The organism is Cryobacterium sp. TMT2-14 (assembly GCF_004402465.1).
GTDB lineage: Bacteria > Actinomycetota > Actinomycetes > Actinomycetales > Microbacteriaceae > Cryobacterium > Cryobacterium sandaracinum.
The window spans coordinates 113,325-154,292 of the sequence record NZ_SOFV01000043.1; the positions used below are offsets into that span (position 1 = coordinate 113,325).

Sequence of the window (40,968 nt, forward strand, 5' to 3'; positions counted from 1 at the left end):
TCGTGACCTCGAAGTTCAGCCACTTCGCGTCCCACCCATGCTTCAGTGCGACTCGTTCGGCGGCAGCGACGGAATCGTCCGAGCCGGGGCGGACGTGAAGGACATCCAGGTCCTGCGTGGTCCCCCGATCGAAGTAGCACAGGGCGAGTGCCGCACCGCCCACGAGCCGGATGCCGGCCACCTCACCCGAATTACGAAGCTCGGCGACGAGATCACGGAGGCCGATGATGATCGCGTTGCGGTCCAGCGCGGTGCCGGACATCAGACGCTCGCGAAGGTATCTGCCCATGCAAGAACGCCGCGTTCGGCGAACTCGTTCGGCACGTCATCACGTTCGGGCGCGGGGTCGGCCGGGTCGACCCGAAACACGACAGGTTCGGTCAGTGCGCGATCGGGGTTGTTGACCCATCCAGGCAGCGGGATGTTCTCTTGATTGAGTCGCCATGCCACGAGAGCCGCGATGGCGGCATCCCACATATGATCGCCGGTGGGTTCCGGCTCCGTCAGCCCAAGGATTCCTCGAACGAGTCCGTGTTCGGCGATGAGATTATCGTTCAACTGAAGCAAAGCCCGGAGCGCGCGGTCTGTATCCTTCGCTCGAAGATGCTCTCTGATCGCCTCTGCGGAGCTGGCAGCGTCATCACGACGCGTGGGAGCGGCATACAGGCGGTGTCCGGCGCCGGCGAGCAGCCGATCGACCGTGCTGTAGGCAGCATCCCGTCCACGCTCATGATGGGAGACGCTGGCCTGGTCAATGCCGGTTAGCTCTGCGAGTCTCGCTTGAGTGAGGTGTTTGCTCCGGCGAGCGGCGCGGACGAGAGTAGATGAAGCTGCCACAATCGTCTCCTCCTTATTTCCAATATGACTTGTGCATCATATTCTAGTGCGCACTCGATGCAACCCGTGCCTGAGGGTCTGGCCTGCACCGGCAGGATCGGCCTGCAGGGACAACATCGGCCTGGATTGACTGTGGACACACTTGCCCTCGCCTCGACGATCGGCTCGCGAATCCGCCGGGGCGCCTGGCACGTGAGTGGACGGTGGATGACTTCGATGCGGCAGCCGGCGTCAGCCGCCGCCAACTGGTGAATATTGAGCAAGGCGAAGCGAACCCCAGCCTTGTCGGTTACGACCGGGCCCGCCGCGGCGACCTCCTTGCCCACATCCAGGGCCTCGGTAGCCGCGCCCTCCCCTTCTGCCCCGACCAGCTCGCCTTCGACATCGACCTGCCGCTGCCTGACTTCTACCGGTCGGTCACTGCCCTCGACCTCCGCGGCCGCACCCAAACGGACGTGGAACTCCGTGACCTCGGCCTCGCCGTCAGCCAGCACCAGATGACCCGGTTCTACCCCCTCTTCAAAGAACTCGGAGTCACCCCCGCCTCAGAACTCGTCAACCTGCCGGGCGGCACCGAAGCCCTCGTCGCCGCAGTACGCCGCGCCACCCACACACCCCCAATGCGAAGCGGCAAACGCGTCGTCCTCCTCTCACTCGACGACGGCAGTGCACCGGTATCCAACGTGGTGTTCTTCCACGATGCCCAGGCTGCGATCGGGGCGTCCGTGTTCCGCACCCACTACGCGCTGATCCGCGGCCGGACCCGGCGCACCGGCGCCCGCGGCGTCTCAATGACCGGTGAGCAGATGTGGACCTGCTCGACGTGGCAGGGAAAGTCCGAGCACGTCAGGCTGCGGAACGGGCACGGGAACGGGCTGTGGTCGAGGCAGAGGCCGCGGACAACGTCGTTCAGATGTGGAGGCGGAGGGCATGATTGACAGAGTTGCGGACGGGTCAGCGCGTTGACGTTCTCTGAGAACCAATCAGCACTGTTACTTCGCTTAGCGGGACTCTTCTGCGCGATGCCCATCGGAATGGACCAGTCCGGCCTTCAGTCGCCGGCCACAGTGGCCCGCCGGCGGCTGCGGCGACGCCTTGGGTGGGTGTGGTCGTGAACGGCACCGCGCTAAGCCTCAATCTGACCGCTGGATAAAGGATTAGTGTGGTGCCGACTCCCGGACCGCCGACAGTCTCGTCAGCCGAGGTGTCATCATTCGAGATTCTCTGTCGTGGTGCGGTGAAGGCGCAGTGTGACGAGCTGGAACGGGCGGAGCGAAAGCGAGATGGTTCGGTCTGGGCGCCCGATCACGGCGCTTGGCTCAGTCTCCCGCTCGAGCAGGTCGGTCTCCGTGACGTCCGACCAGCCGAATCCCGGAGCCAGATCACCGCGCGCACGCGCGCCCAGTGACTCGTAGAGCCGCACGATCACGTCGCCGGAACGGTCCTCCGCGAGCTTTACAGCCTCGACGACGATCGCCGGATTGGTCACGACGACCAGGGGTGCCACCGGGCCGGCTCCCCTTACCTCGCGCAAGGGCAGATTAACTCGATAACCCTCGTCGACGGCATCCGCGATCTCGGCACCGACGCGCAGCGAGACGACGAATTCCTGCTGGCCCTGATCCGAGGCCGGGTCGGGGAAGAGGGGCGCGCGCAGGAGGGAGACGCGTACGACGGTGCTCGTGCCGCCACCAGGCAATGCGGCGCGGCGGATGTCGTGCCCGTAGCTTGCGTCGTTGGCGACGGCGACACCGTAGCCCGGCTCGCCCACGTGAACCCAGCGGTGGGCAACAGTCTCGAACCGGGCGGAGTCCCAGGAGGTGTTCGCGTGGGTCGGCCGGTAGACATGTCCGAACTGCATTTCGGATGCTGCGCGGTCGGCATGAATCGCGAGGGGGAAGGCGAGCTTCAGGAGTTTCTGAGACTCGTGCCAGTCGATCGCTGTGTGGATGTCGAGGGCACCGGTCGCGCCGTTGAGTCGAAGGGTCTGGACCGCGGATGAGGAACCAAAGGATCGGTTGACCCGCACCCCGAATCCGTCGTCCGTGACAGCGACGCTGGAAGCCTCGGTCAAGTCGCGCCCGACGTTCTTGTACGTCTCGTCGATGTCCCAGGCGTCCCACTGGATCGGGGTGTCCCGGAACAGCTGCAGCAGGTTGGCAGTCTCGCCGGCGGGGATGACTTCTCGGTCGGCGACGAGGTCGCGCATCGACACGATGAGTCCCCGATCGTCGATGACGACACGCACCCGGTCATTGGCAATCACCAAACCGGCCCCGCTTTCGGTGACCTTGGCCGCACCCGCCCTCGCCGCGGTCGCGGCGGAGAGGCCCGGGACGCCGTCGCGTGAGTTCGGTCCGGCGTTGAATGTGAGCGGATGACTGCCGCTGCCGGCCAGGACCTCGAGGGATCGGGTGATCTGTTCACCCAGAGTCTTCGCGACGGCCGCGTAGTTGCGCTCAGCCTCCTGGTGCACCCAGGCGATCGAGGTGCCGGGAAGGATGTCGTGGAACTGCTGTAGGAGCACAGTCTTCCAGACGTCGTCGAGGGCGTCGTACGGATACTCCGTACCTCGAAGGACTGTCGCAGCAGTGGCCCAAAGCTCTGCTTCTCGGAGCAGGTGTTCGCTGCGACGATTGCCGCGCTTCGTCTTGGCCTGGGAGGTGTAGGTGCCGCGATGGAATTCGAGGTACATCTCCCCCGACCAGACCGGCGCCTCGATGTACTCGCGGTGCGCGCTCTGGAAGAACTGCTCCGGCGTCGTCATGGTGACGCGTGGCGATCCCTCGAGGTCACGCGTACGGGCCGCAGCGGCCAGCATCTCGCGGGTTGGGCCTCCACCGCCGTCGCCCCACCCGAATGGCAGGAGCGAAGTAGTGCCGACCCCCTTTTCGGCGTACTGCCGCTCCGCCTTGGCGAGCTCCTTACCGGAGATTTCCGCGCTATAGGTGTCGACTGGGGGGAAATGAGTGAAGATTCTCGTGCCGTCGATGCCCTCCCACCAGAAGGTGTGATGCGGCATCCGATTGGTCTCGTTCCACGACATCTTCTGCGTGAGGAGCCAGCGAGATCCCGCCGCTGCCACAATCTGCGGCAGAGATGCGGTGTAACCGAACGAATCCGGAAGCCACACCTCGAGCGGCTCGACGCCGAGCTCCTCCATGAAGAACTTCTTGCCGGCGACGAATTGCCGTGCGAGCGCTTCACCGCCGGGCATATTCGTGTCGGACTCGACCCACATCCCGCCGACCGGAATGAATCGGCCCGCCGCCACCTGCTTCTTCACCCGCTCGAACAGTTCCGGATAGTAAACCTGCAGCCACGCGTACTGCTGCGCCGAGGAGGCAGCGAAGGTGAAGTCCGGGTCCTCGTCCATGAGCGCCAGAACGTTCGAGAAGGTTCGCGCGACTTTGCGCACGGTCTCGCGCACCGGCCACAGCCAGGCGGAGTCGATGTGGGCGTGACCGACGGCGGCAAGGCGGTGGGCACTCGCGTAGGCGGGACTGGCGAGCACGCCGACGAGCGTCGCACGGGCGGCCGCCGCCGTGCCCGCAACGTTGTCGGGATCGAGAGCATCGGCCATCCGTCCGAGCGCGTGCAGGATGTCGGCCCGTCGCGGAAGACTGTGCGGAAGCTCATTCATCAAGCCGATAAGGGTCCAGGTGTCCTGCAGGAGCTCCCATACGGCGACGTCAAGTTGTCCGAGTTCGAGCCGACGCAGAACGTAACTGGTCGAGTCGCCCGCTGTGGCCTTGTCGCCGAGCTCGGTAACGCCAAAGGTGAAAATACCGGCGATATTCGGATTGGCGGCCGCCTCGAGGTAGATGTCGACGGGCTCCCCAGCGTTTCCCGCCGGGATGTAGCTGTTGAGGGGTTCGATCGCTTTGATGATCACGCCGTCCGCCGTGTAGGCGGTGCCCTCGGCCTGGAAGCCCGGGAGCGTGGCGGAGAACCCGAGGTCGACGACGACCTCAGCCCGGGTGCCATCCTCGGCCCACTCGGCGGGCACACCTCCAGTGAGATGGAACCAGACGGTACCCCAGGGCTTGCCCCACGCACCGCCGACGGCGAAAGGCTCGTAGCTCTGCCCGATGGCCGCGTCGAAAGGCACCGGCTCGTCATCGACGGTCCAGGAAGCGATTGTCAGCGGGGCGGTTCGGCGATAGACGGCGGGCTTGATCCGTTCCCGGATGACGCGCTCGATTCGCGCTTCGAGGAGGACTCGATTGTCATGCATGGTGGCTCCTTAGCCCGCGATGGTCCTCGCCGCGCGGCGAGGCGTGATGGTGAGTTATCCCTTGACTGCGCCCGCGAGGGCGAACGAGCCGCCGATGCCGCGGGACACGAGAACGTACAGAACGATGGCGGGCACCGCATAGACCAGCGAAAACGCTGCGAGTTGTCCGTAGGCGATCGCGCCGTACTGGCCGAAGAAGCTGTAGATGCTGATCGCGGCGGGTTGCTTGCTCGGCGAGAGGAGCAGGATGAACGGCACGAAGAAGTTGCCCCAGGCCTGAAAGAAGACGAAGATACCGACCACGGCGATGCCCGGTCTCATCAAGGGAACCACGATCAGGCGCAGGGCTCCCATCGCCGATGCGCCGTCGATCCAAGCTGCTTCCTCGAGGGTGATCGGCACCGAATCCATGAAGTTCTTGGTCATGAAGATCGCGATCGGCAGAGACGAAGCGGCCATGAAAAGGATCGTGCCCGGGATCGAGTCCAGCAGATTGAACTGGACGAAAAGGCTGTAGACCGGCACCATGATTGCCGTGATCGGCAGCCCGGTCGCGAACAGCACCCCGTACATGAACGGCTTGTTGAATCTCGCCTGGTAGCGGGACAGCGGATAGGCCGCGAGCAGCGCGGCGACGATCGTGATACCTGCCGTACCGACGGAAATGATCAGGCTATTCCACAGCGGAAGGAACGTGAGTTCGGGAGTGAGAACAGCCGCGAAGTTGTCCAGCGAGAACTCTTCAGGAAACTTGGTCTGGTAGGTGGCCTTGTTGTCGACGGACGCGAAGATGAGCCAGCACAGGGGAAGAAGAAAACAGGCGCCGATCAGGACGAGAACGGCATTGGCGAGGAACCCGATCACGCTCTTCTTGGGGGAGGCTACCGAGACGGGCCGATCGGACTTCCGGGCCTCGGGCGGTGCGGCGATGACTGACATCGGCTAATCCTTCTGCGGACGCAGTGCCCGAATGTAGACGACGGAGAAGATCGCGCCGATGATGAGCATGACGGTGGCGATGGCTGTGCCATAGCCGATGTTGCTGAATCGGAATGCCTCTTTGTAAGCGAGGATCGGCAACGTTGTGCTGTCGTTGCCGGGCCCTCCCGCGGTCATCACGTAGATGAGGGTGAAGACCGACAATGTGAGCAAGCTGATGAGCATGGTGTTCGTCACGATCGTGTTCTTGATCATGGGAATGGTCACGAGAAAGAGGCGCTTGGAGCCGCCGGCTCCGTCGATCATTGCCGCCTCGGTAATCTCCGGCGGTACGTCGTTGAGGGCGGCCTGGTAGACCATCATCGAGAACGCCGTGCCACGCCACAGGTTCGCCAGGATGATCGCGAACATGGGGAAGCTATACAGCCAGTTGGGGCCGGTCATACCGAAGTTCGCCAAAATCTGGTTGAGGGTGCCGTCAGCACTGAAGTAGGCGTAGCAGACGAAGGCGGCGACGATCTCGGGCAGGATCCACGCGGCGACGATGATCGTGCCGACGGAAGCGGTTACCTTCTTATTGGCCTTCTGCATGAGAAGCGCGAGACCAAGGCCAAGGATGTTCTGTGAGATCACAGCGGAGCCGAAAGTGAAGATCGCGGTCAGCCAGAGCGAGAGGGGAAAAACGGGATCGTTGACGAGCTTGACGTAGTTGTCGAAGCCGATCCACTGGGGGTTGCTCGCGTTGACACCGGTGAGCGACGCATTCGTGAACGACCCGTAAACCGACCAGATGATCGGTCCGGCGAGAAACGTGATCATGATGAGAATCGCCGGCACGAGCGGGATCATCCGCACGGCCTTGACAATTCCGCGCACCCGGCGGCGGCGGGAACCCGAGTTCGGTTCCGGCCGCCGCACGTGTGTGTCCTGCGGTGCGAGCACTTCTGCAGTCACTGTGTTCCTGTTCCCGTTTTATCTGTGGGCGCGCACCTGGGTGTCTCGGTACTGCTACTTCTGGATGACGCCCTCGGCACCGACGATCTCTTCGATTGCCTTGTCGTAGGCTGCGGCCGCTTCCTCGGGAGTTGCCTTGTCGGTGATGACTGCCTCGTTGGCCTTCTGGACCTCGGCTGAGATCTGGTTGTAGTCAGCCGTCGCCGGACGGAAGTTCGTCACCTCGACGATGTCGGTGACGGTCTGGACGAAGGGGTTGGCGGCAATGTAGCTCTCGTCGGCGGCGACATCCTTGCGAACGGCAATCTGTGAGTTCTCGTTGTCGTATGCGAGTGCATTGTCCTTGCTCAGCGCCATCGCCATGAAGTCGAAGGCAAGCTGCGGGTCGGCAGTTTTAGCTCCGACTGCGAGTGTCCAGCCGCCTGACATGCTAACGCCGCCCGGCTTCTGGCCGTTCTGGGTCGGGAACACCGTTGCGCCCATGTCGTCGACGTACTCGGGCCACTCGTAAGAGCCACCGGTCTGCCAGAACGAAGGCGTGTAGGAGCCCTCGATCGTTGCGCCGAGAGTCGCGTTTGGGAACATTTCCCCGAAGATGCTCTTCCAGATGTTGGGATCGAGCGCCTGTGCCGGAGTCAGAGCGAGTTCCTCGGAGTAGAGCTCGTCGACGAAGGTGAGGGAGTCGATGAACCCCTGCGAGCCAGTGACCCACTTCGAGGTTTCCGAGTCGTAGAGCGAATCTCCCCCGAGTTCGGTGCCATAGAGGAGTTGGTAGAAGCCCTGCATGTTCGAGCCCTCGCCGGTGCCTGTTCCAGCGTAGAAGTTGAACGGCACGACGTCAGGACTGCTCGCCTTGATCTGGCGTGCGGCCTCCATGACGTCGTCCCAGCTCTTCGGCTCCCAAGGGAGAGCGATTTCGGCCGCCTCGAAGACGGGCTTGCTGTACCAGATCGCACGAGTATCGGTACCGAGGGAGACGGCATAGATGCTTCCGTCGTCGCCCTCGCCTGCCACCTTGGCGGCGTCGGTGAACTGGTCCCAGTCCTCCCACTCGGAGACGTACTCATCCAGGTTGAGGAGGTACCCGGCATCCGCGTCCGCTCGCAACGCATTGGTGTCTTCGTAGAAGATGTCCGGTGCGGTCTCGGCCGAGCGCTGTGAGAGGGCGAGTTTGGTTTTGTAGTCGTCATCTGTTGCTGCGATGGGCTGCAATTCGACGGTCACGCCCTCGTTGGCGGCCTCGAAGTCCGCCTTGGCGGTTGTGAAAAGCGTGTCGAGAGCGGTGAAGGCGTCGGTCTTGATGTAGGCGACCTTGAGGACCTTGTCTTCGCCCTCGGATGGCGCCGATCCGGCCGTGCATCCGGTGAGTGCTACCAGTCCGCCGATCGCGAATGCAGATAGGGCGATTGCTGCTCTTTTCTTCATGGTGCTCCCCTTTGCTCCAAGTACAGATGGTCATGCGGAATGTGGTGCCGACGCACTGGAGAGAAAAGGATGCCTCGCTGCCGTGCCTCGATTTAATAGTACATCGATTAGATAAACCAGCATCAAGGTTTGACCGGGCGTGTCTTGCCGAGTTCCGCACTCGCTCAGGACAGAAGGAGCGCTCTGGGATTCGGAGCGAGTGCGCGATCCAGCACCAGGCAGGCTGCCCCAATCGCCCCTACGTCCTCCCCCACCGTTGATCCCGCCACTGAGATTCGGTGGATGCTTCGCGTGGCGCGGAGCTCTTCGAGCAACTCGGGGATCCTGCGGAGGTAATATCCTGAAAGGCGTGCCCAGAACGGGCCGCCGAGTACCACGCGATCGACGTCGAGTAGGTTCGCGATGATAGCCACCGCTTTCGACATCCGTACGGCTGAGCGCTCCACGATCTCGATCGCGGTCGCGTTGCCCGCCTCAGCGGCCGCACACAGCTCCGTGAACCGCGAATCGACAGTGCGAGTGTCGTTGGCGCCCCAAGCATCGTCGAGGACGCCCAAGCGCTCTGCTTCCTGGACGAGTGCCTGGGGCGTACAGGTCACAGCGATGCACCCGCGCAACCCACACAAGCACTTCGGGCCTGCTGGATCGGTGACGATGTGCCCGACCTCTCCTGCGTTTCCGGAGCTTCCCCGGACTACTTCGTCGTGCATTACGAGACCGACCCCGATGCCGGTGCCAAGGTAGAAGAAGGCAAAGCTGCCCAATCCGGATTCCCCACCGGCCCACATCTCGGCGATCGCCGACGCGGTTACGTCCTTGTCGAGGATCGAGGGAAGCCCGACGCCCGACTGGAGCGCGTCCCGCAGCGGAACCCGATGCCATCCGACCAGGTGCGGCGGGTCGACCACCGTACCCAGCACATTGTCGATCGGCCCGGGGGCCGCAATGCCTACCCCGCCGATCCGTTCCCGCGGCACTCCTGAGTCGTCGATTAGCTGCTCGAGCGCCTCGACGATCCGTTCGATGATGAGGGTCGGGTCCATCACCGCTGGGGTCGGAAAACTCGACCGTCTCACGACGCTGCCGGTGAGATCAAGCATTACGAAGGTCACGACCGTCGGATCGACGTGAACTCCGAGCGCGTAGCGCCCGCCGGGATTGAGCCGCAACATCGTGCGGGGTTTACCGGGCCCCGTGCCCGCCTTGCCGGCTTCCTCGATGAACCCGCTGTCAAGCAGGCGCCTGGTGATGTTTGAAATGGTCTGGGGAGAAAGCCCGGTAGAAGTCACGAGCTCGACGCGACTCAGGCCGGTGGCGGATCGACGGATGGCGTCGAGAATAACCGACTGATTGAAATCGGCCATCGCCGGGAGGTTCGTACCCCGACGCGCCGTCACGTCCTTCTGGTCGCTCATGTCACGACGTTAACGCGTCGACGCAGATCTTCGATGACGAGAAGCTTCTCAGCCTTGTTGAGCAGAGCGCAGTCTCTATTGGTCGGCATGAACTCGATGTTAGTAGCTGGCCGTAGGGGGCCATCTGGATGCCGCCACTGGCCGCCGAGTTGCACGACGCGGCCAGCGGCAGTCCTGGTTTGCTCGACCCGCCCGCCGGGCCGCGCGCGAGCCTCCAACACAACAACATCCGACCCGGCGTTCATCAGGTCCCGGGCAGCGCTCAACCCAGCAAGGCCAGCTCCACGGGCGACAGTTACGACAACGCCATGGCCGAAGCGTCTGAGTCTGCCATCCGGCCACCGGCCTCGCTGCTACGCGTTCAGCGCGATGGTCAGCCGTTCGATTCCGAGGTCAGCCCCGTCGATGACGGGGATGATTGTCCCATCTATGCGGATGGCCCCGATCGCGTTACCGAGCAGCTGGCGGTCCCGCTTGCTCATCTGCACGGCCAGCTGGTCTCCACGGGTGACCAGGGTGCGGAGGACGGCGAAATCTATGAGATGCCGCTTGACGCCCTGGTCAAGCGGTGCGGTGAATGCGGCAGCTTTGAGGACGAGTGCTCCGAGCAGGTTCGGCCGCCAGATCTGGGCCTGGCGCCCGTCATGGTTGACGGTGACCAGCTCGGCTCGGTCGATTCCTTGGTTGGATCCTCGGGCTTCCAGGGTGGTGCCGCCTGTGACTCCTCGTCGTGCTGCGGCCTTCCCACGGACGTGCTCTGCGATGAGGAGGTCGATGGTGGCATCGCCGCGGGTCCACCGGTGCTGATGGCCTTCTGGGCTTTCACCGGCGGACTCGAATCCGATGTCAACGAGGGCCTTGGTGACCTGATGGAGGATGGTCGGCTGCGCGCGCACATCCAAAACAGCATCCGCGTCGTCGGTCGGCCGATTCGGCGTGGTGTCGCGTTCGACGCACCAGAGGTGCACCATCTGGCCGCCAACCAGGCACCAGTTATTCGGCACCTTCTCGGATAGGTCGAAAAGGGCGTGCCAAGCCAGCGAGGACCTCTGACCGAGTACCGGCATGTCGATGACGGTCATCGGTTGCTCAGCAGTTCCTTGATCCGCTGACTTTCGCGTGGCCCGGCGTGGTCGGCGAGGTCAGCGAGGACAAGGCCCAGCGGCGCTCGCCCGTCGGCGTCAGCTTGGACACGAGCCAGGTGGAGCCAGACATTCGCATTCTTCGCCTTCACCAACAGGTACTCGTTGATGAGCTGCTGGGCGATCTCGGGGTCAACATACGCTTCAACCTCATGTTCGCTGCTAAGCCCCGCGCGGTCGTCACTGATTCCGGAGAGGACTATTCGCTTGTCGCTGCGGAGGTCACCGAGATCATCGGCGTTCGCGTGCAAGGCACGGACCGGTGCGCGATTCCGGAGCCAGCTGGCAAGGAGGAGGGCCGGCGCATTGCTTTCTGCCAGGGCAGCGCACTTGCGGTTCAGGAGCCAGCGAGCCTTCGCCTCCATGTTCTCGGGTTCGACGCCCGACAGCAGAGCGATGAGCGACCATGAGTTGGCCGGGCTCAGCGGGCGGGAGAGCGGAGGCTGTCGACGGAGCTCCGACTCGTCGATTCCCCAGCTTGAGCCGATCTTCTCGGCATCGACCTTGCCCTCGCGGATCAGCTGGTGCACGCGCGCGACAGAGATGTCCTGGCGGGCGGCGTACTCTTTTACACTCAACATGTCACAAGGGTACAACCGCTGAAACCCTTGTGACAAGCGACAGCACCAAATGAATGTGTCAAGCTCGTCCAGATGAGGGACGGCCCAACTGACGGCCCCGCAGCGCGACCACCTCCGTCGCGCCCTGGTCCGCCAAGCCCCTGTGCAGTCCTGTCACACGAGGTTTCTGGGTCATGACGGGGGGAACCGGCGCACAGTCGTGGAATGACCGCGGACCCGACGCGGTCCATGACGCTGACCGGCGCACCGCGCGTCACCTCGGCAGCAGCGTCGCCAAGCTCGGGCAAGTCGCCATCTAAACTGAGTTTGGTACCCACGGAAGGAACCTCAATGAGCATGGAAGGCGCGGCCTGGAGCTCGCTGCACAAGATCTCGACCGCCAGGGACGGCAAGCGCGGCTTCTCCCGTGAGTCCGTGCGGCGGATCATGACGTTCGCGGTGCCCTACCGGTCCAAGCTGCTGATCTTCATCGCCCTCTCTATCGTGGGAGCTTTCCTCGCGGTCGCGACGCCGGTACTCGCCGGCCAGGTGGTCGACGTCATCGTCGCCCAGGGCGAGGTCACCACGATCGTTTGGCTCGCCGTCGTCATCGCCCTCGTGGCCGTGGCCGACGCCGCCGTGTCACTCGTGACGCGCTGGTACTCGGCGCGGATCGGCGAAGGCGTGATTTTGGACCTCCGCACCTCCGTCTTCAACCACGTGCAGAAGATGCCGATCGCGTTCTTCACCCGCACGCGGACGGGCGCCCTCGTGAGCCGCCTCAACAACGATGTGATCGGCGCCCAGCAGGCCTTCAGCGGCACGCTGTCCGGCGTGGTTACGAACCTCGTGGCGCTGATCCTCACCCTGATCGTCATGCTCAGCACGTCCTGGCTCGTGACGGTTCTCGCCGTGATCATGCTCCCCATCTTCCTGGTACCCGCCCGCCGCATGGGCAGCCGCCTCGCCGCGCTGCGCCGCGAGGCCGCCGATCACAATTCCGCCATGAGCACGCAGATGACCGAGCGCTTCTCGGCGCCCGGCGCCACCCTCGTCAAGCTGTTCGGTCGGCCCGACGAGGAGGCCGAGGAGTTCCGCGTCCGCGCCGCCCGCGTCCGCGACATCGGGGTCCGGACCGCGATGCTGCAGTTCGTCTTCTTCACCGCCCTGATGCTCGTCTCCGCTCTCGCCCTCGCGCTCGTCTATGGGCTCGGCGGCTTCCTCGCACTCGCCGGCCAGCTGAATACCGGTGACGTGGTCACCTTGGCGCTCCTCCTCACCCGCCTCTACGCGCCGCTCACCAGCCTCGCAAACGCACGGGTGGAGATCATGAGCGCGGTGGTCAGCTTCGAGCGCGTCTTCGAGGTGCTGGACCTCGACCCGCTCATCAAGGAGAAGCCCGACGCCGTCGCCGTCCCCGAAGGCCCAGTGGCCGTCGAGTTCGACAACGTCCGCTTCGCCTACCCGTCCGCGGACAAAGTCTCCCTCGCCTCTCTCGAGGAGGTTGCCACGCTGGACACCCGAGGCGGCGAGGAGGTGCTGCACGGCGTGTCCTTCAGGATCGAGCCGGGGCAGACCGTTGCCCTCGTTGGTACGTCCGGTGCCGGCAAGTCCACAATTGCGCAGCTCCTCTCGCGCCTGTATGACGTCGACAGCGGCGCCGTGCGCCTCGCGGGGACGGATGTCCGCGATGTCACTTTCGTCTCCATGCGGCACACCCTGGGCATGGTGACGCAGGACGGCCACCTGTTCCACGAGACCATCCTCTCCAATCTGCGCCTCGCGAGACCGGAGGCGTCCGACGACGAGGTGTGGGACGCCGTCCGCCGTGCGCGGCTCGAGCCGCTCATCCGGTCCCTGCCGGACCAGCTGGACACCATGGTCGGTGAGCGCGGCTACCGACTGTCCGGGGGCGAGCGCCAGCGGATGACCATCGCGAGGCTCCTGCTCGCCCAGCCGCGCGTCGTCATCCTCGACGAGGCGACGGCGGCGCTGGACTCGACGTCTGAGGCCGCCGTGCAGGCGGCGCTCAGCGAGGCGCTCGAGGGAAGGACGGCGATGGTGATCGCACACCGCCTCTCCACCATCCGCAGCGCAGACCTGATCCTCGTGGTTGAGGACGGCTCGATCGTGGAGCGCGGTACGCACGAGGAACTGCTGGCTGTGGGTGGGCGTTACGAGGAATTGCACCGGACCCAATTCGCCGTGCAGAAGAATGATGCGGCCGATGAGGAAGCACTGAGCCGGACCTAGTCGCTGGGCTCGGTACCCCTGCCCCGAGCGCCTCGGAAAGTCGTCTCATCACGTTTCGTTTAATGGGGACTGATGACGACTTGATTGACTCTGACGAGCTCCAACGAGTCAACTGGACCCGGGGCAGTACCGCACGCCCCATTCGAACTGCTCCACGCCACGCCGGCACGAGCCCGTGGCCTGACAGTGCGCTTGGGTCACCAGGCCCCAGAGGCGCTGAGGCGCTGAGGAGGCACCATGTTCAAGCCATCTCGATCAATCACCACGGCCATGCCGTCGGATCTCGCTATCTCGCGCGCTGCGGCCCGTCGCCCGCTTGAAGAGGTTGCAGCCGACATGGGCATCGGTCCACACCTGCTGGAACCGCACGGAAGTGCAGCGTCGAAGATCTCCCTCGATGCGATCGATGAGCTCCGTGACCGTCCACGGGCCAAGTATGTCGTCGTCACCGCAATCACGCCGACTCCACTCGGGTCGGGCAAGACGACCACCGCGGTCGGGCTCGGTCAGGGCTTCCGGCACATCGACAAGCTCGGGATCGTCGCGATACGGCAGCCGTCGATGGGGCCGACGTTCGGCATCAAGGGCGGAGCCGCTGGTGGCGGCTACGCTCAGGTGGTCCCGATGGAGGCACTGAACCTGCACCTGACCGGCGACACGCACGCCGTTACCGCGGCCCACAATCTATTGTCGGCGATGATCGGCAACCACATCCACAAGGGAAACCGTCTCGGGTTCGACCCCCATGAGATCACCTGGCGACGTGTCCTCGACGTCAACGATCGCGAGCTGCGCACCATCATCACCGGGCTCGGCGGTCCTGACGACGGCAATCCGTTCCAATCCGGTTTCGACATCTCCGCAGCCAGCGAGGTGATGGCGTTGTTGTCGCTGTGCACGTCGTTGCGGGATCTCCGTGAACGGATGGGAAGAATCGTCGTCGGCTACAACCGCGGCGGCGAACCGGTGACCGCCGAGATGCTCAAGGCGGCCGGCGCCATGACCGCGATACTCAAGGACGCCATCAAGCCGAACCTGATGCAGACCGTGGAGCAGACGCCAGTGCTCGTCCACAGCGGTCCGTTCGGGAACATCGCCACCGGTAACTCCTCGGTCGTCGCCGATCTGATCGGCATCCATGCCGGCGACTACCTCATCACCGAGGCGGGGTTCGGTGCAGACATCGGCGCGGAAAAGTTCTTCAATATCAAGTGCCGTGCCTCCGGGCTGGCACCGGATGCCGCCGTCATCGTCGCGACCGTGCGTGACCTGAAAACTCACTCAAACAAGTACCGGGTCGTCGCCGGCCGACCGCTGCCACCGGAGATGCTCGCCGAGAATCCCGACGATGTCATCGCCGGGGCAGCGAACCTGCGCCGGCAGATCGCCAACATCCGACGGCACGGAGTGACGCCGGTCATTGCGGTGAACGCATTTCCCACCGACTACGACAGTGAGCATCAAGCGATCATGGACGTCGCGGCAGAGGAAGGTGTGCGCGCGGCGATCAGCTACCACTTCACCGAAGGCGGCAGGGGTGCGGTCGAGCTGGCCGAGGCGGTTGCGGAGGCCTGCGCTGAACCGTCGGGCTTCCACCGGCTCTATCCCGACGAACTTCCCTTGGTCGATAAGATCGATGTGATCGCGCGCGAGATGTACGGCGCCGACGGCTTGGACCTCTCGCCTCTGGCAGCTCGGCAACTCGACAAGTACGAGCGGGCAGGCTTCGGCAGCCTGCCGGTGTGCATCGCCAAGACACACCTGTCCCTGTCGGCCGACCCCAAAATCAAGGGAGCACCCACCGGGTGGCGACTGCCGGTGCGTGAGGTGCGTGCGTCGATCGGGGCCGGGTTCATCTATCCCATCTGCGGCGACATGCGCACCATGCCTGGTCTCTCGTCCGCACCGGCAGCCGAACGCATCGACATCGACGACAACGGCGAGATCGTCGGGTTGTCCTGATCGGCGGACCCGGCCGGGCACCCGGAGGACGGAGGTTCCAAGGCCGGCGCTCGGTCGCAGCCAGAACTATCCAAGTCACGGCGTGAGCCCCACAGCCGCGATCATGAGAATCCCTGCGCCGAGTTCCACGTTTGCCGCGGCCCAGGCTCTCGACGACGCGAACCCACCAAGGTCACCGAGGCACCCGTCGAAGCCGACCAAGCGGGCCGCCACACACCCGGAACCAAAGGCGAGCGGCATCGTCCAGAAGAGATGCAGACTGTATCGGCCAAATTAATTCCGCATGGACCGAAGGCAATTCTTTGCTTCTCGCGGCTGTGTCGACATGCCGCAAGACTAGGAGCAGCACGCCACGATCTCCGGCAATCTGGACCAACGAGACCGCATCGTACGTTGAAGGTTCTTCTTACGGGAAGACAATGGAGCCGTCGATTGACGACTCACTTTCTTCCATGCGCGCCTGCCACATTCGTCAGCGCAGGTCAATGACCACTGCTCGATCGAATCTGTTCCGCACAAAAGGACCGAGTCCGGCCATGATTACCTGCCTGCGCCACACGGCTATGCACGGGACGCTCGCTGCTCGCGACATCTGTCTATTCCTGGTCTTTTGCGAACGCCCGGTCGAGGAGAGCCGCGGTCGCCGGGTTCATTAGCTCGCTCCGCTGAATGTAGTGCTCCACCGTGATCTTCGTGTCCATGTGGCCGAGCAGCTCTGCGGCGAGTTCAATGCTGGCGTTGGCGTTGACCGCAGTCGCAACCGTGCGGCGGAACATGTGCGGGGTAACGCCCTCGATTCCTGCTCCCCCGAGCACGTGACACAACTGACGACGCACGTTCGCTGTGGTCAGCGGGGTGCCCGTCCCCGGGACTGGAACAGCAATTCATCCAGACCCATGCTGCCGACTTTGGCGAGCGGTCGGCGAACGGCGTCGGCGGTGAACGTGGGCAATGCCACGACGCGACGGGATTTGGCCGTTTGGGGTGGTCCTGCAGGAAGGTCAGCTCACCGTTGCGACTGACAATCGTCCCGGCGAGGCGGATGGACGGTACGGCGCTCGTGATATCGACGTCCCTGCGCCCGACGCGGCGTCGCCTTCTGCCGCAGTGCTCGTGGCCGGCTTCTGGACTCAGCTCTTCCCGAATATCCCCGCTGTCCATGGCGAGATAGTGTTCTTTTCATCGCCAGAAGGTGCTATCACCTTCTCGCGCAGCAGCCCAATGCGAGGGCTGCTGGTTGGCCTTCGGGCGAGACAAAAGGGCGCAAGAGTTAAGGCCGCCACGCGTTCCCCGCCAGCGGATCGCAGCTGTCGACTTTGCCCGGCGGCAGCTCCGATCCTTCAGGCCATCGGGTCGTCTCGGTCCAACAAACGCCCGTTAGCTGCACGACCCCCTGGAAATCGACGGTACTGAAATCGACATCATCAAGATTCGAACCAGTCAGGTCTACATCCCTTACGAGCGCGCCGGCGAAGATCGCTCCGCGCAAGTTGACCTCTCGCATAACCGTCCCATCAAAAAAAGCGGCCGTGAAGTCCGACTGGGACAAATCAGAGCCGGTGAAGTCCGATCCCAGGAACTGTGCGCCGGAGAAGTCATTTTTCGAATAAGACTCGAGGCCTCGATTCAAGCTGCGGGCTGAGGTTAGGTTGAACTGCGCCTTGCGAAAGTTGCTGCTAGTCAGTTCGGCGTCGTCGAGATTTGCATAGTTAATGTCTGCCTCTGGCATCGTCGCACTGACGATGCGGGCGGAGGTCATCGTCGTATTGCTCAGGTCGGCGTCGGTTAGATCTGCGCTTGTGAAGTCCACGCCGGACAACATCGAACGGGATAAATCGGCTCGCGGAAGGGTTAGCCCGGCCAGGTTCTGATCCTGCAGGTCGAGCCCGCTGAGGGGCGTATACCTCCGTGCCTCGAAATCGTCTGCCGCGGCTTCTTCGTCGACAACGTCGGCCGCCGCCCTGGTTTCAGCCAACGTGGCCGAGACAGAAATATCCCTAATGAAGCGAAGGTTCTCGACCCGCGCATCCCGCAATGCTCGTTCGTCGTCAATCAATTTCTGCCCCAGTAGCGACAGGCCGCCAACCAAAATTGCTACCATGAAGGCTATAACAAGATCCCTCACCCACCACTTCGAATCATCGGCTTTCAGCATCCGCTTCACCACCGCCACCATGCCCTCTCACGTCGCCCGGCGACTCTTTGAAGTCGCCGATAAATCGAAGCCGGCATCATTGATGCAACTGATACCAAGTTGCGCTCGAATATACAAGCGCATGCACAGGTGCGCGATGGGTCGTACTCTTCAAGCGACGACATCCACCCCCAAGTCAGATCGCGCTGACGCGTCTTGATTTGGTCCATCGGTACGACCTCGATCAGCTCGGCTCCGCATCCAGTTCCGGGCGTCCCACCCGTGCGATGACGAACTCGAGCATGAGGCACGCAGAACCCCAGATGAGAGGGAGCCGCCCCGGTGGCAGCACCGCGTTTAGTCCTCGTCTTTTGCGAATGCTCTGTCGAGGAGAGCCGCGGTCGCCGGGTTCACCAGCTCGCTCCGTTGGATGTAGTGCTGCACCGTGATCTTCGTGTCCGTGTGGCCAAGCAGCTCTGCGGCGAGTTCGATGTTGGCGTTGGCGTTGACCGCGATCGCAACCGTGCGGCGGAACATGTGCGGGGTAACGCCCTCGATTCCTGCTCCCCCGAGCACGTGACGCAATTGTCGACGCACGTTCGCGGTGGCCAGCGGTGTGCCGTCCCGGGATTGGAACAGCAGTTCATCCAGGCCCATGCTCCCGGCATTGGCAAGACGCCGGCGAACCGCGTCGGCGGTGAACGTGGGCAGTGCCACAACGCGACGCGACTTGGCGGTTTTGGGGTGGTCCTGCCGGAAGGTCTGTTCGCCGTTGCGGCTGATAATGGTGCCGGCCAGGCGTATGGACGGTATGGCGCTGGTGATGTCGATGTCCCGGCGGCGGATGGCCAGCACCTCGCCGATTCGGGCTGAGGTGCCGAGCATGACCTCGATGATCGCACCCAGTTGCCCGTCGGGCTTGGGGCCGGAGATGTGATCGGCGGCGCTCTCCCACTGGGCGATCGCCGCGCGGATCACGTTCACCTCGGGGGCCGTGAGCGCATCGGGGAGATGCGGCTCGCGGTACAGGCGGGACACGTGATCCATCGGATTGCTAGGGAGAATCTCATGACGAACTGCCAACTCAAGCGCCAGCCGTAGAACGACACGACCTTGCTTGGCCCGGCTGTGGGAGAGCTTCGCCAGCTGCTTGATGAAGTGATCGCAACGAGCGACACCTATCTCCCGCAGCGTGAGACTGCGGAACACGGGGAGCACGAGCGTGCGCATGTTGCGCTCGTACAGATTCCGGGTCGTTCTCGAGATTCGATTTTCCATATCGATGTCCTCGAGCCAGTACGTCGCCAAGTCCTCGAACGAGCTGTCCGGCGTCAGCGACGTGTTCGTCGGCTGCTGCAGGTATCTCGTCGTGAGCTTGCTCTTCAGCGATCGCTCAGCAGCCCGGGCGGTGTCGCCGGTGGCCTGAACCTGGCGTGTCTGACCGTCCCAGTCCCGGTAGCGGGTCCGAGCCTCGAATCGGCCGGACGGCGCCACCCGGATGGTGATGTCCCCGAAGGTGCTGATCGTCAACCGTGGCCGCGACACTTCAGCTCACCGCCGATCGGTGCGCCGCGGCGGGCTGGACGGCTCCCGCTGCTCGGCAATCCAGGCCCGCACGTCGGAGATGGCGAACTTCAGGTGTTTGCCGAACCGGTAGGCCGTGGGGCCTTTGCCGTGCACACGCCAGTCGTAGACCGTGGAGATCGGTATGCCCAAGTAGGACGCCAGCTCGTTGATGTCCATCAAGGGTTCCAGACCCCACGCGTCGGTAGAGGGGATATCGGAGGAGGTTGGGTATTCGTTGTGGATGCTCATACCCAGAAGGTGCGCACCGCAATCCCGGAATATTGGGATGGACCGAAAACGACGTCGGCGCCTCGGATGGGAAGGCCGTTTCAACGGCTCCGGAAAGGAGTAAAAGATGGGTTTGTGATGGGGTAGTCAAATCTCTAACCAAAAAAGTCCCGGAAACCCTTGAGTTTCCGGGACATTTGGTCGGGCTGACAGGATTTGAACCTGCGACCCCTTGACCCCCAGTCAAGTGCGCTACCAAGCTGCGCCACAGCCCGCCGCTCCTGCAACGATTCCAGCGAACAGAACCAGCAGGAGACAACTTGAATATCTTACCGCGTCTGGGAACCACTCGCGCACCGTCTGGGCCGTGGAGGGAAAGTCGCGGTGCTGAACCGAGCACGGGCGACCGATGCAGTGGCACAGCGACGGCGCGGGCGGAGCGTGAGCGCATGCCGGCAGACAGCGAGATCAGGATCGAAGCCGCCGCATCCGTGCTGCGGGAAGACGTGAGCCAGGTGTTCGCCACCCGCGACGACGCGGCACGATGCTGGTGCCAGTACTTCAAGCTACCGAACCGGGAGTTCCAGAACGCTACAGCGCAAGCGTGCGCCGGGATGCTGCGGGAGCAGGTGCAGGCCAGCGCGCCCGGGCCGGGCGTCATCGCGTTTCTCGACGGAGAGCCGGTCGGTTGGTGCGCGGTTGAGCCGAAGCCGGCGTATTCGCGGCTGCAACGGGCGACGGTGGTCACCGTGGGCAAACGGCAGAAGCCTGACGACGCATCCGTGTGGCCGGTCACATGCTTCGTGGTGCGGGTCGGAATCGGCGGCGCGGAGTTGCGGCGGCGCTGCTGTGCGCGGCTGTCGCCCAGGCCCGCGGCGCGGGTGCGGAAAGGATGGGTCGTAATGGAGCTGGTGGTTCAGACGACCGAAAAGGCCCCGACCGGGAGATGAGACATCTCCCGGACGGGGCCTTGTGACGCGCGGAGTGGCTAGCGCTTGCGCTTCTCGCGCACGCGCATGCTGATGTTGATCGGGCTTCCCTCGAAGCCATAGACCTCGCGCAGACGACGCTGGATGTAGCGACGGTAGCCCGGGTCGAGGAACCCGGTGGTGAAGATGACGAAGGTCGGCGGGCGGCTCGACGCCTGGGTGCCGAACAGGATGCGGGGCTGCTTGCCGCTGCGCACGGGGTGCGGGTGCGACGCGGCCAGCTCGGCGAGGAACGCGTTGAACTTGCCGGTGGCGATGCGGGTGTCCCAGGCTTCGAGAGCGGTCTCGAGGGCCGGAACGAGCTTCTCCATGTGGCGGCCGGTTTTGGCCGAGATGTTTACCCGCGGCGCCCAGGAAACGTGCGCCAGGTCCTGCTCGATCTCACGTTCCAGGTAGCGACGACGGTCGTCATCGATCTGGTCCCACTTGTTGAAGGCCAGCACGAGGGCGCGACCGGATTCGAGCACCAGGTCGATCACGCGCACGTCCTGCTCGCTGATCACCTCGGTCACGTCGATCAGGACCACGGCCACCTCGGCCTTTTCGAGGGCGGCGCTGGTGCGCAGTGAGGCGTAGAAGTCGGCGCCCTGCGAGAGGTGCACGCGACGACGGATGCCGGCCGTGTCGACAAAGCGCCACACCCTGCCGCCGAGCTCAACCTGCTCGTCGACGGGGTCGCGCGTGGTGCCGGCGAGCTCGTTGACGACAACGCGCTCCTCGCCGACGACCTTGTTCAGAAGGCTCGACTTGCCCACGTTCGGTCGGCCGAGGATCGCGACGCGGCGCGGTCCGCCGACTTCCTGCTTGGCGACGGCGGAGATCTCGGGGAGTTCCTCGAGGATCGCGTCGAGCAGGTCGGCGACGCCGCGGCCGTGCAGGGCCGAGACAGGCCAGGGCTGGCCGAGGCCGAGCGCCCAGAGGCTCGCGGCCTCCGGCTCCTGGCGGATGTCGTCGACCTTGTTGGCGACGAGGAAGACGGGCTTGCCGGCCTTGCGCAGCAGGCGCACGACGGCCTCGTCGGTGGAGGTCGGTCCCACGTTGGCGTCGACGACGAACATGACGACGTCGCAAAGTTCGATGGCCAGCTCGGCCTGCGCGGCGACGGATGCGTCGATGCCCTTGGCGTCGGGCTCCCAGCCGCCGGTGTCGACGAGGCTGAAGCGGCGTTCGTGCCATTCACCCTTGTAGGTGACGCGGTCGCGGGTCACCCCGGGGGTGTCCTCCACGACGGCCTCACGGCGGCCGAGGATGCGGTTCACGAGCGCGGACTTGCCCACGTTCGGGCGGCCGACGATGGCGATGACCGGCAGGGCCGGCAGGTATTGGATGGCGTCGGGGTCTTCCGTCACCGTGTCAAGAACGTCGAAGTCCTCGTCCGCGAGGTCGTACTCGTTCAATCCGGTGCGGAGGGCGGCGGCGCGCTGCGTCACCAGGTCGTCGTCGAGATCGTCCAGGCGCGTCACCAGTTCGGTGTCGGGGTCGGGGATCGTGTCGTCGAAGTCGTTGTTGTTGGTCATGCGATGGCCTCGCGGTAGGTATTGATGACGTCGAGGACCGCGTCAATGGTCTGTTCGAAGTCGAGATGGGTGGAGTCGACGGTGGTCACACCGTCTGCGGCGCTCATGAATTCGACAACCTGTGAGTCAGCGTGATCCCTGGATCGCAGCTGTTCCGCCACGGTGTCAGTCGATTGGGTCGATATTTCCGCAGAGCGCCTAGTCATTCTAGCCTCCTCGGAAGCCGTGAGCAGTATGCGGATCTCGGCGGTGGGAGCGACCACGGTGGTGATGTCCCGGCCCTCGATCACGATTCCGGTGCGCTTGGAGCTTGCCGCGATGGCGCGAAACAGCTCCGTCAGGTGCGTGCGCACCTCCGGGATGCGGGCCACGGAGCTGACGATGGCGGAGACGGCGGGGTCGCGGATCGCGTCGGTGACATCCGCCCGGCCGACCCGAACGACGTGCTCGTCGGGGGCGATGCCGATGGAGTAGTCGAAGTCGCCCAGGGCGGCCACGACGGCGTCGGTGTGCTCCGGGTCGATGCCCCGGTCGCTGACGAACCAGGCGAAGGCCCGGTACGCGGCGCCCGTGTCGAGGTAGTCGAAGCCGATGCGCCTGGCGGCGGCGCGGCTGACGCTGGACTTGCCGCTGCCGGCCGGCCCGTCGATGGCGACGATGTGGGGGCTTGAGTGACGACCCATGATTAACCAGCAATCCGCCAGCCGCGGGCGGCCAGCTCTTCGGTGAGGCGACCAACGGCCTCAGGGAGTACAGAAATTTCGGCCAGGCCCAGTTGGGCGCCCGGTGAGTGCTCGAGGCGGAGGTCTTCGAGGTTGACCCCGACCTCGCCGACCTCGTTGAGGAGTCGGGCAAGCTGCCCGGGGGTGTCGTCGACCATCACGCTCAGCGACACGAAGCGGCGGTCCTGGCCGTGCTTGCCGGGCAGGCGGGCCACCCCGGCGTTGCCGCCGGCGAGTTCCTCGGCCACCTTGCGGCGCGCGCCCGGTGCGGCGGGGGCTTCCAAGGCGTCGATGAAGCGGTCGAGGTCGTCGCGGTAGGCCAGCAGGATGTCCCGCACGGGTTCGGCGTTCGCGCCGAGGATCTGCACCCACAGCTCGGGGTCGCTGGCCGCGACGCGGGTCACGTCGCGCAGACCCTGGCCGGCGAGGTTCAGGGCCGAGCCGGCGGCATCCGTCAACCGGCGCGCCATGATCGTGGAGACAACCTGCGGCACATGGGAAATGAGCGCCACCGCACTGTCGTGCTCCTCGGGGCTCATCTCGACCAGGATCGCGCCGAGGTCGAGGATCAAGTCGTCGATCGCGGTGGCCTGCTGGTAGCTGATCGCGTCGTGCGCGGCCACCACCCAGGGGCGCCCGACGAAGAGGTCGGCGCGGCCGGCGAGGGGTCCCCCGCGTTCTCGGCCGGCCATCGGGTGACCGCCGATGTAGCGGGACACGTCGGCCCCCAGTGCGCGGAGCTCCTGCAGCGGGGCGAGCTTGACGCTTGCGACATCCGTCACGATCGCCTGCGGGTGGGCGGCCAGTTCGCGCGCGACGATCTCGGCCGTCACGTCGGGCGGCACGCACACCACGATCAGCTGCGGCAGGTCGCCGAAAGTGGCGGCGCGGCCGGCGCCGTAGTCGACGGCGATGCTGAGGTTGGTCGGCGACGCGTCGGCGAGGATGACATCGATGCCGCGCGCGCGGAGGCCCAGGCCGATGCTGGTGCCGAGCAGGCCGGTGCCCACGACGCGCACGGGCCCGATCAGGCGAGATTCAACCACTGGAACTCCTGACCTGGGCCTAGATCTTGGTTTCGGCCCGCGACACGGTGAGCAGCTGCCCGAGTTCGACCTTGGTCAGGTCGCGCACGGCGCCCACGCGCAGTGTGCCGAGGTGCAGCGGGCCGAACTGGCGGCGCACGAGGTCGACGACGGGGTGGCCGACGGACTCCATCATGCGGCGCACGATGCGGTTGCGGCCGGAGTGCAGGGTGAGCTCGACCAGGCTGAAGCCGTCGCCGGGAGGGCTGGTCAGGATGCGCGCCTTGTCGGCGGAGATGGGCCCGTCGTCGAGTTCGATGCCGCTCTGCAGCAGCTGGATGGTCTGCGCCGACACGCGGCCCTCGACCTTGGCGATGTAGGTCTTCAAGACCCCGAACGACGGATGCGCGAGCACGTGCGCGAGATCGCCGTCGTTGGTCAGGATCAGCAGGCCGCTCGTCATCGCGTCGAGGCGGCCCACGTTGAACAGGCGCTCCTCGAACTGGTCGGTGAACTCGCGCAGGTCGGGGCGTCCACTCTCGTCCTGCATCGACGAGACGACGCCGACGGGCTTGTTCAGCATCACGTAGCGGCGGCTGGTGTCCAGCTGCACGGCGACGTTGTCGACCATGATCAGGTCGGAATCGGGGTGGATCCGGCGGCCCAGCTCGGTGACGACCTTGCCGTTCACGCGCACGCGGCCGGCGGCGATCATCTCCTCGGAGACCCGTCGGGACGCGACGCCCGCGGAGGCCATGACCTTCTGCAGGCGCACGCCGTCGGCGGCGGCCTCGAGATTGGTGGGTGTCCCCTGAATCCCCTGGTTGTCGGTTGTCATGGCAATTCCTCAAATCCGTTCGCGCCGTCATTGAGCAACGGCGATAGGTATGGCAACTCGTCGAGCGAGTTGATTCCGAGCTGGGCTAGCAGAAGGTCTGTGGTGCCGTAATTGATCGCACCGGTCTCACTGTCGGTGAACGCTTCGGTGATCAGACCGCGGCCGAGCAGTGTGCGCACGACCGAATCCACATTAACGGCACGAATCGAGGCTACAGCCCCGCGGCTGATCGGTTGCTTGTAGGCGATCACGGCGAGGGTCTCCAGGGCCGCCTGCGAAAGCCGGCTCGGGTTCTGGGTGACCACGAAGTCGGCCACGGTCACATCGTGCTCGGGCCGCACGTAGATGCGCCAGCCGCCGGCCACCTCGCGCAGCTCGAAGCCGCGGCGCACGGTGCCGGCGAGGCCGTCGAAGTCGGCCACGAGCCGGGCGACGGATGCGCGCACCTCGCCCAGCGTGGCGTCGACGGCCGCGGCGAGCTGCAGCAGCCCCTGCGGTTCGTCGGCGACCATCAGGATGGCCTCGAGGGTGCGCTCGAGCGGGGGGCGCGGGGCATCCGTGCCCTCTGTGCTTTCTGTGTTCTCTGCGTTCTCTGCTGCGGGGGCGGTTTCACTGCTCATAGTCGTGTCACTGCTCATAGTCGTGTCACTGCTCATAGTCGGCTCCGAGGTTGGCGAGGGTGTCATCGGTCCAGGTCTCGGCACTCCAGTGCAGGCTGAGGTCGCCGAGCGGCACGAGCTGGTCGAAAGAGATGGCGTCGAGGCGGTACAGCTCGAGCACGGCCAGGAAACGGGCGATCACGACGCCCTTCACCTCGGCGCTCACGATCAGCTCGCGGAACGTGAGCGTGTCGACGGCGCGCAGCATCCGTACCACGTAGGCCGCCTGTTCACGGATGCTGACCAGCGGCGCGTGCAGGTGGTCGAGCCCCACGCCGGGCAGAACCCGCGGGGTGAGTGCGAGGGCGGCCAGGGCGGCGAAGTCGCCGAGGGAGAGAGTCCAGACCAGCTCGGGAGTCTGGCGGCGGAATTTCTCCTCCAGCCGCACCGCCCGCACGTGCCGGGTGGACTCGGCGTCGAGCCGGCCCTGGAACCAGGCGCTCGCGCTCTTGAAGGCCCGGTACTGCAGTAGCCGGGCGAACAGCAGGTCGCGGGCCTCGAGCAGAGCCACGTCTTCGGCGTCGACAAGCTCACCCTGCGGCAGCAGCCCGACGACCTTGAGGTCGAGCAGGGTGGCCGCGACCACCAGGAATTCGGTGGCCTGGTCGAGCTCTTCGTCCTGGTCGAGGCCGCGCAGGTAGGCGATGAACTCGTCGGTGACCCGGCTCAGGGAGATCTCGGTGATGTCGAGTTCGTGCTTGCCGATCAGGGACAGGAGCAGATCGAACGGACCCTCGAAGTTGCCGAGGGCCACCGAAAACGACTTCGGTGCGTCTGCGTCAGGCGACGGCGCCACGCTGGATCAGTTCCCGCGCCGCCTGCTTGTAGGCCTTGGCGGCCGCGTGCTCGGGTGCGAATTCGGTGATCGGGACGCCGGCGACGCTCGCGTCGGGGAACTTGACCGTGCGGCCGATGACCGTCTCGAGCACACTGTCGCCGAACGCGTCGACGACCCTCTCGAGCACCTCACGGGAGTGCAGGGTGCGGGAGTCGAACATGGTCGCCAGGATGCCGTCGAGTTCGATGGCCGGGTTGAGCCGGTCACGCACCTTGTCGATGGTCTCGATCAGGAGCGCCACACCGCGGAGGGCGAAAAACTCGCACTCGAGCGGAATGAGCACACCGTGGCTGGCCGTGAGCGCGTTGACGGTGAGGATACCCAGCGACGGCTGGCAGTCGATCAGGATGACGTCGTAGTCGCCGGAGATCTTGCGCAGCACGCGGGCCAGGATCTGCTCGCGGGCGACCTCGTTGACGAGGTGCACCTCCGCGGCGGACAGGTCGATGTTGGCCGGGATGATGTCGAGGTTGTGCACCGACGTCTTCTGGATGGCGTCGTGCGGGCTGACCGAGCCGCTCAGCAGCAGGTCGTAGATGGTGGTGACGTCGTGGGTGGGCACACCGAGACCGGCGGAGAGGGCGCCTTGCGGGTCGAAGTCGATGGCCAGCACGCGGCGGCCGTAGCCGGCGAGGGCGGCACCCAAGTTGATGGTGGTCGTCGTCTTGCCGACGCCGCCCTTCTGGTTGCACAGCGAAATGATGCGCGCCGGGCCATGACTGGGCAGAACCGCGGGTTCATCGAAGTCGCGCTTGGGTCGACCGGTCGCACCGACCGGTACCTCGTCTAAACCGGAAAGTCGTGTCCGGTCATCCTGCTTGCGCGCCACTGAGATGCCCTCGATCCGTCTCACACCTGTCACTGTCCCCACTGTAGCGATCGGATCGGGCATGTTGCGGCACGGATCGCCGAAAACCGCAGGTCTGCCGCGTGAATCCGGCGTGTCTCGGCCTGTCATCGGCCTGTCATCGGTCCGTCATCGGTCTCTGATCTGTGGAACCGGGTGAGTCACAGGCTCTTGCGTTAAGATTTTCAAGTGCCTCAGCCATTTACGCCCCTCCGAATCGCGCTCGTTTGCCTGCACACGTCCCCAGGAGCTGAGCCGGGCTCGGGCGACGCCGGGGGCATGAACGTGGTCGTGCGGCACCAGGCGGAGGCTCTCGCCTCCGCCGGCCACCACGTCGATATCCTCACCCGTCGCTCCTCCCCCGTGTCGAAGACGATGCAGTTGAGCCCCGGGGTGACGCTCCGCTTTCTCGAGGCCGGACCGGCCCGTCCCGTGCCGAAGGGCGACCACGAGGAGTTCATCGAGGCGTTCCGCGTGCAGATGGATGCGCTGGGACCCTACGACGTCATCCACTCGCACCATTGGTTCTCGGGTATGGCGGCGCTCCCGCTCGCGCGCCGCCGGGGCATCCCGCACGTGCAGAGCTTCCACAGCATCGCGGCCGACGCGTCGACGCCGTTGTCGGCCGGCGAACGCCCCGAGTCCCCCGGGCGCATGGCTGGCGAGGCCTGGCTGGCGCAGGAGTCGGATGCCCTGGTCGCAATCAGCGAGTCCGAGGCCGACACCATCGTGCAGCGGCTCGGCGGTGCGCCCGAGCGCATCTCGATCGTGCTGCCGGGGGTGGACGGGATTCTGTTCCGGCCCACGGACATCCGGACTGTGGGTGCCGCCGCGGTTGGGGCTGCCGAACTTTCTGGACCGATCGACATCCGCGGGTACGCGATCGTCGCGGGGCGCCTGCAGCCGCTGAAGGGCCTCGACCTCGCGATCGAGGCGATCGCGGCCGTGCCGGAGCCGATCCGGCCCGAACTCGTGATCGCCGGCGACGCGTCAGCCGACTACGACGGCTATATCGACGAGCTTCGGTCCCTCGCGGCCCGGCACGGAATCGAGCGCAACGTGCGTTTCGTGGGTCCGCAGTCCCGCGTGGACCTGGCCCTGCTGCTGAGCGGCGCCCGGGTTGTGCTCGTACCCTCGCACTCTGAAACGTATGGGCTCGTGGCGCTGGAAGCGGCCGCGAGCGGTGTTCCCGTCGTCGCCGCGGCGGCCGGCGGACTGCGCGAGGCGGTGCTCGACGGCGACACCGGCGTGGTGCTGGACTCGCGCGATCCGAAGGTCTGGGCCGGCGCGCTCACGCAGATTCTCTCGAACCCCGCGTTCGCCCGGCGTCTGTCGCTCGCCGCGCGCGAGCGGGCCGAGCACCTGGACTGGCCGCGGTCGGCAGAAGGCCTCGTGACCGTGTACCGGTCGCTGGTGCGCCCCGGTGCCGGCGACCGCCGCCCCTCGCTGCTCAGCGCGTGAGTCTGCTGGACGGTGTTCCCACTGTTCTGTTCGTGCACGCTCATCCCGATGACGAAACCATTGCAACGGGTGCGCTGATTGCGGAAATGGCGGCCCGGGGCATCCAGGTGTCGTTGCTGACCGCCACGCGCGGCGAGCAGGGTGAGGTCGTGCAGGGCCTGCTCTCTGGGCTGGCGGGCACGGATGCTCTCACCCGGGAACGCGAGCGGGAGCTCGCCTGCGCCGCGGCGGCCCTCGGCATCGGTTTCGCGGATCGGTTCTGGCTGGGCACGCCGCCCGCGCGCGCCGCGGGCCTCGCGCCGCGCGCGTACCGGGACTCGGGCATGACCTGGATTCGTCCGGGGCTGGCCGGGCCGGCCGACGACATCGACGGCGACGCCCTGGTGCGGGCGCCCCTGGCCGAAGTGACCGCGGATGTGGCCGCGCTGATCGGGCAGCTTCGGCCTGCCCTCGTGATCAGCTACGACAACGGTGGCGGGTACGGGCATCCGGATCACGTGCGCATGCATGAGGCGGCGCTGGCCGGCAGCCGGGCGGCGGGGGTCGCGTTTGCCGAGGTGGTGCAGGTGGGGGTGGATGGTGCTACATCGGGTGCGGGTGTTGCGGGTGCGGGTGCGGGTGCGGGTGCGGCCGAGTGGTTCGACCTGTCGGCGCACCTCGCGACGGTCACGGCTGCCCTGCGCTGCCACGCGAGCCAGCTCACCGTCGACGAGGGCGGTGGCCACATCGTGCACTCCGGCGGGCAGCGCGAGCCGATCATCACTGTGGTGGGGCTGCGCCTGCTCTGAGGTCGGCCGCACCGACCTGCGCCCGTCTGCGGGATCTGCACTGGCTTCCGCTGGTCAGCCGCCGGCCTGGTGTGTAGCCCCTCGTGCATAACTCCTGCAAATCCTGCAGAATAGGCCCGAAAACACGGTGGAACCGGCTCCCGGCAGCCAAATTGCAGGAGTTATGCCAGGGACGGCGCCGAGACTCCGACGGGTGGCGACGCGGGTGACGACGCGGGTGACGGATGCCCCGCGCGGCGGACCCGGCCGCAACTGTTGCCGTTCCGGACAATTGTTGCCGGTACGTGGGCAACAGTTGTCCGGAGCGGCAACAGTTAGGCGGGGTTTGGCTACGCATCCCGGACCGGCGGGGCCGCCGCAGCCCAGAGCGGGGGCGGCTCTCGACAGCCGGCGTCACGTAACCTCGGGGATAATCGCGACACGCCGCATTCGGTGGCCGCTCGACCGGCGGGTTCCGAAAAACTCCGAAGCTAGCGACGGTGACGGATGCCGATGGGCGGGTTCGAGGGCCAGGTCACCGGGTTTCGGGAGGCTCAACCACCGGCGGGGCAGCCGCAGCCGCAGCCGCGAGCGTGGGCGGCTCTCGGCATCCGTCGTCACGTAACTTCGGAGAAAACGCGAGACGCAGCCTTCGGTGGCCGCTCGAACGGAATGTCCCGGAAAGCTCAAACGTCAGCGGCGCGCGGCGGCCCCGGCCGCCACTGTTGCCGTTCCGGACAGTTGTTGCCGGTACACGGGCAACAGTTGTCCGAAACGGGAACAGTCAGGCGGGGTTGAGCTCGTCCAGGACCGGCGGGGGCTCAACCACCACCGTGGGTGACTCAACCAACGGGGGGACGGAACGGGACACCCGCGCCCGCGGATGCGCCGTCGTGTACATGTCGCGCAGGGTATCCGCGGTGACGAGCGTGTAGATCTGGGTGGTGGCCACCGAGGAGTGGCCGAGCAACTCCTGCACCACGCGCACATCGGCCCCGCCCTCGAGCAGGTGCGTCGCGAAGGAGTGCCGCAGCGTGTGCGGCGAAACATGCCCCTCGAGGCCGGCGCGTTCGGCCGCAGCCCGGATGATCAACCACGCGTTCTGCCGGCTGAGCCTCTTGCCGCGAAGGCCCAGGAACAGGGCCGGCGTCGCCGGTCCACGGGCGGAGAGCAGCGGTCTCCCCCGCACCAGAAACGTGTCGATGGCCGCGCGCGCGTAACTGCCGACCGGCACGATGCGCTGTTTGTCGCCCTTGCCGGTGAGGCGCACCACCTCGGGGTCGAGCACATCGTCCACATTGAGGTTGACCACCTCCGAGACGCGGGCGCCCGTGGCGTAGAGCAGCTCGAGCAGCGCCTTGTCGCGCAGGTTGTGCACCTCGTCGCCGTCCGTCGCCGCGAGCAACAGCGTGACCTGCTCGATCGAAATTGCCTTGGGCAGCCGGGTGCCGAGCTTGGGCGGCTTGGACTCGTGGGCGACATCGGTGTCGACCACGCCCTCCTCGAGCAGAAATCGGTGAAACCCGCGCACGGTCGAGAGGATGCGCGCGATCGACGCCGCGGTCAGCGGCGACTCCTCGCGGGATCCCAAGAACCGCACGTAGTCGGAGACGTGCTGCCGGGTGACGTCGGCAAGTCCGGTCAACCCGACCGCGGCAAGCCACCGGCTGTAGATGGCCAGGTCACGCCGGTAGGCGGACACCGTATTGGTGCTCAGGCCGCGCTCGATCGCGACGTGCCGCAGATACGAGTCCACGGCCGCCGCGACGACCCCACCGGCAACTCCCGGTGCAGGCGGACCGCCCAAACCCGCGACGCCCCGGCCAGCAGGAACACCAGCCGCACCGCTCACACCACCAGACGAGGCCAACCGGTCACACCGTGTGGTCCCAATTGACCGGATGCCGCGGCCACGGCTCATCCGCCGCCCCGAGGGTGCTCCAGCCGCGCGCGCGGGCTGCCTGGGCGGCGAGCACCCCGATCACCAGCGACGGGTTCTGCACCCGGCGGGCCAGCACGGCATCGACGCAGTCATCAAGCGGCACCCAGCGCACCTCGATGTCGGCTTCCTCCTCGGTGCGCTCGAAGATCTCCGGAGCCGCGGCGAGGCCGCGCGCCAGGTAGATGCGGATGACCTCATTGCTGCCGCCGGGCGAGGTGGCGAACTCACCGAGCACATTCCACTCGGTGGCGACGAGGTCGGTCTCCTCGGCCAGCTCGCGCTGCGCTCCGACGAGTGGATGCTCGCCGTCTTCGTCGAGCAACCCGGCCGGCAGCTCCCAGTCGCGCGTGCGCACGGGGTGCCGGTACTGCTTGATCAGCAGCACCTGGTTGTGCTCGTCGAGGGCGAGGATCGCCACGGCGCCCGGGTGGTCCAGGTACTCGCGATTGATGCGGGAGCCGTTATAGCCGAAGGTGTCGCGGCGGACACCCCACACCTTGCCGTCGAAAACGATCGCGCTGTCCGAGACCGCCGCGAAGGCCGGCTCATCCGCCAGCGGGGCGGAGGCCGATTCGCCGGACTTCTCGGCGGTCACAGGAGCGGTCACGTTGGCGGCGGGCACAGACGGGTGGGTCACGGCTCAGGCTTCTTCCTTGGCTTCGACCTCGAACAGGCGGCTGGCCTGCTGGCGGTCCAGGGCCGCGCTGATCAGGCCGCGGAACAACGGATGCGCGTGGCTGGGCCGGCTGCGCAGCTCCGGGTGCGCCTGCGTGCCCACGTAGAACGGGTGCTCCTCGCGCTTCAGCTCGACGTACTCGACCAGGTGGCGGTCGGGTGAGGTGCCCGAGAACCACAGTCCGGCATCCGCGATCTGAGAGCGGAACGCGTTGTTGACCTCGTAGCGGTGGCGGTGACGTTCGGACGCCTCGGAGGCACCGTAGAGCTCGGCCACGATGGATCCCTCGGCCAGAACGGCCGGGTAGAGACCCAGGCGCATGGTGCCACCCAGGTCGCCGCCCGCGATGATCTCGACCTGCTCTTCCATGGTCGCGACCACCGGGAACTCGGTGTCCTCGTCGAACTCCGAGGAGGATGCGCCGGTGAGGCCGGCCTTGTTGCGGGCGTATTCGATGACCATGCACTGCAGGCCAAGGCAGAGGCCGAGCACGGGGATGCCGTTCTCGCGGGCGAACTTGAGGGCGCCGAGCTTGCCCTCGATGCCGCGCACGCCGAAGCCGCCGGGAACGCAGATGCCGTCGAGCTCACCGAGCAGGCGGTTCGCGCCCTCCTCGGTCTCGCAGTCGTCGGAGGCGATCCAGGTGACTTGGACCCTGGTCTGGTTGGCGAATCCGCCGGCGCGCAGCGCTTCGGTGACCGACAGGTAGGCGTCGGGCAGGTCGATGTACTTGCCGACCAGCCCGATGGTGACGGTGTGCTGGGGCTCGCGCACGGCGTCGAGCACCTTCTGCCAACCGGTCCAGTCCACGCTGGTGACGGGCAGGCCGAGGCGGTCGGTGATGTACTTGTCCAGGCCCTGCTCGTGCAGCATGGTGGGGATCTCGTAAATGCTCGGCACGTCGACCGCGTTGACCACGGCGTCTTCGTCGACGTCGCACATCAGCGCGATCTTGCGCTTGTTCGAGTCGGAGACGGGCCGGTCGCTGCGCAGCACGAGCGCATCCGGCTGGATGCCGATGGAACGCAGGGCGGCGACGGAGTGCTGGGTGGGCTTGGTCTTCTGCTCCCCCGCGGCGCCGAGGAACGGCACCAGCGAGACGTGCACGAAGAAGACGTTGTTGCGGCCGAGTTCGTGGCGCACCTGGCGTGCCGCCTCGAGGAACGGCTGGGACTCGATGTCGCCGACCGTGCCGCCGATCTCGGAGATGATCACGTCGGGGCGCAACTCGTCGCTGGCCTGCAGGCGCATGCGGCGCTTGATCTCGTCGGTGATGTGCGGGATGACCTGCACGGTGTCGCCGAGGTACTCGCCGCGGCGTTCCTTGGCGATCACCTGCGAGTAGACCTGACCGGTCGTGACGTTCGCGGCCTGGTTGAGGTTGATGTCGAGGAACCGTTCGTAGTGTCCGATGTCCAGGTCGGTCTCAGCACCGTCGTCGGTCACGAAGACCTCGCCGTGCTGGAACGGGTTCATCGTGCCGGGGTCCACGTTGAGATAGGGGTCGAGCTTCTGCATGACCACGCGGAGACCGCTGGCCGTGAGGAGATTGCCGAGGCTTGCCGCCGTCAGGCCCTTGCCCAAAGAAGAAACGACACCACCGGTCACAAAAATGTGTCGTGTCGTGTCGTTGCGTACTGATTCGTCCGTGCTTTTATTTTCCACCACGGGCTTCGACTCTAGCATTGAGGGCTGACCTATCGGTTGGCGCGGGCGAGGTTCATGAGCTCCCGGGCATGTTCGAGTCCGCTCGCGGAATCGGGCAGGCCGGAGAGCAGGCGGGCCATTTCGGCGGCACGCTCGTCGCCGTGCAGCTGGCGCACGCTGCTGGCGGTGACGGAGCCGTCGCTGTCCTTGACGACGCTGAGGTGGTTGCCGGCGAACGCGGCCACCTGGGCAAGGTGGGTGACCACGATAACCTGGGCGGTTTCGGCGAGCCGGGCCAGCCGGCGGCCGATCTCGATCGCCGCGGCGCCGCCCACGCCGGCGTCGACCTCGTCGAAGACGAAGGTCGGCACCGGGTCGGCCTGGTTGATGACGACCTCGATCGCAAGCATCACCCGGGACACTTCGCCACCGGAGGCCCCGCGCGCCAGCGACCGTGGCTCCGCCCCCGCGTGCGGGCGCAGGAGAATCTTCACGAGGTCGCGTCCGGTGGCGGTGATCTCGGCCCGGCCGTCGACCTCGACCAGCAGCGACGCGTTCGGCATGGCCAGGGCGGCCAGTTCGGCTGTGACGGCCGCACCCAGGGCCTCCGCGGCAGCGCGACGGATGCCGGTGAGCTGGTCGGCGAGGCCGTCAGTCGACTGGCGTGCGGCATCCGTTTCGGTGCGGAGCGTGTCTATGCGGTCGGAGTCGCTGTCGAGTTCGAGCAGACGGGCACTGCCGGTGTCGAGAAAGTCGATGGCCTCGTCAAGGCCGCCCGCGTACTTGCGGGCCAGGCCGGTGAGCTCCGAGCGGCGCTCCTGCACGACCTCGAGTTCGCGGGCGCCATCGGCGTCGAGGCCGGCCAGGTAGCTGGAGAGCTGCGCGGCGATGTCGGCAACCAGGAAGCCGGCGTTCGCGAGTGCCTCGGCAAGGGGCGGCAGGGCCGGGTCGTGCTCCCCGGCCCGTTCGAGCTGGCGCCGGGCGGACTCGAGCAGGGCGACAGCGTCGGGCATCTCGTCGGGGTTCTCCTCCGCCGAGAGCAACTCCCGGGCCTGGGCGGCCGCGATGCGCAGCTCCTCGAGGTTGCCGAGGCGTTCGGCGCGTTCGCTGAGCGACTCGTCTTCGCCGCGTTGGGGGGCGACGAGTTCGATCTCGTCGATGGCGGCGCGCAGCGTGTCGGCCTCGCGGGCGCGCTGGTCCTGCTCGTCGACGAGTCGGTCGAGCTCACTCTGAAGGCCCTGCCAGCGGTAGTAGGCCCTCTGGAACAGGTCGAGGGTTTCGGCGAGCGTCGGCCCGGCGAAGCGGTCCAGGGCTGCAGCCTGGGCGACGGCCGAACGCAGACGCACCTGGTCGGACTGGCCGTGCACGACCACGAGGTCGCCGCCGAGGTCGCTGAGCACGCCGGCGGGGGCGCTGCGCCCGCCGACCACGGCCCGGCTGCGTCCCTCCGCGGACACCGAGCGGCTGAGGATGAGTTCGGGGCCGTCGAGGTCTCCCCCGGCGTCCCGCACGCGGGTCGCGACGGTGCCGTCGGCGGGGATCAGCCAGCGGCCCTCCACCCAGCTCTGCGACTGGCCCTGGCGCACGAGACCGGGATCGGCACGCTGGCCGAGCAGCAGGCCGAGCGCGGTGACGACCATGGTTTTGCCGGCGCCGGTCTCGCCCGTCACGGCGGTGAAGCCGGGGCCGAGCGGCAGGGTGGCCTCGGCAATGACACCGAGGTCACGGATGACGAGCTCCTCGATCATGCGGAACGCCTATTCACGGCCGACCGGGCCTCTCCAACCCGTGACGGGCAGGTTGAATTTGTTGACCAGTCGGTCGGTGAACGGGCCGCTATGCAGGCGGGCCAGCCGAACGGGAATCGGTGAACGGCGCACGATCACACGGGAGCCCGGCGGCAGGTCGTGCACGCGGCGACCGTCGGCGCAGAGCACCGCGGCCCCGCCGGTGCGGGCGAGCACCTCCACGGCGAGCGACGAGTCCGGGCCCACGACGAGCGGGCGGGCGAAGAGGGCGTGAGCGCTGAGCGGCACCAGCAGCAGCGCGTCGAGCGTCGGCCAGACGATCGGGCCGCCGCCCGAGAAGGCGTAGGCGGTGGAGCCCGTGGGCGTGGACATGACCACGCCGTCGCAACCGAAGGAGGAGAGCGGGCGGCCGTCGACCTCGATGACGACCTCGAGCATCCGTTCACGGCTGGATTTCTCGACTGTGGCCTCGTTCAACGCCCAGGTCTCGTAGATCACCTCATCGCCGAGCTTGACCCGAACGGCGAGGGCCATGCGTTCCTCGACCAGGTAGTCGCGCAGCAGAGCCCGGCGCACGGCCTCACCGAGGTCGTCGCGCTCGCTCTCGGCGAGGAAACCTACGTGGCCGAGGTTGATGCCGAGCAATGGGGCCGAACAGCCGCGCACGACTTCGGCGGCACGCAGGATGGTGCCGTCGCCGCCGAGCACGATCACGAGTTCGAGTTCGGTGGTCGCGACGCACTCGTGCAGGATCGCGATCTGGTCGTCGAGGTCCGGGCAGTGCGCGAGCAGGTCGGCGCGCTCGTTGCGGGCCAGCACCGGCACGGCTCCGGCGGCCAGCAGCTGCTGGCAGACGGTGACGGCGGCCTCGAGGGAATCCGTGCGGCCGGTGTGCGCGACGACGAGGATGTTGCGTGGTGCTGCACTCATTTAGTCACTCCCACCAGCGCCGTTGTGCGTTCGATCCATTCTGTCGGATTGCTGCCGACCGCGCTCGACAGCCAGCACAGGTACTCGCGATTTCCGGCGCCGCCGGCGATGGGCGAGGCGATCAAACCGTTCGTCTTGAGGCCGAGATCCCACGCCGCCCAGAGCACACCGGCAATCGCGTCGGCACGGAGGCCCGGATCGTGCACGACGCCCTCGCGGATGCTGCCCTTGCCGACCTCGAATTGCGGCTTGATCAGCAGCACGAAGTCGGCACCGTCGGCGGCGGACGCCACCAGGGCCGGAAGCACGGTGGTCAGGGAGATGAAGGACAGGTCTCCCACGACCAGGTCCACCCGCTGCGGCACCCCGGAGGCGGCCGCGATCTTCTCGGCCGTGGCGTAGCGCAGGTTGAACCCCTCGACCAGCACGAGTCGCGGCTCGGTCGCCAGCTGAGGGGCCAGTTGCCCGTGCCCCACATCCACCCCGATGACCTGGCCGGCGCCGCGTTCGAGCAGCACCTGGCTGAAGCCGCCCGTGGACACTCCGGCGTCGAGCACCGTGCGGCCCAGGGCCGGAACCGCGAAGGCGTCGAGGGCGGCGATGAGCTTGTGGGCGCCGCGGCTGACGTAGTGGTCGGTGGCCGCCACCTCGATCAGCTGGGTGTCCCGCACCTTGGCGGATGCCTTGACGACGGGCGTGCCGTCGACCGTGACCAGTCCGCCCACGATCAGCTGCACGGCGACGGTGCGGGACCGGGCCAGACCGCGCTCGGCGACGGCCGAGTCGAGGCGCTGGTGGGGCATCCGCTCGCCGGCAACGCCGGGGTCGCTGGGGTCGCTGGCACTGGTGTCGGGGGCGACGTCATCGGGGGCGCCCATCGGGGTTCCGTCGACGTCGGTCATGGGTGGCTCGCCCGGGGAACGTCTCCACCTTCGAGGTGGCCCCGCAGCCCGTCGTGCTCCTGAACGTACGCGGCGGCGCGCTCCTCGAGGGGCCGGTCTTCGATCGCGGCGAGCCGCGCGGGAAGATCCTGGGTTACGTCGTCCGTCGTCACGTGGGGCTGATTCACCCTCTCCACGTTACCGTCCGAGATACAGTCGCTCCGGAACAGTGAGCCCGTAGATGGGCCGACCGGATGCCCAGATCACGGCGCAGGCGGCGCGGAGCAGGTTGATCGCCCCGTCACCCTCGGCCACGATCGTGACATCGGCGCCGACAATGCGCACCGTCGCCCCGTTCACCGTGGCGGAGGAGCCGTCCTTGGAGAACACCGTCTGCGGGTAAGGCTCGTGCAGCTGGCGCAGGTCGTCGAGGATATACGTCGGCCGCGACTTGGCGTCGGCGGCCAGGGTCTGCTTGGCCTTGTCGATGCCGGTGAGCACCAGCGCGGCCGGAATGCCGGCCCGGTTCGCGCCGAGGATGTCGGTGTCGAGGCGGTCGCCGATGAACAGGGGCGCCTGCGCCTCGAAGCGGGTGACGGCCTCGGTGAAGATGGCCACCTCGGGCTTGCCGGCCACGATCGGCAGGCGACCGACGGCGCTGTGCACGGCGGAGACGAGGGTGCCGTTGCCGGGCGCGATCCCCCGGGCCACCGGGATGGTCCAGTCGGTGTTCGTGGCGATCCACGGGATCTCCACGCCATCCTCGTTCGGGTGCAGGGCGAACGCGGCCTCGGCCAGGTCCTTCCAGCCGAGGTCGGGCGAGAAGCCCTGGATCACGGCCGCCGGAGCGTCATCCGCCGAGCGGGTGACGACGAAGCCACCCTTTTCAACCTCGGTCAGAAGACCTTCGCCGCCGATCACGAGGATGCGCGAGCCGGCCGGCACTTCATCCGCGAGCAGACGCACGGCGGCCTGCGGTGAGGTCACGACATCCGTCGCCACCGTGTGCAGGCCCAGTTCGGAGAGGTGGTCCGCCACGGACTGGTCGGTGCGGGACGCGTTGTTGGTGAGGTAGCCGACCCGCACGGTTTCCGCCGCACGGTTCAGGCTCTCGACCGCGAACGGGATGGCCGCTGGACCGGCGTAGACCACGCCGTCCAGGTCGGCCAGAACCACGTCGACGCCGGTGAGCGGGGTGACCGCCTCAGGCACGCGGCGACGCCTGAGCATCGTGCTCCGCCTCGTCGGTGGAGTCGTCGGCGTCATTCGCGGACTCTTCGTCGGAGACGTCAGTCGCGTCGTCGTCGTCGTCGGTGGAGTCGTCGGTGTCGGTGTTGGTGTCGGTGTCGTCGAACTCTTCCTCGTCGGACTCCTCCTCGTCGATCTCGAGGATCTCCATGGTCTCGTCGAAATCGGTTGCGCCGGACACGGCAGCGTCGGCCCGTTCGGCCCGCTCGTTCCACAGCTCGGCCTCGTCGTCGCGGCCCAGCTCACCGAGAACCTCGGCGTAGGCGGCGAACAGCTCGGCGCTGTAGGAGAACGCGGTCTTCGGGTCCAGCTGCGGGATCTCTAGCTCGCTGAGCGCAGCCTCGGTCTCTCCGAGGTCCAGACGCGCCCCGGACATGGCGATCGCCAGGGCAACCTGAACGGATGCCGGCAGCGAGGCGCGCTCGACGGAGCGTCCCAGCTCGAGCGCCCGGTCCGGGCGGCCCACGCCGCGCTCACTGTCCACCATCAGCGCAAGCTGATCGTTGGAACCGGAGATGCGGCGATAGGTGCGCAGTTCCCGCAGCGCCAGGGCGAAGTCGCCCGTGGCGTAGGCGGTGATCGCGAGGCTCTCGCGCACCACGGCGATCCGGCCGGCACGACGGGCAGCCGACAGGACGTGGCGGTGAGCCAGCTCGGGGTCTTCGTCGATGACGCGGGCGGCCATGGCCAAGTGGCGGCCGACGGCCTCGGCGTTGTCCTTGCTGAGGGTCTTGAGCTCGTTGCGGGCGATCCGGTCGAGGTCCTGCGACGTGATGTCGTCGGGCAGCTCGGGGTCGTCGTGGCGCGGGCGCACCGAACGAAGCTCGCGCTGCATGCGCTGCTCTTCGGTCATCTCCTCTTCGACGACACGGGCATCGCGGTCACCGCGGGCTGGGGCACCGTCACGGGTCCACAGCTTCTTACCGGCGTCTCCGCGCGGAGCTCCAGCACGGTTCGGCGAACCGCCGCGCTGGGTCCAGGGCTTCTCGCCACCCTGCTGCGGGCGATCGCTGCGCTCGGGACGGGCGCCGTCCTTGGCCCAGGGCTTGCGCTCCCCGCCGCCGGAGGAGCGATCGGAGTTGCCCCGGTACGGGGGACGCTCGCCGCCCTGCGGGCGATCGGGATTGCCACGGTACGGGGGACGCTCGCCGCCCTGCGGGCGATCGGGATTGCCCCGGTAGCCACCGGTAGAGGGACGGTCCGAATTGCCACGGTAAGGGGGACGCTCACCCTGCTGCGGACGGTCGGAATTGCCGCGGGAGGAAGGACGCTCACCCTGCTGCGGACGCTCGGAGTTGCCACGGTAAGGAGGACGCTCGCCACCCTGCGGGCGTTCAGAGTTGCCCCGATAGCCACCGGTAGATGGACGGTCCGAATTGCCACGGTAAGGAGGACGCTCGCCACCCTGCTGCGGACGCTCGGAGTTGCCACGATAAGGGGGACGCTCGCCACCCTGCTGCGGACGCTCGGAGTTGCCACGATAAGGGGGACGTTCACCATCACGCTGGGGACGGTCAGTATTGCCACGGTAACCACCCGTGGCCGGGCGGTCGGAGTTGCCGCGATAGGGAGGACGCTGACCATCACGCTGCGGACGCTCGGTATCGCCACGGTACGAAGGACGCTCGCCACCGTTGGCCGGACGCTCGGAATTTGCGCGGTAACCGCCCGTGGAGGGACGATCGGAGTTCCCGCGGTAGGGAGGACGCTCGCCTCCCTGCTTCGGACGCTCGGAATTACCGCGGTAAGGGGGACGCTCACCGTCACGCTGCGGACGGTCGGACCGGCCCTGGTAACCCCCGTTGGAACGACGATCGTCTCGTCCGCCGTCGCGTGATTCGTTATCGTGCGTTCCTGAAGGGCTCACTGTGTCTCCTGTGTAATTTGACCTGCCATTTCGACAGACCTATCAACAGTAACTCAACGCCAAATGACCACCCGTCTGGGAGGCCATTTTGGTTGATTCTGAATCGAGTCCGGCGGTGTCATACCGGGTCGCGGCGAGTGTCCCTCTCCGGTCGAGAGTGGTGGCTCTACCGGGCACTTTCGACCGGAATGAAGACATTCACTCTCGCTCACCACATGGAAGTCACCTCGAGGGGTGGCCAACTGTCGTTGGTGCAGGTGTGCCCTCCCACGGGGTGGTGTGGTTCGTGGCGCAAGGTGTGGAGGTGGACGCACGGTATGGAGGTGGGCGCAGGTAGAGCGTGCGCCGCGGGGCGGCTTGGCCAGGGCCCGTGTGTGTGTGGCTAACTCAGGACATCTGTTGCCCGGAGTAGACGGCCGCCGCGGGTTAGTGCGGCATTGGTGCGGATGCCCGGCACGGCCCGGCTGGATCTCCTGAGTTGGCCACGACCGCTGCCGGATGTGCGCCGCGGGGTGGGGGTGGTGCGCGCTTGGTTTGTGTGGGTTCGGCTGGTGTACCGCGGGGTCGTGTGCGCCGGTGAACGGTTGGGGCGGGGCTGTCGCAGTTGGTGGGCGCCGGGGCGGTGGTGGTGGTTAACGCACAATGGCCACCCGTTGGGGTGGCCATTGTGTGTGTTGCTACGTTGAGTCCGGCGGTGTCCTACTCTCCCACAGG

The 40,968-nt window shown here is 66.4% G+C and carries 37 protein-coding genes, 1 tRNA gene and 1 pseudogene (1 of these 39 cut by a window edge); 8 read left to right on the forward strand and 31 right to left on the reverse strand.

Features of this window, described 5'->3' with window-relative positions; genetic code table 11:
• Together E3O28_RS15530 and E3O28_RS15535 are read right to left on the reverse strand one after the other, a co-directional pair.
• Positions 1-289 carry the 5' portion of a hypothetical protein gene (locus E3O28_RS15530; RefSeq protein ID WP_134373132.1) on the reverse strand. Its footprint begins 74 nt before the window's first position, so only the first 289 of its 363 coding nucleotides appear in the window; its start codon is at positions 287-289; the stop codon falls past the left edge of the window.
• On the reverse strand, positions 262-837 hold the full coding sequence (locus E3O28_RS15535) for a helix-turn-helix transcriptional regulator (protein WP_198411455.1): 576 nt from the start codon (positions 835-837) through the stop codon (positions 262-264). The genes E3O28_RS15530 and E3O28_RS15535 overlap by 28 nt, the downstream gene beginning before the upstream one ends.
• 203 nt (positions 838-1,040) lie before the next feature.
• On the opposite strand from E3O28_RS15535, the gene E3O28_RS15540 reads away from it, so the two are divergent.
• Complete coding sequence (locus E3O28_RS15540) at positions 1,041-1,775, forward strand: hypothetical protein (protein WP_134416717.1); 735 nt, start codon at positions 1,041-1,043, stop codon at positions 1,773-1,775.
• Positions 1,776-2,047: 272 nt separating this feature from the next.
• On the opposite strand, the gene E3O28_RS15545 is transcribed toward E3O28_RS15540, so the two are convergent.
• From E3O28_RS15545 to E3O28_RS15580, 8 genes and pseudogenes are all read right to left on the reverse strand, one after another.
• On the reverse strand, positions 2,048-5,074 hold the full coding sequence (locus E3O28_RS15545; protein WP_134416719.1) for a glycoside hydrolase family 38 C-terminal domain-containing protein: 3,027 nt from the start codon (positions 5,072-5,074) through the stop codon (positions 2,048-2,050).
• A 54-nt stretch (positions 5,075-5,128) separates the two neighbouring features.
• Complete coding sequence (locus tag E3O28_RS15550) at positions 5,129-6,013, reverse strand: carbohydrate ABC transporter permease (RefSeq protein WP_134341891.1); 885 nt, start codon at positions 6,011-6,013, stop codon at positions 5,129-5,131.
• Between the two features lie 3 nt (positions 6,014-6,016).
• Positions 6,017-6,862, reverse strand: a complete 846-nt coding sequence (locus E3O28_RS15555; RefSeq protein ID WP_104100476.1) for a sugar ABC transporter permease — start codon at positions 6,860-6,862, stop codon at positions 6,017-6,019.
• Positions 6,863-7,021: 159 nt separating this feature from the next.
• Positions 7,022-8,392, reverse strand: a complete 1,371-nt coding sequence (locus E3O28_RS15560) for an extracellular solute-binding protein (RefSeq protein ID WP_104100420.1) — start codon at positions 8,390-8,392, stop codon at positions 7,022-7,024.
• Positions 8,393-8,556: 164 nt separating this feature from the next.
• Positions 8,557-9,807 carry an ROK family transcriptional regulator gene (locus E3O28_RS15565; protein WP_233191339.1) on the reverse strand — a complete coding sequence of 417 codons (1,251 nt, stop codon included), beginning with the start codon at positions 9,805-9,807 and terminating at the stop codon, positions 8,557-8,559.
• Between the two features lie 128 nt (positions 9,808-9,935).
• Positions 9,936-10,079 (reverse strand): annotated as a pseudogene (locus E3O28_RS17275) (FAD-dependent oxidoreductase); the annotation flags it as partial.
• Between the two features lie 81 nt (positions 10,080-10,160).
• On the reverse strand, positions 10,161-10,889 hold the full coding sequence (locus E3O28_RS15575) for a hypothetical protein (RefSeq protein WP_134416721.1): 729 nt from the start codon (positions 10,887-10,889) through the stop codon (positions 10,161-10,163).
• A complete protein-coding gene (locus tag E3O28_RS15580) occupies positions 10,886-11,530 on the reverse strand; it encodes a helix-turn-helix domain-containing protein (protein ID WP_104194499.1) in 645 nt (214 codons plus the stop codon). The genes E3O28_RS15575 and E3O28_RS15580 overlap by 4 nt, the downstream gene beginning before the upstream one ends.
• 173 nt (positions 11,531-11,703) lie before the next feature.
• Between E3O28_RS15580 and E3O28_RS17280 the strand changes: the two genes are divergently transcribed.
• The 3 genes from E3O28_RS17280 to E3O28_RS15590 all read left to right on the forward strand — a co-directional run bounded on the left by E3O28_RS17280 (position 11,704) and on the right by E3O28_RS15590 (position 15,724).
• Positions 11,704-11,829: a hypothetical protein gene (locus E3O28_RS17280; protein WP_255408687.1), complete on the forward strand. Its 126-nt coding sequence runs from the start codon at positions 11,704-11,706 to the stop codon at positions 11,827-11,829.
• 31 nt (positions 11,830-11,860) lie between these two features.
• Entirely contained in the window at positions 11,861-13,762 is a 1,902-nt protein-coding gene (locus tag E3O28_RS15585) for an ABC transporter ATP-binding protein (RefSeq protein WP_104100417.1), read from the forward strand.
• A 237-nt stretch (positions 13,763-13,999) separates the two neighbouring features.
• On the forward strand, positions 14,000-15,724 hold the full coding sequence (locus E3O28_RS15590; RefSeq protein WP_198411456.1) for a formate--tetrahydrofolate ligase: 1,725 nt from the start codon (positions 14,000-14,002) through the stop codon (positions 15,722-15,724).
• A 596-nt stretch (positions 15,725-16,320) separates the two neighbouring features.
• Here E3O28_RS15590 and E3O28_RS17140 read toward each other — a convergent pair.
• From E3O28_RS17140 to E3O28_RS15615, 5 genes are all read right to left on the reverse strand, one after another.
• The gene (locus E3O28_RS17140; RefSeq protein WP_233194054.1) at positions 16,321-16,539 is read right to left on the reverse strand and encodes a tyrosine-type recombinase/integrase; all 219 of its coding nucleotides are present in this window, start codon (positions 16,537-16,539) and stop codon (positions 16,321-16,323) included.
• Positions 16,540-16,994: 455 nt separating this feature from the next.
• Positions 16,995-17,900: a pentapeptide repeat-containing protein gene (locus E3O28_RS15600; RefSeq protein ID WP_134416723.1), complete on the reverse strand. Its 906-nt coding sequence runs from the start codon at positions 17,898-17,900 to the stop codon at positions 16,995-16,997.
• Between the two features lie 315 nt (positions 17,901-18,215).
• Positions 18,216-19,388: a site-specific integrase gene (locus E3O28_RS15605; protein ID WP_241973163.1), complete on the reverse strand. Its 1,173-nt coding sequence runs from the start codon at positions 19,386-19,388 to the stop codon at positions 18,216-18,218.
• A 21-nt stretch (positions 19,389-19,409) separates the two neighbouring features.
• Positions 19,410-19,673, reverse strand: coding sequence for a helix-turn-helix domain-containing protein (locus E3O28_RS15610; RefSeq protein WP_241973164.1), 264 nt, complete (start codon positions 19,671-19,673; stop codon positions 19,410-19,412).
• Between the two features lie 177 nt (positions 19,674-19,850).
• A tRNA-Pro gene (locus E3O28_RS15615) sits at positions 19,851-19,927 on the reverse strand.
• A gap of 174 nt (positions 19,928-20,101) precedes the next feature.
• Between E3O28_RS15615 and E3O28_RS15620 the strand changes: the two genes are divergently transcribed.
• Positions 20,102-20,602 (forward strand): hypothetical protein, encoded by a 501-nt coding sequence (locus tag E3O28_RS15620; protein ID WP_134416727.1) that lies wholly within the window; start codon positions 20,102-20,104, stop codon positions 20,600-20,602.
• Positions 20,603-20,640: 38 nt separating this feature from the next.
• On the opposite strand, the gene der is transcribed toward E3O28_RS15620, so the two are convergent.
• From der to E3O28_RS15655, 7 genes are read right to left on the reverse strand one after another with little or no spacing between them, the layout of a single operon-like run.
• Positions 20,641-22,158, reverse strand: a complete 1,518-nt coding sequence (der, locus tag E3O28_RS15625) for a ribosome biogenesis GTPase Der (protein ID WP_104100397.1) — start codon at positions 22,156-22,158, stop codon at positions 20,641-20,643.
• Entirely contained in the window at positions 22,155-22,841 is a 687-nt protein-coding gene (cmk, locus tag E3O28_RS15630) for a (d)CMP kinase (protein ID WP_134416729.1), read from the reverse strand. Before cmk ends, der begins: the two co-directional genes overlap by 4 nt.
• A 2-nt stretch (positions 22,842-22,843) precedes the next feature.
• Positions 22,844-23,926 carry a prephenate dehydrogenase gene (locus E3O28_RS15635; RefSeq protein ID WP_134416731.1) on the reverse strand — a complete coding sequence of 361 codons (1,083 nt, stop codon included), beginning with the start codon at positions 23,924-23,926 and terminating at the stop codon, positions 22,844-22,846.
• 19 nt (positions 23,927-23,945) lie between these two features.
• Positions 23,946-24,743, reverse strand: a complete 798-nt coding sequence (locus tag E3O28_RS15640) for a pseudouridine synthase (RefSeq protein ID WP_104100394.1) — start codon at positions 24,741-24,743, stop codon at positions 23,946-23,948.
• The gene (locus E3O28_RS15645; protein WP_134416733.1) at positions 24,740-25,363 is read right to left on the reverse strand and encodes an SMC-Scp complex subunit ScpB; all 624 of its coding nucleotides are present in this window, start codon (positions 25,361-25,363) and stop codon (positions 24,740-24,742) included. The genes E3O28_RS15640 and E3O28_RS15645 overlap by 4 nt, the downstream gene beginning before the upstream one ends.
• A 25-nt stretch (positions 25,364-25,388) precedes the next feature.
• Positions 25,389-26,198 (reverse strand): ScpA family protein, encoded by an 810-nt coding sequence (locus E3O28_RS15650; protein ID WP_134416735.1) that lies wholly within the window; start codon positions 26,196-26,198, stop codon positions 25,389-25,391.
• Positions 26,182-27,069 (reverse strand): ParA family protein, encoded by an 888-nt coding sequence (locus E3O28_RS15655; protein ID WP_233191344.1) that lies wholly within the window; start codon positions 27,067-27,069, stop codon positions 26,182-26,184. The genes E3O28_RS15650 and E3O28_RS15655 overlap by 17 nt, the downstream gene beginning before the upstream one ends.
• Positions 27,070-27,276: 207 nt before the next feature.
• Here E3O28_RS15655 and E3O28_RS15660 point away from each other — a divergent pair, with 207 nt between their 5' ends.
• Together E3O28_RS15660 and E3O28_RS15665 are read left to right on the forward strand one after the other, a co-directional pair.
• Positions 27,277-28,548, forward strand: a complete 1,272-nt coding sequence (locus tag E3O28_RS15660) for a glycosyltransferase (RefSeq protein WP_241973165.1) — start codon at positions 27,277-27,279, stop codon at positions 28,546-28,548.
• A complete protein-coding gene (locus E3O28_RS15665; RefSeq protein ID WP_134416736.1) occupies positions 28,545-29,336 on the forward strand; it encodes a PIG-L family deacetylase in 792 nt (263 codons plus the stop codon). The genes E3O28_RS15660 and E3O28_RS15665 overlap by 4 nt, the downstream gene beginning before the upstream one ends.
• Before the next feature lie 763 nt (positions 29,337-30,099).
• Here E3O28_RS15665 and xerD read toward each other — a convergent pair.
• From xerD to E3O28_RS15705, 9 genes are all read right to left on the reverse strand, one after another.
• Positions 30,100-31,122, reverse strand: coding sequence for a site-specific tyrosine recombinase XerD (gene xerD / locus E3O28_RS15670; protein WP_277874729.1), 1,023 nt, complete (start codon positions 31,120-31,122; stop codon positions 30,100-30,102).
• Positions 31,123-31,189: 67 nt separating this feature from the next.
• Positions 31,190-31,813: an NUDIX hydrolase gene (locus E3O28_RS15675; protein ID WP_174721921.1), complete on the reverse strand. Its 624-nt coding sequence runs from the start codon at positions 31,811-31,813 to the stop codon at positions 31,190-31,192.
• Positions 31,814-31,897: 84 nt separating this feature from the next.
• Positions 31,898-33,619 carry a CTP synthase gene (locus E3O28_RS15680; protein WP_134416737.1) on the reverse strand — a complete coding sequence of 574 codons (1,722 nt, stop codon included), beginning with the start codon at positions 33,617-33,619 and terminating at the stop codon, positions 31,898-31,900.
• An 11-nt stretch (positions 33,620-33,630) separates the two neighbouring features.
• The gene (gene recN, locus E3O28_RS15685; protein ID WP_134416738.1) at positions 33,631-35,328 is read right to left on the reverse strand and encodes a DNA repair protein RecN; all 1,698 of its coding nucleotides are present in this window, start codon (positions 35,326-35,328) and stop codon (positions 33,631-33,633) included.
• Between the two features lie 9 nt (positions 35,329-35,337).
• The gene (locus E3O28_RS15690; protein WP_104100385.1) at positions 35,338-36,258 is read right to left on the reverse strand and encodes an NAD kinase; all 921 of its coding nucleotides are present in this window, start codon (positions 36,256-36,258) and stop codon (positions 35,338-35,340) included.
• Entirely contained in the window at positions 36,255-37,061 is an 807-nt protein-coding gene (locus E3O28_RS15695) for a TlyA family RNA methyltransferase (protein ID WP_134416754.1), read from the reverse strand. Before E3O28_RS15695 ends, E3O28_RS15690 begins: the two co-directional genes overlap by 4 nt.
• A gap of 95 nt (positions 37,062-37,156) precedes the next feature.
• Positions 37,157-37,327, reverse strand: a complete 171-nt coding sequence (locus E3O28_RS16490; RefSeq protein ID WP_158250237.1) for a hypothetical protein — start codon at positions 37,325-37,327, stop codon at positions 37,157-37,159.
• Positions 37,328-37,337: 10 nt separating this feature from the next.
• Positions 37,338-38,351, reverse strand: a complete 1,014-nt coding sequence (locus tag E3O28_RS15700) for an HAD-IIA family hydrolase (RefSeq protein WP_241973166.1) — start codon at positions 38,349-38,351, stop codon at positions 37,338-37,340.
• On the reverse strand, positions 38,344-39,222 hold the full coding sequence (locus tag E3O28_RS15705; protein ID WP_241973167.1) for a hypothetical protein: 879 nt from the start codon (positions 39,220-39,222) through the stop codon (positions 38,344-38,346). Before E3O28_RS15705 ends, E3O28_RS15700 begins: the two co-directional genes overlap by 8 nt.
• Here E3O28_RS15705 and E3O28_RS15710 point away from each other — a divergent pair.
• Positions 39,187-40,224: a hypothetical protein gene (locus E3O28_RS15710; protein ID WP_134416742.1), complete on the forward strand. Its 1,038-nt coding sequence runs from the start codon at positions 39,187-39,189 to the stop codon at positions 40,222-40,224. The genes E3O28_RS15705 and E3O28_RS15710 overlap by 36 nt on opposite strands.
• Positions 40,225-40,968: the final 744 nt, after the last annotated feature.

Bases quoted from the DNA above. Each gene is read 5' to 3' on its own strand.
- E3O28_RS15545 (WP_134416719.1), bottom strand. From the start codon at position 5,074: ATGCATGACAATCGAGTCCTCCTCGAAGCGCGAATCGAGCGCGTCATC.
- E3O28_RS15550 (WP_134341891.1), bottom strand. From the start codon at position 6,013: ATGTCAGTCATCGCCGCACCGCCCGAGGCCCGGAAGTCCGATCGGCCC.
- E3O28_RS15555 (WP_104100476.1), bottom strand. From the start codon at position 6,862: ATGATCCCGCTCGTGCCGGCGATTCTCATCATGATCACGTTTCTCGCC.
- E3O28_RS15560 (WP_104100420.1), bottom strand. From the start codon at position 8,392: ATGAAGAAAAGAGCAGCAATCGCCCTATCTGCATTCGCGATCGGCGGA.
- E3O28_RS15565 (WP_233191339.1), bottom strand. From the start codon at position 9,807: ATGAGCGACCAGAAGGACGTGACGGCGCGTCGGGGTACGAACCTCCCG.
- E3O28_RS15575 (WP_134416721.1), bottom strand. From the start codon at position 10,889: ATGACCGTCATCGACATGCCGGTACTCGGTCAGAGGTCCTCGCTGGCT.
- E3O28_RS15580 (WP_104194499.1), bottom strand. From the start codon at position 11,530: ATGTTGAGTGTAAAAGAGTACGCCGCCCGCCAGGACATCTCTGTCGCG.
- E3O28_RS17280 (WP_255408687.1), top strand. From the start codon at position 11,704: ATGACGGGGGGAACCGGCGCACAGTCGTGGAATGACCGCGGACCCGAC.
- E3O28_RS15585 (WP_104100417.1), top strand. From the start codon at position 11,861: ATGAGCATGGAAGGCGCGGCCTGGAGCTCGCTGCACAAGATCTCGACC.
- E3O28_RS15590 (WP_198411456.1), top strand. From the start codon at position 14,000: ATGTTCAAGCCATCTCGATCAATCACCACGGCCATGCCGTCGGATCTC.
- E3O28_RS15600 (WP_134416723.1), bottom strand. From the start codon at position 17,900: ATGGTGGCGGTGGTGAAGCGGATGCTGAAAGCCGATGATTCGAAGTGG.
- E3O28_RS15610 (WP_241973164.1), bottom strand. From the start codon at position 19,673: ATGAGCATCCACAACGAATACCCAACCTCCTCCGATATCCCCTCTACC.
- E3O28_RS15620 (WP_134416727.1), top strand. From the start codon at position 20,102: ATGCCGGCAGACAGCGAGATCAGGATCGAAGCCGCCGCATCCGTGCTG.
- der (WP_104100397.1), bottom strand. From the start codon at position 22,158: ATGACCAACAACAACGACTTCGACGACACGATCCCCGACCCCGACACC.
- cmk (WP_134416729.1), bottom strand. From the start codon at position 22,841: ATGGGTCGTCACTCAAGCCCCCACATCGTCGCCATCGACGGGCCGGCC.
- E3O28_RS15640 (WP_104100394.1), bottom strand. From the start codon at position 24,743: ATGACAACCGACAACCAGGGGATTCAGGGGACACCCACCAATCTCGAG.
- E3O28_RS15645 (WP_134416733.1), bottom strand. From the start codon at position 25,363: ATGAGCAGTGAAACCGCCCCCGCAGCAGAGAACGCAGAGAACACAGAA.
- E3O28_RS15680 (WP_134416737.1), bottom strand. From the start codon at position 33,619: ATGCTAGAGTCGAAGCCCGTGGTGGAAAATAAAAGCACGGACGAATCA.
- recN (WP_134416738.1), bottom strand. From the start codon at position 35,328: ATGATCGAGGAGCTCGTCATCCGTGACCTCGGTGTCATTGCCGAGGCC.
- E3O28_RS15690 (WP_104100385.1), bottom strand. From the start codon at position 36,258: ATGAGTGCAGCACCACGCAACATCCTCGTCGTCGCGCACACCGGCCGC.
- E3O28_RS15695 (WP_134416754.1), bottom strand. From the start codon at position 37,061: ATGCCCCACCAGCGCCTCGACTCGGCCGTCGCCGAGCGCGGTCTGGCC.
- E3O28_RS15705 (WP_241973167.1), bottom strand. From the start codon at position 39,222: ATGCAGCGCGAGCTTCGTTCGGTGCGCCCGCGCCACGACGACCCCGAG.